At 71.1% G+C, this 55,360-nt stretch carries 41 protein-coding genes, 1 rRNA gene, 1 pseudogene and 1 riboswitch (1 of these 44 only partly in view); of the genes and pseudogenes, 27 read left to right on the top strand and 16 right to left on the bottom strand.

Annotated features, from left to right (window positions below; translation table 11 throughout):
- Positions 1-143: 143 nt before the first annotated feature.
- From rrf to ACP4J0_RS12120, 11 genes are all read left to right on the top strand, one after another.
- A 5S ribosomal RNA gene (rrf, locus tag ACP4J0_RS12170) occupies positions 144-260 on the top strand.
- Positions 261-370: 110 nt separating this feature from the next.
- On the top strand, positions 371-979 hold the full coding sequence (locus tag ACP4J0_RS12165) for a CDP-alcohol phosphatidyltransferase family protein (protein WP_239770181.1): 609 nt from the start codon (positions 371-373) through the stop codon (positions 977-979).
- 113 nt (positions 980-1,092) lie between these two features.
- The gene (locus ACP4J0_RS12160) at positions 1,093-3,588 is read left to right on the top strand and encodes a sugar phosphate nucleotidyltransferase (RefSeq protein ID WP_426598649.1); all 2,496 of its coding nucleotides are present in this window, start codon (positions 1,093-1,095) and stop codon (positions 3,586-3,588) included.
- Positions 3,589-3,765: 177 nt separating this feature from the next.
- Entirely contained in the window at positions 3,766-4,602 is an 837-nt protein-coding gene (locus ACP4J0_RS12155; protein WP_426598648.1) for a DUF881 domain-containing protein, read from the top strand.
- Positions 4,599-4,931 carry a small basic family protein gene (locus ACP4J0_RS12150; protein ID WP_003977440.1) on the top strand — a complete coding sequence of 111 codons (333 nt, stop codon included), beginning with the start codon at positions 4,599-4,601 and terminating at the stop codon, positions 4,929-4,931. The genes ACP4J0_RS12155 and ACP4J0_RS12150 overlap by 4 nt, the downstream gene beginning before the upstream one ends.
- Positions 4,932-4,936: 5 nt before the next feature.
- A complete protein-coding gene (locus ACP4J0_RS12145) occupies positions 4,937-5,794 on the top strand; it encodes a DUF881 domain-containing protein (protein WP_426598647.1) in 858 nt (285 codons plus the stop codon).
- Positions 5,795-5,855: 61 nt separating this feature from the next.
- Positions 5,856-6,815, top strand: coding sequence for an FHA domain-containing protein (locus ACP4J0_RS12140; protein WP_426598646.1), 960 nt, complete (start codon positions 5,856-5,858; stop codon positions 6,813-6,815).
- Positions 6,816-6,857: 42 nt separating this feature from the next.
- Positions 6,858-7,595: a MerR family transcriptional regulator gene (locus ACP4J0_RS12135; protein ID WP_426598645.1), complete on the top strand. Its 738-nt coding sequence runs from the start codon at positions 6,858-6,860 to the stop codon at positions 7,593-7,595.
- A gap of 84 nt (positions 7,596-7,679) precedes the next feature.
- Positions 7,680-8,153 carry a bifunctional nuclease family protein gene (locus tag ACP4J0_RS12130; RefSeq protein WP_426522113.1) on the top strand — a complete coding sequence of 158 codons (474 nt, stop codon included), beginning with the start codon at positions 7,680-7,682 and terminating at the stop codon, positions 8,151-8,153.
- A 194-nt stretch (positions 8,154-8,347) separates the two neighbouring features.
- Positions 8,348-9,031: a MerR family transcriptional regulator gene (locus tag ACP4J0_RS12125; protein ID WP_426598644.1), complete on the top strand. Its 684-nt coding sequence runs from the start codon at positions 8,348-8,350 to the stop codon at positions 9,029-9,031.
- A gap of 69 nt (positions 9,032-9,100) precedes the next feature.
- Entirely contained in the window at positions 9,101-10,561 is a 1,461-nt protein-coding gene (locus ACP4J0_RS12120; protein ID WP_426598643.1) for a DNA polymerase IV, read from the top strand.
- 232 nt (positions 10,562-10,793) lie between these two features.
- On the opposite strand, the gene ACP4J0_RS12115 is transcribed toward ACP4J0_RS12120, so the two are convergent.
- The gene (locus ACP4J0_RS12115; protein WP_426598642.1) at positions 10,794-11,171 is read right to left on the bottom strand and encodes a PRC-barrel domain-containing protein; all 378 of its coding nucleotides are present in this window, start codon (positions 11,169-11,171) and stop codon (positions 10,794-10,796) included.
- A 137-nt stretch (positions 11,172-11,308) separates the two neighbouring features.
- A riboswitch (glycine riboswitch) is annotated at positions 11,309-11,404 on the top strand.
- 176 nt (positions 11,405-11,580) lie between these two features.
- On the opposite strand from ACP4J0_RS12115, the gene gcvP reads away from it, so the two are divergent.
- Positions 11,581-14,466 (top strand): aminomethyl-transferring glycine dehydrogenase, encoded by a 2,886-nt coding sequence (gcvP, locus tag ACP4J0_RS12110; RefSeq protein WP_426598641.1) that lies wholly within the window; start codon positions 11,581-11,583, stop codon positions 14,464-14,466.
- Between the two features lie 68 nt (positions 14,467-14,534).
- On the opposite strand, the gene ACP4J0_RS12105 is transcribed toward gcvP, so the two are convergent.
- The 5 genes from ACP4J0_RS12105 to ACP4J0_RS12085 form a co-directional block, all read right to left on the bottom strand.
- Positions 14,535-14,954, bottom strand: coding sequence for a TOBE domain-containing protein (locus ACP4J0_RS12105; protein ID WP_426598640.1), 420 nt, complete (start codon positions 14,952-14,954; stop codon positions 14,535-14,537).
- 26 nt (positions 14,955-14,980) lie between these two features.
- Positions 14,981-16,078, bottom strand: coding sequence for an ABC transporter ATP-binding protein (locus ACP4J0_RS12100; RefSeq protein WP_426598639.1), 1,098 nt, complete (start codon positions 16,076-16,078; stop codon positions 14,981-14,983).
- Positions 16,075-16,884 (bottom strand): ABC transporter permease, encoded by an 810-nt coding sequence (locus ACP4J0_RS12095; RefSeq protein ID WP_426598638.1) that lies wholly within the window; start codon positions 16,882-16,884, stop codon positions 16,075-16,077. The genes ACP4J0_RS12100 and ACP4J0_RS12095 overlap by 4 nt, the downstream gene beginning before the upstream one ends.
- Positions 16,881-17,714 (bottom strand): molybdate ABC transporter substrate-binding protein, encoded by an 834-nt coding sequence (gene modA, locus ACP4J0_RS12090; protein ID WP_426598637.1) that lies wholly within the window; start codon positions 17,712-17,714, stop codon positions 16,881-16,883. The genes ACP4J0_RS12095 and modA overlap by 4 nt, the downstream gene beginning before the upstream one ends.
- 229 nt (positions 17,715-17,943) lie before the next feature.
- Positions 17,944-18,339 (bottom strand): TOBE domain-containing protein, encoded by a 396-nt coding sequence (locus tag ACP4J0_RS12085; RefSeq protein WP_426598636.1) that lies wholly within the window; start codon positions 18,337-18,339, stop codon positions 17,944-17,946.
- Between the two features lie 136 nt (positions 18,340-18,475).
- Between ACP4J0_RS12085 and ACP4J0_RS12080 the strand changes: the two genes are divergently transcribed.
- The 6 genes from ACP4J0_RS12080 (at position 18,476) to ACP4J0_RS12055 (ending at position 24,514) form a co-directional block, all read left to right on the top strand.
- Positions 18,476-19,072, top strand: coding sequence for a DUF1707 SHOCT-like domain-containing protein (locus ACP4J0_RS12080; RefSeq protein WP_426598635.1), 597 nt, complete (start codon positions 18,476-18,478; stop codon positions 19,070-19,072).
- A gap of 623 nt (positions 19,073-19,695) precedes the next feature.
- Entirely contained in the window at positions 19,696-19,872 is a 177-nt protein-coding gene (locus ACP4J0_RS12075) for a hypothetical protein (protein WP_426598634.1), read from the top strand.
- Positions 19,869-19,958 carry a K(+)-transporting ATPase subunit F gene (gene kdpF / locus ACP4J0_RS12070; RefSeq protein ID WP_426598633.1) on the top strand — a complete coding sequence of 30 codons (90 nt, stop codon included), beginning with the start codon at positions 19,869-19,871 and terminating at the stop codon, positions 19,956-19,958. The genes ACP4J0_RS12075 and kdpF overlap by 4 nt, the downstream gene beginning before the upstream one ends.
- A 7-nt stretch (positions 19,959-19,965) precedes the next feature.
- Complete coding sequence (kdpA, locus tag ACP4J0_RS12065; RefSeq protein ID WP_426598632.1) at positions 19,966-21,627, top strand: potassium-transporting ATPase subunit KdpA; 1,662 nt, start codon at positions 19,966-19,968, stop codon at positions 21,625-21,627.
- Between the two features lie 122 nt (positions 21,628-21,749).
- Positions 21,750-23,840, top strand: a complete 2,091-nt coding sequence (gene kdpB / locus ACP4J0_RS12060; RefSeq protein ID WP_426598660.1) for a potassium-transporting ATPase subunit KdpB — start codon at positions 21,750-21,752, stop codon at positions 23,838-23,840.
- A 5-nt stretch (positions 23,841-23,845) separates the two neighbouring features.
- Positions 23,846-24,514 carry a potassium-transporting ATPase subunit C gene (locus ACP4J0_RS12055; RefSeq protein WP_426598631.1) on the top strand — a complete coding sequence of 223 codons (669 nt, stop codon included), beginning with the start codon at positions 23,846-23,848 and terminating at the stop codon, positions 24,512-24,514.
- Between the two features lie 188 nt (positions 24,515-24,702).
- Here ACP4J0_RS12055 and ACP4J0_RS12050 read toward each other — a convergent pair.
- The 3 genes and pseudogenes from ACP4J0_RS12050 to ACP4J0_RS12040 all read right to left on the bottom strand — a co-directional run.
- Positions 24,703-24,912, bottom strand: a pseudogene (locus ACP4J0_RS12050) (LacI family transcriptional regulator); the annotation flags it as partial.
- A 219-nt stretch (positions 24,913-25,131) separates the two neighbouring features.
- Positions 25,132-25,335: a DUF5999 family protein gene (locus ACP4J0_RS12045; protein WP_426598630.1), complete on the bottom strand. Its 204-nt coding sequence runs from the start codon at positions 25,333-25,335 to the stop codon at positions 25,132-25,134.
- A gap of 274 nt (positions 25,336-25,609) precedes the next feature.
- Positions 25,610-26,194 (bottom strand): hypothetical protein, encoded by a 585-nt coding sequence (locus ACP4J0_RS12040; RefSeq protein WP_426598629.1) that lies wholly within the window; start codon positions 26,192-26,194, stop codon positions 25,610-25,612.
- A 551-nt stretch (positions 26,195-26,745) separates the two neighbouring features.
- On the opposite strand from ACP4J0_RS12040, the gene ACP4J0_RS12035 reads away from it, so the two are divergent.
- Together ACP4J0_RS12035 and ACP4J0_RS12030 are read left to right on the top strand one after the other, a co-directional pair.
- Positions 26,746-28,263 (top strand): glutamate--cysteine ligase, encoded by a 1,518-nt coding sequence (locus ACP4J0_RS12035; protein ID WP_426598628.1) that lies wholly within the window; start codon positions 26,746-26,748, stop codon positions 28,261-28,263.
- Between the two features lie 90 nt (positions 28,264-28,353).
- Entirely contained in the window at positions 28,354-29,268 is a 915-nt protein-coding gene (locus tag ACP4J0_RS12030; protein ID WP_426598627.1) for a CPBP family intramembrane glutamic endopeptidase, read from the top strand.
- A 49-nt stretch (positions 29,269-29,317) separates the two neighbouring features.
- Here the strand turns inward: ACP4J0_RS12030 and ACP4J0_RS12025 are convergent, their stop codons facing one another.
- Positions 29,318-30,127 (bottom strand): PhzF family phenazine biosynthesis protein, encoded by an 810-nt coding sequence (locus ACP4J0_RS12025; RefSeq protein WP_426598626.1) that lies wholly within the window; start codon positions 30,125-30,127, stop codon positions 29,318-29,320.
- A gap of 409 nt (positions 30,128-30,536) precedes the next feature.
- Between ACP4J0_RS12025 and ACP4J0_RS12020 the strand changes: the two genes are divergently transcribed.
- The 4 genes from ACP4J0_RS12020 (at position 30,537) to ACP4J0_RS12005 (ending at position 34,310) form a co-directional block, all read left to right on the top strand.
- Positions 30,537-31,187, top strand: a complete 651-nt coding sequence (locus ACP4J0_RS12020) for a PadR family transcriptional regulator (RefSeq protein WP_426598625.1) — start codon at positions 30,537-30,539, stop codon at positions 31,185-31,187.
- 340 nt (positions 31,188-31,527) lie between these two features.
- Positions 31,528-32,067, top strand: coding sequence for a Clp protease N-terminal domain-containing protein (locus ACP4J0_RS12015; protein ID WP_426598624.1), 540 nt, complete (start codon positions 31,528-31,530; stop codon positions 32,065-32,067).
- A 96-nt stretch (positions 32,068-32,163) separates the two neighbouring features.
- On the top strand, positions 32,164-33,168 hold the full coding sequence (locus ACP4J0_RS12010; RefSeq protein ID WP_426598623.1) for an EamA family transporter: 1,005 nt from the start codon (positions 32,164-32,166) through the stop codon (positions 33,166-33,168).
- Positions 33,169-33,368: 200 nt separating this feature from the next.
- Complete coding sequence (locus tag ACP4J0_RS12005) at positions 33,369-34,310, top strand: DMT family transporter (RefSeq protein ID WP_426598659.1); 942 nt, start codon at positions 33,369-33,371, stop codon at positions 34,308-34,310.
- 252 nt (positions 34,311-34,562) lie between these two features.
- On the opposite strand, the gene ACP4J0_RS12000 is transcribed toward ACP4J0_RS12005, so the two are convergent.
- Positions 34,563-35,255, bottom strand: coding sequence for a pyridoxamine 5'-phosphate oxidase family protein (locus tag ACP4J0_RS12000; RefSeq protein ID WP_426598622.1), 693 nt, complete (start codon positions 35,253-35,255; stop codon positions 34,563-34,565).
- 35 nt (positions 35,256-35,290) lie between these two features.
- Between ACP4J0_RS12000 and ACP4J0_RS11995 the strand changes: the two genes are divergently transcribed.
- Positions 35,291-36,640, top strand: coding sequence for an aminotransferase class I/II-fold pyridoxal phosphate-dependent enzyme (locus tag ACP4J0_RS11995; RefSeq protein ID WP_426598621.1), 1,350 nt, complete (start codon positions 35,291-35,293; stop codon positions 36,638-36,640).
- Between the two features lie 596 nt (positions 36,641-37,236).
- Here the strand turns inward: ACP4J0_RS11995 and ACP4J0_RS11990 are convergent.
- Entirely contained in the window at positions 37,237-38,415 is a 1,179-nt protein-coding gene (locus ACP4J0_RS11990) for a DMT family transporter (protein ID WP_426598620.1), read from the bottom strand.
- Between the two features lie 74 nt (positions 38,416-38,489).
- Here ACP4J0_RS11990 and ACP4J0_RS11985 point away from each other — a divergent pair, with 74 nt between their 5' ends.
- Positions 38,490-39,410: a LysR family transcriptional regulator gene (locus ACP4J0_RS11985; protein ID WP_426598619.1), complete on the top strand. Its 921-nt coding sequence runs from the start codon at positions 38,490-38,492 to the stop codon at positions 39,408-39,410.
- Positions 39,411-39,644: 234 nt separating this feature from the next.
- Here the strand turns inward: ACP4J0_RS11985 and ACP4J0_RS11980 are convergent, their stop codons facing one another.
- The 4 genes from ACP4J0_RS11980 to ACP4J0_RS11965 form a co-directional block, all read right to left on the bottom strand.
- Positions 39,645-40,133 (bottom strand): Rieske (2Fe-2S) protein, encoded by a 489-nt coding sequence (locus tag ACP4J0_RS11980; protein ID WP_426598618.1) that lies wholly within the window; start codon positions 40,131-40,133, stop codon positions 39,645-39,647.
- Positions 40,134-40,423: 290 nt separating this feature from the next.
- Positions 40,424-41,236 (bottom strand): GNAT family N-acetyltransferase, encoded by an 813-nt coding sequence (locus ACP4J0_RS11975; protein WP_426598617.1) that lies wholly within the window; start codon positions 41,234-41,236, stop codon positions 40,424-40,426.
- Between the two features lie 145 nt (positions 41,237-41,381).
- Positions 41,382-42,737, bottom strand: coding sequence for a D-alanyl-D-alanine carboxypeptidase/D-alanyl-D-alanine endopeptidase (gene dacB, locus ACP4J0_RS11970; RefSeq protein ID WP_426598616.1), 1,356 nt, complete (start codon positions 42,735-42,737; stop codon positions 41,382-41,384).
- A gap of 577 nt (positions 42,738-43,314) precedes the next feature.
- Positions 43,315-48,042 carry an FG-GAP-like repeat-containing protein gene (locus tag ACP4J0_RS11965; RefSeq protein ID WP_426598615.1) on the bottom strand — a complete coding sequence of 1,576 codons (4,728 nt, stop codon included), beginning with the start codon at positions 48,040-48,042 and terminating at the stop codon, positions 43,315-43,317.
- Between the two features lie 577 nt (positions 48,043-48,619).
- Here ACP4J0_RS11965 and ACP4J0_RS11960 point away from each other — a divergent pair.
- A protein-coding gene (locus tag ACP4J0_RS11960) for a polymorphic toxin-type HINT domain-containing protein (RefSeq protein ID WP_426598614.1) crosses the window boundary here: on the top strand, positions 48,620-55,360 show its 5' portion. The gene runs 228 nt beyond the window's last position; 6,741 of the gene's 6,969 nt are visible here — the first part of the coding sequence; the start codon lies at positions 48,620-48,622; its stop codon lies off the right edge, out of view.

Below are 55,360 nucleotides of genomic sequence, written 5' to 3'. Positions count from 1 at the left end.
GAAGCACCGCAAGGTGTGGAGGTGACCGGTACTAATAGGCCGAGGGCTTGTCCTCAGTTGCTCGCGTCCACTGTGTTGGTTCTGAAACCACGAACAATCCCGCCCCATGGTCACGGGGTGGCTGGTTGTCTGTTTCATAGTGTTTCGGTGGTCATAGCGTAGGGGAAACGCCCGGTTACATTTCGAACCCGGAAGCTAAGCCTTACAGCGCCGATGGTACTGCAGGGGGGACCCTGTGGGAGAGTAGGACGCCGCCGAACTTCTCTTAGAGCTCTGGCTCTTGGGCATACAGCCCGAGAGCCAGAGCTTTTTTGCGTTGAGGTAAGGTCAGGGAGCATCATTGGCTCGTTTCACCCCAGGAGGCCCCCGCGTGGAGGTCCAGGAGACCCGCGTGCAGACCGACCGGGTCCTCACCATCCCGAACATCCTCAGCATGGCGCGCCTCGCCGGCGTGCCCCTCTTTCTATGGCTGATCCTCAGGCCCGAGTTCGGCGGTCCGCAGAGCGACGGTTGGGCCCTGTTGGTGCTGGCCCTGAGCGGCGTCAGCGACTATCTGGACGGGAAGCTCGCGCGGCGCTGGAACCAGATCAGCAGCCTCGGCCGGCTCCTGGACCCCGCCGCTGACCGGCTTTACATTCTCTCCACCCTGGTGGGCCTCACCTGGCGCGAGATTCTCCCGCTCTGGTTGACCCTTGTACTGCTTGCTCGGGAAGCCGTCCTGCTGGTGATGGTGGGCATCCTTCGGCGACACGGCTATCCGCCACCGCAGGTGAACTTCCTGGGGAAGGCCGCCACCTTCAACCTCATGTACGCCTTCCCCCTGCTTCTGCTGAGCGACGGAAGCGGATGGATCGCGTCACTCGCTGCCGTTTTCGGATGGGCGTTCGCCGGATGGGGTACAACCCTGTACTGGTGGGCAGGTGTTCTCTACGTGGTGCAGGTCCGCCGCTTGGTCCGTGCGGACACCATGGCCGACTGAACCCGCCGATTGTGAGGCCCCCGGCGGCCGGATGGCCCCCACTGGAAAAGTGCGGGACTCTGGACGGGTGAAGTCGGTCAATCCGTCGTCTCTTAGAGGAGGACGCTTCCGACATGAAGGCCGTCGTGATGGCTGGAGGCGAAGGCACACGCCTTCGTCCCATGACCTCGAGCATGCCCAAGCCGCTCCTGCCGGTGGCCAACCGGCCGATCATGGAGCACGTGCTGAGGCTGCTCAAAAGGCATGGGCTCAACGAGACCGTCGTCACCGTCCAGTTCCTGGCCTCGCTGGTCAAGAACTACTTCGGTGACGGCGAAGAGCTCGGAATGGAGCTCACCTATGCCAACGAGGAGAAGCCACTCGGAACCGCCGGGAGCGTCAAGAACGCCGAGGAGGCGTTGAAGGACGATGCCTTCCTCGTCATTTCCGGCGATGCCCTGACCGACTTCGACCTCACCGACCTGATCAATTTCCACAAGGAAAAGGGCGCGCTCGTCACCGTGTGCCTGACGCGCGTACCCAACCCGCTGGAATTCGGCATCACCATCGTCGACGAAGAGGGCAAGGTCGAACGCTTCCTGGAGAAGCCGACCTGGGGCCAGGTCTTCTCGGACACCGTGAACACCGGTATCTACGTCATGGAACCCGAGGTATTCGACTACGTCGACCCCGACGTGCCCGTGGACTGGTCCGGTGACGTCTTCCCACAGCTGATGAAGGAAGGCAAGCCCGTCTACGGCTACATCGCCGAGGGCTACTGGGAGGACGTGGGCACCCACGAGAGCTATGTGAAGGCCCAGGCCGATGTGCTGGAGCGCAAGGTCGACGTCGACATCGACGGCTTCGAGATCTCGCCCGGCGTATGGGTGGCCGAGGGCGCCGAGGTGCACCCCGACGCCGTGCTCCGGGGGCCCCTCTACATCGGCGACTACGCCAAGGTCGAGGCCGGCGCCGAAATCCGGGAACACACGGTCATCGGATCCAACGTCGTCGTGAAGAGCGGCGCCTTCCTGCACAAGGCCGTCGTGGCAGACAACGTCTACGTCGGGCCGCACAGCAACCTCCGAGGCTGCGTCGTCGGCAAGAACACCGACATCATGCGCGCCGCGCGGATCGAGGACGGCGCGGTCATCGGTGACGAGTGCCTGGTCGGTGAAGAATCGATCATCCAGGGCAATGTCCGGGTCTACCCGTTCAAGACCATCGAGGCCGGTGCCTTCGTCAACACCTCGGTCATCTGGGAGTCCCGGGGCCAGGCCCATCTCTTCGGCGCCCGCGGGGTGTCCGGCATCCTGAACGTGGAGATCACGCCGGAACTGGCCGTACGGCTGGCCGGTGCCTACGCGACCACGTTGAAGAAGGGCTCCACCGTCACCACGGCCCGCGACCACTCCCGCGGTGCCCGCGCGCTGAAGCGGGCGGTGATCTCCGCCCTGCAGGCCAGCGCCATCGACGTACGGGACCTGGAGAACGTACCGCTGCCCGTGGCACGGCAGCAGACCGCACGGGGCAGCGCCGGCGGGATCATGATCCGGACCACGCCCGGGGTGCCGGACTCCGTGGACATCATGTTCTTCGACGGACAGGGTGCGGACCTGTCGCAGGGCAGCCAGCGGAAGCTGGACCGGGTGTTCGCACGACAGGAGTACCGGCGGGCGTTCCCCGGAGAGATCGGGGACCTGCACTTCCCGTCCAGCGTGTACGACTCGTACACCGGGTCGCTGCTGCGGAACGTCGACATCACGGGGATCGCCGAATCCGGGCTCAAGGTGGTCGTGGACGCCTCCAACGGCAGTTCGGGACTGGTCCTGCCGAGCCTGCTCGGAAAACTGGGTGTCGACTCGCTGACCATCAATCCCGGCCTCGACGAATCCAGGCCGACCGAATCGGCCGACATGCGGCGCTCGGGTCTGGTGCGTCTCGGGGAGATCGTGGCGTCGTCGCGGGCGGCGTTCGGCGTGCGGTTCGACCCGGTCGGTGAGCGGCTGTCGCTGGTCGACGAGAAGGGCCGCATCATCGAGGACGACCGGGCGCTGCTGGTGATGCTCGACCTGATCGCGGCCGAGCGGCGCAGCGGGCGGGTGGCGCTGCCGGTGACGACCACCAGGATCGCCGAACAGGTGGCGGCGTACCACGGCACCCAGGTCGAGTGGACGACCACCTCTCCCGACGACCTGACACGCGTCGGGGGCGAGGAAGGGGCGATCTTCGGCGGTGACGGCAAGGGCGGCTTCATCGTCCCCGAGTTCAGCAGCGTCTACGACGGTACGGCGGCCTTCGTGCGGCTGATCGGGCTGGTCGCGCGGACGCAGCTCACGCTGAGCCAGATCGACGCGCGGATCCCGCGGGCGCATGTCCTCAAGCGCGATCTGGCCACTCCGTGGGCGGTCAAGGGACTGGTGATGCGGCGGGTCGTCGAAGCGGCCGGAGACCGCTTCGTGGACACCACGGACGGTGTGCGCGTGGTGGAGACCGACGGGCGGTGGGTGATGGTGCTGCCCGACCCCGCCGAGGCGGTCACGCATCTGTGGGCCGAGGGCCCCGACGACGCCTCGGCGCAGGCCCTGCTCGACGAGTGGTCCGCGGTGGTGGACAGCGCGGGCCGGTAGGTCACACCGCACACACCGCACGCGTGCGTGCCGGACAAGTGTCCCCCAAGGGGGCCTGTCCGGCACGCCGGTGGGGCCATTCGGAGGTAGTGGCCGTGGCGTGCGACGATGTGCGGCATGCCGCAGCAACCCCCTGTTCGGAGCACATTCACGCGGCCCTCGCGCCCGGACGCGTCCATGTCCTTGCTCACCAACGTCATGGACCACAGCCTCGACGACGGATACGCCGAGGCTGCCGCGCGGAAGAAGACCGAGGGCGTGGGCGGCATGCCCAAGACCCTCCGTGCCAAGCTCGGACTGGCCGCCGGCCTGGTGCTCGCGGCGCTGGTGGTGACGGTCGGTGCGGCCCAGGCGCGCGTCGCGGCTCCCGCCGTCGCCAAGGAGCGCGAAGAGCTCATCGACCGCATCGAGGGGGAGACCTCTGCCGCCGACAGGCTCGAGGAGAGCGTCGACGAGCTGCGGGCGGACGTGAGCGCGCGACAGCGCGAGGCGCTCGAGAAGAACGGCGACAGTGGCCGTTCCGACCTGATGGGCATCCTGTCGGGCGCGGTCGAGGTGCACGGCCCGGGTGTGAAGCTCGTGGTCGACGACGCCAAGGACGCGAGCGCGGGCGGTGACGGGCAGCCGCGCGGCACCTCCGGGTTCTCCGACACGGGCCGGGTGCGTGACCGGGACATGCAGCGCGTCGTCAACGGGCTGTGGGAGTCGGGCGCCGAGGCGGTCTCCATCAACGGACAGCGCCTGACAGCACTGTCGGCGATCAGGGCCGCCGGTGACGCGATACTGGTCGACAACAGGCCGCTGGTGCCGCCGTACACGGTGCTTGCGGTCGGGGACGGCGAGCGGCTCAGTACCCGTTTCCAGGACAGTGCCGACGGGCTGTACCTGCATGCCCTGCAGGAGAACTACGGCATCCGGACGGCCGTCTCCGCGGTGGACGACCTCAAGCTGCCGGCCGCAACAAGTGTGATCGTACGTACAGCACAGCCGATAACCGAGAAGGGCACATCGTGATCGCCGTACTGGGCCTCGTCGTGGGAGTCGTGGCCGGCCTCTTGGTCCGGCCCGAGGTGCCGGCGGCCGTCGAGCCTTACCTGCCGATCGCCGTCGTGGCGGCGCTCGACGCCGTGTTCGGCGGCCTGCGGGCCATGCTCGACGGCATCTTCGACGACAAGGTCTTCGTGGTGTCGTTCCTGTCGAACGTGGTCGTGGCCGCACTGATCGTGTTCCTGGGCGACAAGTTGGGCGTCGGGGCCCAGCTGTCCACCGGTGTGGTGGTCGTCCTCGGCATCCGCATCTTCTCCAACGCCGCGGCGATCCGACGCCACGTCTTCCGGGCGTGAGGCCGATGAGCGACCGCGACGCGCAGTCCGCGAACAAGCTGCGCAAGGAGCTGCCCGACGAGGTGCCGCCGCCGGCGCCCCCGGCCGCCGACGTACCGGCCGGGAAGCCGCCGGAGCGGGAGGCCGGGCCGCAGCCCGGGCTGACCGGTAGGCAGCGGCTCGTCAAGGGGCTGTGGCCGCCGCGCCTCACCCGGGCCCAACTCATCGTCGCCCTGCTCCTGTTCGGCCTCGGTTTCGGCCTGGCCGTCCAGGTGGCGTCGAACAGCGAGGGCGACAGCGCGCTGCGTGGCGCCCGGCAGGAAGATCTGGTCCGCATCCTCGATGAACTGGACGACCGGACTCAGCGTCTTGAAGACGAGAAGCAGGGCCTCGAGAAGCAGCGCGACGAGCTGGAGAACAGCTCCGACCAGGCAGAGGAGGCCCGGAGGCAGACGCTCGAGAAGGAGCGGCAACTGGGCATCCTCGCGGGCACCGTGGCCGCGCAGGGGCCCGGCATCACAGTGACGATCGAGGACACGAAGGGAGCGGTCGAAGCGGACATGCTGCTCGACGCGATCCAGGAACTGCGCGCGGCGGGCGCGGAGGCGATCCAGGTGAACGGCGTGCGGGTCGTCGCCGGCACGTACCTCACGGACTCCGACAAGTCCGTGAGCGTCGACGGGAACAAGATCAACGCGCCCTATCGTTTTCAGGTCATCGGCAAGCCGCAGGACCTCGAACCGGCTCTCAACATTCCTGGAGGCGTGGTGCAGACTCTGGAGAAGGAACAGGCCACCGTTAATGTTGAGCGGTCCGGCAAGATCGTCGTGGACGCCTTGCGAGTGGCGAAGCGGCCTGACTACGCTCGGTCGTCCTCCGAGTGAACCGGCGGTGCATGGGCGGCGTCCGGCGAGGGCATGAGGTTGCGGGGGGTCGGCGCACCGATTGGGTGGTGCGTGGTGGAAACTGTCTGGTGGAGACGGACGTTGTGAAGGTGTCCGGGTCGGCCAGTACGTTCAGTCAGGGTTCGTCCTGCCCCACGGGCGGGTCTGTTTCGGTCAAGGGGAATCGCCCGTGAAGTTGTTTGCGAAGTTGTTCGGCAAGAGCGCGCGAGAGGGCAGCGACAACGCGACCGCCCGTCATCGCGCACAGCCTGACGCAGAGGGTCGGCGTCCGATGTACCGGGACCAGGTGGCTGGTCCGGGCGGTGACACGCCGGGTGGTCATGGCGCGCCGTCCGTTGACCCTGCGCAGTCCAGCGGCATAGGTTTCGGGCAGCCGTCGACCTCGGGTACGGGCGGAGGGTTCGGCCCCGGTCCGTACGGGGCGAACGTTCCGGCGGGGCAGCCGCGGCAGGAGGATCCGTCCATGTCGGCCTTGGTGTGTACGAGGTGCGGTAACCGCAACGCGGAGAACAGCCGCTTCTGCTCCAACTGCGGGGCGCCGCTGCGTGCCGGGGCGGTTCCGGAGCGTGCGTCCGAGACGACCTCCACGATCTCCATCTCCGGCCTGGAAGCGTACGACGCGGAGGTCACCGGCCAGACGGCGATGCCGGCGCTCTCTCCCGAGGCGCAGGCGGCCGTCGACGCACTGCCGCTCGGGTCCGCGCTCCTCGTCGTGCGCCGTGGTCCGAACTCCGGCAGCCGATTCCTGCTCGACGGCGAGCTGACCACCGCCGGGCGTCATCCGCAGAGCGACATCTTCCTGGACGACGTGACGGTCTCGCGCCGCCACGTGGAGTTCCGTCGCAGTCCGGACGGCTCGTTCACGGTGGCCGACGTCGGCAGCCTGAACGGCACGTACGTCAACCGTGAGCGAATCGACCAGGTCGCCCTGTCGAACGGTGACGAGGTGCAGATCGGCAAGTACCGGCTGGTCTTCTACGCGAGCCAGCGGGGTTACTGACCGCCCCCGGGCATCCGCCCGGGGAACCTCCAGGGAAGGTCCATGCTTCGAACACCGAGCGGCGGTGCCGGGAACGGCGCCGCCGCCACGGACAGTGGGCTGATGAGCATCGGCACGGTGCTGAACGCACTGCGTGACGAGTTTCCCGACGTCACCATCTCCAAGATCCGTTTCCTGGAGTCGGAGGGCCTCGTGGAGCCGCGGCGGACCCCGGCGGGGTACCGCAAGTTCAGTGCCCACGACGTCGAGCGCCTCGGTCAGGTGCTGCGCATGCAGCGGGACCACTACCTGCCGCTGAAGGTGATCCGCGAGCACCTGGACGCCATGGAACGCGGTGAGGCCGTGCCGCTGCCGACGCTGGCCCGGCAGCGGGACGGGGAGTCCGTGCCGGAGACCGCCGAGGGACCCGTGGCGGCCCGGATCGGGCGGGACGAGCTGCTCGCCGCGGCCGGGATCGGCGAGCAGGAGCTGAAGGAGTGGGAGTCGTACGGGCTCCTCGCCCCGCTGCCCGACGGGGGGTACGACGCCGAGGTGGTCACCGTGGCGTCGCTGGTGGTCCAGCTGGGGAAGTTCGGGATCGAGCCGCGGCACCTGCGGGTGATGAAGGCCGCCGCGGACCGGGAGGCCGGGCTCGTGGACCAGGTGGTGGCGCCGCTGAAGCGCCACCGCAACCCCCAGACCAGGGCACACGCGGAAGCCCGCACCAAGGAGCTGGCCGGGCTCGCGGTGAAGCTGCACGCGGCACTGGTGCAGTCCGCCCTCGGCGTGCGGCTGCCCTGAAGCCGGCCTGCTCGGGAACCCGGAACGCCCACCCGATCCCGGCCCGACTACCCAAATGTCCCGGGCACGGCCTAGGGTTGCTGTGTGAACGAGCTCGATGTCGTAGGTGTCCGGGTCGAGATGCCCTCCAACCAACCGATCGTGCTGCTGCGCGAGGTGGGAGGCGACCGCTACCTCCCCATCTGGATCGGGCCGGGGGAGGCGACGGCGATCGCCTTCGCCCAGCAGGGCATGGCCCCCGCACGCCCGCTGACCCACGACCTTTTCAAGGACGTGCTGGAAGCCGTCGGCCAGGAGCTCACCGAAGTGCGCATCACCGACCTGCGGGACGGGGTCTTCTACGCCGAGCTGGTCTTCGCGAGCGGGGTCGAGGTGAGTGCCAGGCCGTCCGACGCCATAGCGCTGGCCCTTCGCACCGGAACACCGATCTTCGGCAGTGACACGGTGCTCGACGACGCCGGTATCGCCATCCCGGACGAGCAGGAGGACGAGGTCGAGAAGTTCCGCGAGTTCCTCGACCAGATCTCGCCCGAGGACTTCGGGACCAGCAACCAGTGAGGCGCGAGGGCCGAGGCGTTCCAGGGCGCCTGTACGGCCCTCCACCGGGCACATTCGGCTAGCCTTTCCCCGCGGTGGGGCACGTGAAACCACTCGTAGGGTGATTATCACTCGGCGTGCCGAGTGTGGCGATCGTTGACGCACCCGTGGTGACTGCCTACCGTCGAGGAGGCAGGTCAAGGACGGAGGTCGGCGTGAGAATCAGCGGCGACGGTACGGCTGGGGGTGGCCCCGGGCACAGCCTTGGGGCAAGCGGTCCGTACCCTCCCCCGAAATCTCGGCTCCGCGCGGGCGGGGGGTATCCCCAACACGGTGGCGCGGCCGAGGGCGTTCCGCAGCGACCGGCTGCCGTGCCGAGCAGCGGAGGGACGACGTCCATGGCGTCCGAGCAGATCGGCTATCGCGGTCCGACGGCCTGCGCGGCCGCCGGTATCACCTACCGGCAGCTCGACTACTGGGCTCGCACGGGCCTCGTCGAGCCCTCCGTGCGGCCCGCCCACGGGTCCGGGACGCAGCGTCTGTACAGCTTCCGCGACGTGGTCGTGCTGAAGATCGTCAAGCGCTTCCTCGACACTGGGGTGTCACTGCAGAACATTCGCACCGCCGTCCAGCATCTCAGGGAACGCGGCTTTCGTGACCTGGAACGGATGACGCTGATGAGCGACGGCGCCACGGTTTACGAGTGCACCTCGCCCGACGAGGTGCACGCCCTGCTCCAGGGCGGGCAGGGCATCTTCGGCATCGCCGTCGGCGTGGTGTGGCGGGACGTCGAGAGCGCGCTGTCCCAGCTGCACGGGGAGCGGATCGACACGGGGGAGACCCTGGTCGGGCACAATCCGGCGGACGAACTGGCGCGGCGGCGCAACCGGGCGGTCTGACACCGCCCGCACGCGGGCGGGGCACGGTCGGGCGTGGCGTTGTCAGTGGCGTAGGGCAGCATCGGAGATGTGAGAACCGCGCCCACGATCCTGCATCTCGACATGGATGCCTTCTTCGCCTCGGTGGAGCAGGCATCCAAGCCGAGCCTGCGCGGGAAGGCCGTGGTCGTGGGCGGCCTCGGGCCACGAGGCGTGGTCGCCACCTGTTCGTACGAGGCGCGGGTCTTCGGCGTGCACTCGGCGATGCCCATGGGCCAGGCCCGGCGGCTGGCACCCAACGCCGCGTACCTCGTCCCGCGCTTCGAGCTCTACCGGTCGATCAGCGAGCAGGTGATGCGGCTGCTGCGGGCGCTGTCGCCCCTGGTGGAGCCGCTGAGCCTGGACGAGGCCTTCGTGGATCTGGAGGCCGGCGGGACGGCCTGGGACGCGGAGTCGGCGCGGCTGGCCGGCGCGAAGCTGCGCACGGACATCCGCACCGTCACCGGCCTCACCGGGTCCGTGGGGCTCGCCGCCTCCAAGATGCTCGCCAAGATCGCCTCCGAGGAGGCCAAACCCGACGGGCTGGTACTGATCCCGCCGGGGACCGAGCGGGCGATGCTGGAGCCGATGACGGTACGGACGCTGCCCGGTGTGGGCCCGGCCACGGGAGACCACCTGCGGCGGGCCGGGATCACCACGGTCGGTGAGATCGCCGAGGCGGGCGAGGACGAGCTCGTACGGCTGCTGGGCAAGGCGCACGGGCATGCCCTCTACGCCATGGCCCTGGCCCGTGACGAGCGGCCCGTGGTGGCCGAGCGGGAGACCAAGTCGGTGTCCGTCGAGGACACCTACGACGTGGACATCCACGACCGGTTGCGGGTCGGTGTGGAAGTCGGGCGGCTGGCCGACCGGTGCGTACGGCGGCTGCGCGCCTCCGGGCTGTCCGGGCGGACCATCGTGCTCAAGGTGCGCAGGTACGACTTCTCCACGCTGACGCGCTCCGAGACCCTCCGGGGGCCCACGGACGACCCGGGAGTGGTGCGGGAGGCCGCGGCCCGGCTGCTGGACTCCGTGGACACCACGGGCGGCGTGCGGCTGCTCGGGGTCGGCGTCAGCGGACTCGCCGACTACACGCAGGAGGACCTCTTCGCGCAGGCGGCGGGGGACCGGGCCGACGAGCTCGCCGAGGAACCCGATCCGGAGCCCGCCGCGGAGCACCGGCCGGCCCCCGCCGAGCGCCGGTGGCCGGCGGGGCACGACGTGCGGCACACGGAGTACGGGCACGGGTGGGTGCAGGGCAGCGGACTGGGGCGGGTCACCGTGCGGTTCGAGACGCCCTACTCGGAGACCGGCCGGGTACGGACCTTCCCGGTGGACGACCCGGACCTGACACCGGCGGATCCGCTGCCACTGGTCGCGCCCGTGCCGCGAAGACCCGGGGCGTCCGGGCCGGCGGGCGCGGAGGACGGCCCGGGCCTCGCCGCGGGCACCGACGCGCGGACCGGCCCGGCGGGGCCCGCGCGTCCTGCCGTCGGGCAGGACCTGACGTGACGGCGCCCGCCGACCGGCGCCGGGGAGGGGACCGAGGGGGCCGGCCGGAAGACGGAAGGGGAGGCGGGGGAGGGTGTCGGCGAGCGTCGGCAGGGCCGGTGGGGTGCTCCTCGTGTCCTGCGGGCGGCGGAGAGGGCGGTCGGAGCCCGCGTCTGCGCCACGATCCTCCGGACGGGCCCGGACGGGCCCGGACCGGCCCGGGCGGGCAGGGCGCGGTGGGACCGGACCGCCGTCAGCTCTCCTCCTTGCCCTGACCCGCCAGCCTGCCGAAGTCGTGGTCGGGGAGCGGGGGAGGAGCGGCGACGTCGAGGCCGTAGTGGTGGTAGAGCTGGAGTTCCTGTTCCGGCGAGAGATGGCGGCCGACGCCGAAGTCGGGAGCCTCCCTGATCAGAGCCCGGTCGAAGGGCACGCGCAGGGTGCCCTCGACCAGCTCGCTGGGCTCCAGGGGCACGAAGGCGTCCCTGCTGAACAGGCCGGTGCGTATGGCAGCCCACTCGGGGACCCCCGTGGCGTCGTCGAGATAGACCTCGTCGACAGTGCCGATCCGGGTGCCGTTGCGGTCGAACGCCTTGCGGCCGATCAGATTGCGCGGGTCGATGTCGGTACGCACGGGGCCCTCCATTGGGTCGCACTGGGCTCGCACACCAGCCGCCGAATCATCCGTAAGTACTACAAAAGAGCACATATGGCCGGTCGGCCACTCGAAGTCCGTGCGGCGACCTCGCTGGTACGCTGGCAAACGGCTGCTGACCCCGTGCGGGAGAGTCCTCCGGACACCACCGGAGGCGCCGAAGGAGCAAATCCTCCCCGGAATCTCTCAGGCTCACGTACCGCACGGACGAGGTCACTCTGGAAAGCAGGGCGGGCGTCAACGGCTTCCGCTCTCACCGACGGTGAAAGCCGGGAGAGCCCTCGGGCCCCCCGGTGAAGCTCTCAGGTCGAGATGACAGAGGGGGAGGCCGTCCGGGTACCCGCGCCGTGGTGCCCCTCGAAGGTCGTCAGACCAGGAGGCCTCCGCAATGACCGCCCATCGCACTCCGCTCTCCGAGCTCGAACAGGCAGCACCGTTCGAGCAGCGCCACATCGGCCCCGACCAAGAGGCCCGGGCCAAGATGCTCGCGCAGGTCGGCTACGGTTCGCTCGACGAGCTGACGGCCGCCGCGGTGCCGGATGTGATCAAGAACGCCGACGCGCTGGACCTGCCCGGTGCGCGCTCCGAGGCCGAGGTGCTGGCCGAGCTGCGCTCCCTGGCCGACCGCAACCAGGTCCTCGACTCCATGATCGGCCTCGGCTACTACGGCACCTTCACCCCGCCGGTCATCCTGCGCAACGTCATGGAGAACCCGGCCTGGTACACCGCGTACACGCCGTACCAGCCGGAGATCTCCCAGGGACGTCTCGAGGCCCTGCTGAACTTCCAGACCATGGTGGCCGAGCTCACCGGCCTGCCGACCTCCGGTGCCTCGCTGCTCGACGAGGGCACCGCCGCCGCCGAGGCCATGGCGCTCTCCCGGCGCATGGGCAAGAACAAGAAGGGCCTCTTCCTGGTCGACGCGGACGCCCTGCCGCAGACCATCGCCGTGATACGGACCCGCGCCGAGCCGACCGGCGTCGAGGTCGTCGTCGCCGACCTCGGCGAGGGCATCCCGGCCGAGGTCGCGGAGCGGGAGATCAACGGTGTCCTGATCCAGTACCCGGGCGCCTCCGGTGCCGTGCGCGACATCAAGCCGGTGATCGACCGGGCGCACGAGCTCGGCGCCCTCGTCACCGTCGCCGCCGACCTGCTCGCCCTCACGCTGCTCACCTCGCCCGGCGAGCTGGGCGCGGACATCGCCATCGGCACCACGCAGCGCTTCGGTGTGCCGATGGGCTTCGGCGGACCGCACGCCGGCTACATGGCGGTGCACGAGAAGTTCGCGCGCAGCCTGCCCGGCCGCCTGGTCGGCGTCTCCGTGGACGCCGACGGCAACAAGGCCTACCGCCTCGCCCTGCAGACCCGCGAGCAGCACATCCGCCGCGAGAAGGCCACCAGCAACATCTGCACCGCGCAGGTGCTGCTCGCCGTCATGGCCGGCATGTACGCCGTGTACCACGGGCCGGAGGGGCTGCGGGCCGTCGCGCGCCGCACCCACCGGTACGCCACGGTCATCGCCGCGGGTCTCGCGGCCGGCGGTGTCGAGATCGTGCACGGCGCCTACTTCGACACGGTCACCGCGCGGGTGCCGGGCCGGGCCGCCGAGGTCGTCCACGCCGCCCGGGAGAACGGCATCAACCTGCGCCTCGTCGACGCCGACCACGTGTCGTTCGCCTGCGACGAGACCACCACGCGCGCCCAGGTCGGCGGCGTGTGGAACGCCTTCGGCGTCGAGGGCGACATCGAGGCGCTGGACGCGGCGACCGGGGAGACGCTGCCCGAGGCCCGGCTGCGCACCGACGACTTCCTGACCCACCCGGTCTTCCACCAGTACCGCTCCGAGACCGCGATGCTGCGCTACCTGCGCCGCCTCGCGGACCGCGACTACGCGCTGGACCGCGGCATGATCCCGCTGGGCTCCTGCACCATGAAGCTCAACGCGACCACCGAGATGGAGCCGGTGACGTGGCCGGAGTTCGGTGCCCTGCACCCCTTCGCGCCTGCCGCGCAGGCGCAGGGCTACCTCACGCTCATCCGTGAGCTGGAGGAGCGGCTCGCCGAGGTCACCGGGTACGACAAGGTCTCGCTCCAGCCGAACGCCGGGTCGCAGGGCGAGTTCGCCGGCCTGCTCGCCGTACGCGCCTACCACCGCGCCAACGGTGACGAGCAGCGCACCGTCTGCCTCATCCCGTCCTCCGCGCACGGCACCAACGCCGCCAGCGCGGTCATGGCCGGCATGAAGGTCGTCGTCGTCAAGACCGCCGAGGACGGCGAGATCGACGTCGAGGACCTGCGCGCCAAGATCGAGAAGCACCGCGATGAGCTGTCCGTGCTGATGATCACGTACCCCTCCACGCACGGCGTCTTCGAGGAGCACGTCGCCGACATCTGCGCCCGGGTGCACGACGCCGGCGGCCAGGTCTACGTGGACGGCGCCAACCTCAACGCCCTGGTCGGCCTCGCCAAGCCCGGCCACTTCGGCGGCGACGTCTCCCACCTGAACCTGCACAAGACGTTCTGCATCCCGCACGGCGGCGGCGGTCCGGGCGTCGGACCCGTGGCCGTGCGGTCGCACCTGGCGCCGTACCTGCCCAACCACCCGCTGCAGCCCGCGGCCGGTCCGCAGACGGGCGTCGGCCCGATCTCGGCGGCGCCGTGGGGCTCGGCCGGCATCCTGCCGATCTCGTGGTCGTACGTCCGGCTGATGGGCGGCGAGGGGCTCAAGCGCGCCACGCAGGTGGCCGTGCTGTCCGCCAACTACATCGCCAAGCGCCTGGAGCCGCACTTCCCGGTGCTGTACACCGGCCCGGACGGGCTGGTCGCGCACGAGTGCATCATCGACCTGCGCCCGCTGACCAAGGCGACCGGCGTGAGCGTCGACGACGTCGCCAAGCGGCTGATCGACTACGGCTTCCACGCGCCGACGATGTCGTTCCCGGTGGCCGGCACGCTGATGATCGAGCCGACCGAGTCCGAGGACCTCACGGAGCTGGACCGGTTCTGCGAGGCGATGATCGCCATCCGCGCGGAGATCGAGAAGGTCGGCTCCGGCGCCTGGTCCGCGGACGACAACCCGCTGCGGGGCGCGCCGCACACCGCCGGTGCGCTGGGCGGCGACTGGGACCACGCGTACACGCGCGAGGAGGCCGTCTTCCCGGCCGGGGTGTCCGCCGCCGACAAGTACTGGCCGCCGGTGCGCCGGATCGACCAGGCCTACGGTGACCGGAACCTCGTCTGCTCCTGCCCGCCGCTGGACGCGTACGAGGACTGAGCCGCCCGTAGGAGAGAGGCTCCGTGCGGGCCGGGACGGGCCCCCCGCACGGAGCCTCTCGCCGTGTCTCACACGGTCGCGAGCGACACCTCCGTCGACTTGACCAGCGCGACGACGGGGGCGCCTACGGACAGGCCCAGGTCGTCGGCGGCCTCCTTGGTGATCGCCGCGGTCAGTTCGGCGCCCTCCACGGCGACCCGCACGGAGGCCATCGCGTCGCCGGTGGTGAGAGCGGTGACCGTGCCGGGCAGCCGGTTGCGGATGGACAGGCCCTCGACACGGCCGGTCGCCACGGACACCTCCGTCGCCTTCACCAGGGCGCGGACGGCCGTGCCCGCGGCGAGGGAGAGGTCCTCGGCGGCGTCCCGGGTGATCGCCGCGGTGAGGTCCTGGCCGCCCACGAGGCGGACCCGGACCGTCGCCATGGCCTCGCCCGGGGTGACGGCGGTGACGGTGCCGGGGAGCTGGTTGCGGATGCTCAGGCTCATGAGGGCACCGTAGCCCGGCGGAGGAGTCATGCCGGGTATGCGTGGGTCTGCGTCGCCTTGACCGTCGCCCATACCGGCGCGCCCGGGTGCAGGCCGAGTTCGGCCGCGGCGACCGTGGTGAGGTCGGCGGCGAGCGGGAGTTCGCCGGTGAGGTCCACGCGGATCTGGTCGCCGTGGGTCTCCAGGCCCGCGACCTCGCAGCGCCACAGGTTGCGGGCGCTGGAGCCGGTGGGGCGTCGTCCGTACAGGGTCACGGCGCCCGGTGGGAACGCCACGAAGACCGGGCCGGAGAGGTCCTCGGTGGTGGTGAGGGCGGGACCGGCGTCGAGCCGCACGGTGTGGCCGTCGGCGCGGCCGCGGTAGAGGTTCAGGCCGACCAGCTGGGCGATGTAGTCCGTGCGGGGCCGGCGGGCGATGTCGGCGGGGCCGCCCTGCTGGACGACCCTGCCCTGCTCGACGACGACGAGCCGGTCGGCGAGCACCATGGCGTCCAGCGGGTCGTGGGTGACGAGCACGGCGACGGCCTCGAACTCGGTCAGGTGGCGGCGGAGCTGGGCGCGGACCTCCAGGCGGGTCCGGGCGTCCAGTGCGGCGAGGGGCTCGTCCAGGAGCAGCAGCCGGGGGTTGGTGGCCAGGGCGCGGGCGAGTGCGACGCGCTGGGCCTGGCCGCCGGAGAGGCTGCGAGGCTTGGCCCCCGCGTGGTCGGCGAGGCCCATGCGGTCCAGCCAGGCGGCGGCCTGTGCCCGGGCCTGCGCCTTGCCGGCGCCCCGGCAGCGCGGCCCGAAGGCCACGTTGTCGAGCGCGGTCAGGTGAGGGAAGAGCAGGTAGTCCTGGAAGACCACGCCGACCGGGCGGGACTCGGGCGGCGTACGGTCCACGGCGGCACCGTCGAGGCGCAGGTGGCCGTCGGTGAGCGGGGCGAGGCCGGCCAGCGCGCGCAGGGCGGTGGTCTTGCCGGCGCCGTTGGGACCGAGCAGGGCGACGACGTCGCCGGGTGCGGCGGTCAGCGCGACGTCCAGGTGGAAGGTGCCGCGGTCCACGACGAGGCGGGCGTCGAGGCCGGCGCCCGGGGTGCGTCCGCCGGCGGGTTCCGTCGTGGTGGTCGGTTCGTCGGTGCCGGTCATGATGCCCTCATCCAGCGGTCCCGGAGCCCGGCCAGTACGGCGATGGAGACGGCCAGCAGCACCAGGCTGAGGGCGATCGCCGCCGCCGGGTCGTTCTGCAGGGCGAGATACACCGCCAGCGGCATGGTCTGGGTGCGGCCCGGGAAGTTGCCCGCGAACGTGATCGTCGCCCCGAACTCGCCCAGCGCCCGCGCCCACGCCAGGACGGCGCCCGCCGCGATGCCCGGCGCGATCAGCGGCAGCGTGACCCGGCGGAACGCGGTGAAGCGCGACGCGCCCAGCGTCGTGGCGGCCTCCTCGAAGCGCGGGTCGGCGGCGCGCAGGGTGCCCTCCACGCTGATCACCAGGAACGGCATCGCCACGAACGTCTCCGCGAGGATCACACCCGTCGTGGTGAACGGCAGCGTGATCCCGAACCACGCGTCCAGCCACTGCCCGACGACGCCGTTGCGCCCGAACGCCAGCAGGAGCGCCACGCCGCCCACCACCGGGGGCAGCACCAGGGGCAGCGTCACCAGGGCGCGGACGAGGCCCCGGCCGGGGAACTCCGTGCGGGCCAGCAGCCAGGCCAGCGGCACACCGACGACCAGGCTCAGCGCGGTCGCCGACGTGGCGCACAGCAGCGACAGCCGCAGGGCCTGCCACACCTCCGGGCTGGTCAGCTGGTCGGGCAGGCTGCGCCACGGCGCCCGTACCAGCAGGGCGATCAGCGGCAGCAGCAGGAACGCCAGGCCGACGAGGGCGGGTACCAGCAGGGGGACCGGCACCGCGCGGGCGCCGGTCCCGGGCACGTGGGGCTTCTTCACGGCGTGCGGAACCCGGCGCCGGTCAGCACCCGCTGCCCCTCGGCGGACTTCACCATGTCGATGAAGGCCTTCGCCGCGCCGGCGTTGGGAGCCTCCTCGAGGAGGGCGATCGGGTAGTCGTTGACGGCCTCGGCCGACTCGGGGAAGTCCACGCCCGTCACCTTGTCGCCGGCCGCCCTCACATCGGTCCGGTAGACGACGGCGGCGTCGGCCTCCTTCAGTTCGACCTTGGTCAGGGCGGCCTTGACGTCCTGCTCGTACGAGGCGGGGGTGAGCTCCAGGCCGGCGGCCGCCAGCGCCTGCCGAGTCGCGGCGCCGCACGGCACGGACTCGTCGCACAGCACGACCTTGAGGCCGGATTCCGCGAGGTCGTCGAGGGAGGAGATCCTGTCCGGGTTGCCCGGCAGGGTGGCGATCTCCAGTTGGTTGCGCACGAAGGTGGAGGGTGCGCCGGCCGTGGCCCCGGCGTCGGTGACGGTGGCCATCGTCCTCGGACTGGCGGAGGCGAACACGTCCGCGGGGGCGCCGCTGGTGATACTGGCGGCGAGGGTGTCGCTGCCGGCGAAGTTGAAGGTGATCTCGGTGCCCGGGTGCTGCTTCTCGAATGTCTCGCCGAGCGCCGTGAAACTCTCCTTGAGCGAGGCGGCGGCGAAGACGTTGACCTGGCCGGAGACCTTGGCGGACGACGAGGAGCCGGCGGAGTCCGGACCCGTGTCCGAGCCGGAGGACGACGAGCACGCGCTCAGGGCCAGCAGCGCGGCGGCGGCCGGGAGGGGCGCCCGCAGGGTCCGTCGGATGCGGCGGGTCCTGCGCACGGATCGGGTCGTCACGGGCCACTCCCTCTGCGTGGTCGGGGTTGTCGGGCGGGCTTCCGACGGTTCGGCGGCCGGGCTGGACGGCGGCTGGGCTGGACGGCGGCCGAGCCCGTCGGCCTCACCACGACGCCGATCATACTTCCGCATCTGCGAGGGGTAAGTCTCCTGTCGCATCGCATAAGCGAGGCGTGTTCGAGGAAAGGCTGGCATGTGCGTTCGTACGGGCGTGAGGCCGGCCGACGGGTCACGCCCTGTCGATATGTACGTTCGTCGACTTCACTCGGGCGGTGGCCTCCACGCCGACCTCCAGACCGAGTTCCTCCACCGCCTCCCGGGTCAGCAGGGAGACGAGCCGGTGCGGTCCCGCCTGGATCTCGACCTGGGCGGCGACGTCGCCGAGCTTGATCGCGGTCACGATCCCCGGGAAGGCGTTGCGGGCCGAGGTGTACGGGGTCTCCTCGTCGGCGCCGTCGGAGCGGGCGAGGTCCACCGAGAACGCGGCCAGGTCGCGCCCGTCGACGAGTCGCCGTCCGCCCTCGTCGCGGTGGGTGGTGAGCCGGCCCGCGTCGGCCCAGCGGCGGGCGGTGTCCGGGCTGACGCCGAGCAGCCGTGCCGCCTGGCCGATCGTGTAGGACTGCATGCCGGTCACGATAGGCCGCGGCAAGGGAACGGTGGACGTGGGGTTGGCCGTTGGGTATGACGCGATATAGCGTTAGTTCGTGGCAGTGGCGGGGTGCTCACCTGGCACCCCGCCCCGGGGAGATCGGGGTGGAGCGATGACGGTGTTGCCCTCGCGAGTCGGCGAGTCGCCCGGCCTCCGGGCCTCGCACGCGGACCGGGACCGGGTCGTGGACGTGCTGAGCGGCGCGGCCGGGGCCGGTCGGCTGACCGCCGAGGAACTGGACGAGCGGGTGGGGGCGGCGCTCACCGCGCGGACGCTGGGAGAGCTGGCCGTCCTGACCGCCGACCTGCCGGTGGTGCCGGGCGAAGGCCCGGTCGCCGAGGTGAAGGATGTCGTCCGCATCCAGCAGGAGGGGGCGTCGACCCGGCGTGGCGACGGCTGGGTGGTGCCCCGGCGGTTGGAGATCCGGTCGGCCTGGGGAGAGGTGACACTCGACCTCACCCGGGCCGTGATCGCCCACGACACCCTCCACATCGACCTCGACATGCGCGCCGGGATGCTGAAGCTCGTGACCCGGCCCGGCGTCGTGGTGGACACCGACTCACTGGTGGCGAGGTACGCCGAGGTGAAGGTACCGCGCGCCGTCGGCACCGGGACGCCCGTGGTGCTGCGGGTGCGGGTCACCGGAGAGATCAGCTGGGGGCAGGTCGTGGTGCGTTCGCCGAGGCGCCGGTTCGGGCGAAAGGCGTAGAGACACGGCTTCCCGCGGGCACGGTGGGTCATTCCGGACCGCAGGGCGTGAAGACCGTCAGCGCGGTCCCGCGTTCGACGCGGTCGCACAGGCGGTGCGGCGCCGTCGCTCAGCTCAGCGCAGCGCGGCAGTGGGCCTGACGCGGCCGACGTCCGCGCGTCCTCGCCGAGGGGCTGCCGCGGGTCCGGCGTGCCGATCGGTGCTCCGGGACGCCGTCCCGGTCCGTAACCCAGCCGGTCCGTCGGTGCGGACGAGTCGGTACGCAACAGGTGGCGTAGGTGGCGTAGGTGGCGTACGGCTGGCCTGCCGGTGCCCGCGAGACCTGGGCCGGGCCGTGCCGGTGACCCGGTCGGCCAGGACGTGCGGGGTGAGCGGCCCGGCAGCGAGGCTCACCGCGCTGTTCGGCGCGGTCGGCGACCGTCCTACGGCGTGTCGTCGAGTCGGGGCCCTGGGGCGGTGTAGGGCCGCGGGGCGGGGCGGCGGTCCTTGGCGGGGTCCGACGCGCGCTTCGTCGTGCTCTCAGCGGTGCCAAAGAGAACCTGCGTCGTCGCGGCGGGGTCGGCACTCCTGTCGCCCCGCCCAGGACGCCGTAAGAGATCCGTCAATGCGGCACAGAGCACCGTATGGGACCCGTCAACGGTGGTCGTATCCGGTCGGACGAGGGGTTTTGCTCGGAGCGTCCTAGTCGCAACCGAACCTCACTCCAGGAGCTCACGATGGCCGATGCGGCCTTCGTCGTCACCACGATCGCGGTCTTCGCGCTGGTGGCTCTCGTCGCCAAGGGGGTGACGAAGCTGTGACCGCCGAGAACCTCGTCGGCCTGCTCGTGGCCGTCGCCCTGCTGGGCTATCTCGTCCTCGCCCTGATCTTCCCGGAGAGGTTCTGAGAGCCACATGGGTCCCATAGCCGCCGGCGTGCTCCAAGCGCTGGCCCTCATCGGCGCACTGGCGATCGTGCACGCACCCCTGGGCACCTACATGGCCCGGGCCTACTCCTCTCCCAAGCACCTGCGGGTCGAGAAGTGGATCTACAAGGGCATCGGTGCCGATCCGGAGACGGAGATGCGCTGGACCGCGTATCTGCGCGGCGTGCTCGCCTTCTCCTTCGCCGGCGTCCTCTTCCTCTACCTGCTTCAGCGCGTCCAGGGCGTCCTGCCTGGCTCGCTCGGCTTCGACTCCGTGGAGCCGGCGCAGGCCTTCAACACCGCCGCGTCCTTCGTGGCCAACACCAACTGGCAGTCGTACTACGGCGAGCAGACGATGGGCCACGTCGTGCAGACCGCCGGCCTGGCCGTGCAGAACTTCGTCTCCGCGGCCGTCGGTATGGCGGTCGCCGTCGCCCTCGTCCGGGGCTTCGCGCGCGCCGGCACCGGGGAGCTGGGCAACTTCTGGTCGGACCTGGTGCGCGGGGTCACCCGGGTGCTGGTGCCGCTCGCCGTCGTCGGCGCGCTCGTGCTGGTCGCCTGCGGGGTGATCCAGAACTTCTCCGGTATCCACGAGGTCGGTCAGTTCATGGGCGGCTCGCAGCAGTGGAACGGCGGCGCCGTCGCCTCGCAGGAGGCCATCAAGGAACTGGGCACCAACGGCGGTGGCTACTTCAACGCCAACAGTGCGCACCCCTTCGAGAACCCGACGCCGTTCACGAACCTGTTCGAGATCTTCCTGATCCTGCTCATCCCGGTCTCCCTGACCCGGACCTTCGGCGTCATGGTCGGCTCGGTGCGCCAGGGCTACGCGATCCTCGCGACCATGGCCACCATCTGGATCGGCTTCGTCGCCCTGATGATGTGGACCGAGTTCGCCCACCACGAGGGCGCGCTGCGGATCGCCGGCGGCGCCATGGAGGGCAAGGAACTGCGCTTCGGGGTCGGCGGCTCGTCGATCTTCGCGGTGACCACCACGCTCACCTCCACCGGCGCCGTCGACTCCTTCCACTCGTCGTACACCGGGTTCGGCGGCGGCATCACGATGCTGGGCATGATGCTGGGGGAGATCGCACCCGGCGGTGTCGGATCCGGGCTCTACGGCATGCTGATCATGGCGGTCATCGCGGTCTTCATCGCGGGGCTCATGGTCGGGCGAACGCCCGAGTACCTCGGTAAGAAGATCGGCCCCCGCGAGATCAAGCCGGCGGCCGTCTACATCCTGATCACTCCGGCACTGGTGCTGGTGTTCACCTCGCTGTCGATGGCCCTGCCGACCCCGCCGAACTCGATGCTCAACCCCGGCGCCCACGGCTTCTCCGAGGTGCTGTACGCCTTCACCTCCGCCGCGAACAACAACGGCTCGGCCTTCGCCGGCCTGAACGCGAACACCGACTGGTTCAACACCACGACCGGGCTCGCGATGCTGCTCGGCCGCTTCCTGCCCATGGTGTTCGTCCTGGCCCTGGCCGGCTCGCTGGCCGGGCAGCAGCCGGTGCCGGCCACCGCGGGCACCCTGCGCACCGAGAAGCCGTTGTTCACCGGCCTGCTGGTCGGCGCGATCCTGATCATCGTCGGTCTCACCTACTTCCCGGCGCTGGCCCTGGGGCCGCTGGCCGAAGGGCTGGCGTGATGACCCGTCCCCTGCAGAAGACCCGCAGCCAGAAGACCCGCAGCCAGAAGACCCGAGGCCAGAAGGCCCGCATTCCCAAGGCCCGCAGCCCCAAGGCTCGTATACAGAAGCACGAGGACTCCATGTCCACAGCCACCGAGAACCGGGCGCCGCACAGCGACGTACCCACCGGCCGGCCGGCCGCCGAGGGCCGGGCCGGCGCGGGGCTCTTCACGCCCGCGCAACTGGTCGCCTCGCTGCCCGAGGCGTTCCGCAAGCTCGATCCGCGGGTGATGGTCAAGTCGCCCGTGGTGTTCGTGGTGTGGATCGGCTCGGTGCTGACCACCGTCTTCTCCTTCACGGACCCGGGGGACCGGTTCGGGTGGACCATCAGTGCCTGGCTCTGGCTGACCGTGCTCTTCGCCAACCTGGCGGAGGCCGTCGCCGAAGGCCGGGGCAAGGCGCAGGCGGACACGCTCCGCAAGGCCAAGACGGACACGGTCGCCCGCCGGGTCGACGGGAGTACCGTCCCCGGCACCGAGTTGCGCGTCGGCGACCTGGTGGTGTGCGAGGCCGGTGACGTCATCCCCGGTGACGGCGACGTCGTCGAAGGCGTCGCCTCGGTCGACGAGTCGGCCATCACCGGCGAGTCGGCGCCGGTCATCCGGGAGTCGGGCGGTGACCGCAGTGCCGTGACCGGCGGGACGAAGGTCCTCTCCGACCGCGTCGTCGTGCGGATCACCACCGAGCCGGGCGAGACCTTCATCGACCGGATGATCAACCTGGTCGAGGGCGCGGCACGGCAGAAGACGCCGAACGAGATCGCGCTGAACGTCCTGCTGGCCTCGCTGACCATCGTCTTCCTGCTGGCCTGCGCCACGCTGACGCCCTTCGCCCACTACGCGGGCACACGGCTGACGCTGGTCGTGCTGGTGGCGCTGCTGGTCTGCCTGATCCCGACCACCATCGGCGCCCTGCTCTCCGCGATCGGCATCGCGGGCATGGACCGCCTGGTCCAGCGCAACGTCCTGGCCATGTCGGGCCGCGCCGTCGAGGCGGCCGGGGACGTCTCCACGCTGCTGCTGGACAAGACCGGCACGATCACGCTGGGCAACCGGCGGGCGGCGGAGTTCGTGCCGGTGCGCGGCACGACGGAGGCCCAGGTCGCGGACGCCGCGCAGCTCTCCTCGCTGGCCGACGAGACGCCCGAGGGCCGCTCGGTCGTCGTCCTCGCCAAGGAGGGGTACGGGCTGCGTGAGCGGCATCAGGGCGAGCTGACCGGCGCCGAATGGATCACGTTCACCGCACAGACCCGCATGTCCGGCGTCGACGTCGACGGCCGGAGGATCCGCAAGGGCGCGGCCGGGTCGGTGATGGCCTGGGTGCGCGAGTGCGGCGGCGAGGTCGCCGAGGAGACGGAGCGGCTGGCCGACGGCATCTCCGTGGCGGGCGGTACACCGCTGCTGGTCGCCGTGGAGGACGGCGACGGTGCCCGCGTCCTCGGGGTGATCCATCTGAAGGACGTCGTCAAGCAGGGCATGCGGGAGCGGTTCGAGGAGCTGCGGCGCATGGGCATCAAGACCGTCATGATCACGGGCGACAACCCGCTGACGGCCAAGGCGATCGCCGACGAGGCGGGTGTCGACGACTTCCTCGCGGAGGCCACGCCCGAGGACAAGATGGCCCTGATCAAGCGGGAGCAGGCGGGCGGCAAGCTCGTCGCGATGACCGGCGACGGCACCAACGACGCGCCCGCGCTCGCGCAGGCCGATGTCGGGGTGGCGATGAACACCGGCACGTCGGCCGCCAAGGAGGCCGGCAACATGGTCGACCTCGACTCCGACCCGACCAAGCTCATCGAGATCGTCGAGATCGGCAAGCAGCTCCTCATCACCCGGGGCGCGCTCACCACGTTCTCCATCGCCAACGACGTCGCCAAGTACTTCGCGATCATCCCGGCGCTGTTCGCGGCGGTCTACCCCGGCCTGGACAAGCTCAACATCATGCGCCTGTCCTCGCCGGACTCCGCGATCCTGTCGGCGGTCGTCTTCAACGCACTGATCATCGTCGCGCTGGTGCCGCTCGCCCTGCGCGGCGTGCGGTACAGGCCGATGAGCGCTGACCGGATGCTCCGGCGCAACCTCGCGGTCTACGGAATCGGAGGGCTGATCTCCCCCTTCATCGGCATAAAGGCCATCGACATGCTCCTGTCCCTCATCCCCGGAATCGGTTGACCGCCATGAACAACTCGGTATCGAACACCGGCCGGTTGCTCGGGGCCGGCCTGCGCGCCCTCCTCGTGCTGACCCTGGTGACCGGCGTCCTCTACCCCCTGGTGGTCACGGGCGTCGCCCAGGCCCTGTTCCACGGCAAGGCGAACGGCTCGCAGGTCTCGGCGGACGGCCGCGTCGTGGGCTCCTCGCTGATCGGGCAGTCGTACCACCTGCCGCTGAAACCCGGTCAGGAGACTCCGGAACCGGACCTCAAGTGGTTCCAGGGCCGCCCCGCCAACGGACTCGGGGAGAACACCGTCAACACCCAGTACCGGCTCATCCTGTCCGGCGCCACCAACCTGGCCGCCGACAACCCGGAACTCGTCGAGCAGGTGAGGGCGGCGCAGGCCGCCGTCATCAAGGACAACTCGGTGCCCGGACACACCGTCGAGCGGTCGGACATCCCCGCCGACGCGGTGACCTCCTCCGGCTCGGGGCTGGACCCGCACATCTCCCCGCGCTACGCCGGCCTGCAGGTTGCCCGGGTCGCCCAGGAGAACGGCCTGCCCGTCGCGGAGGTACGAGGGCTCGTCGACCGGCACACCGAGGGCCGCACCCTCGGCTTCATCGGCGAGCCGCGGGTGAACGTCCTCGAACTGAACATCGGCCTCGAGAGGCTCATGAAGAAGAGCTGAGCGGGATCGCCGGCATCGTACGGCGCGGTACGGGCGGGCGGGAGCCGACGGCACGAGGAGGTCCCGGGGGCCGCCGGCTCCCGCACCGCGCGGCACGGCCGTCGTACCGCATGCCTTGGCATGTCCGCGTGCCTGTCGAGTGTCCGCACGCCCGCACGCCCGCGTGCCCTTCGGTCGCGACGGCCGTGTCAGGGGCACCGCGCAGCAGGCGGCGCCGTGCTCGAGCGGAGCACGAGTTCCGTGCCGAGCTCCACCCGCGGTGAGTCCGGCTGCTCGTCGCGAGCCGGACGGAGCCGTACGGGCGGCGGGGCTTGCATGCCGGCGAGCGGCTGCCGCACGGTCGTCAGGGGCGTGGCCGACCGGCGGACCTCCGGAAGGTCGTCGAAGCCGACGACGCTCCAACGTTCCAGTCCCGCGGCTGTCGACTTCCGGGGACCGGGTGGCCGGGCGGGGGTGGGCGTTCCTGCGCCTGGAACACCGCGCCGTGACCGCGAGGGCACGGTGAACCACGTGGAGTGACCGGCGCCGGACACGCGTCGGGGCCGGTTCGCAGAGGTGTCCGCGGGCCGGCCCCGTGGTTCACCGGGCGCAGTGGTGACACGCCGCCCGGCCCGTGCTCAGGCGGCGGCCGTCAGGCCTGCTCCGACGGGGCGGTGCGGGGCGATGGCCCGACCGTCCGGCAGGAGCTCACCGGTGTCCTCGAAGAGGACGACACCGTTGCACAGCAGGCTCCAGCCCTGCTCCGGGTGGTGCGCCACGAGGCGGGCGGATTCCCGGTCGGCGGAGTCGACTGAGGGGCACGGTGGCTGGTGCTGACACATGAGTGGGGTCTCTCGGTCTGTTGTCGCGGGTGCGTTCGCTGTCTTGGCTGTCTCGCGGCGTGAAGCGTCGTTCATGGCCGCCCCCCGTTGTATTGGTCGGTCCTGACCCAGTGTTGCCCCACGGGCGTCGATCCGCAGGTATTTCGCAGCACCGCTTCTCACAGGTTGATGACGCACCACCCGCGCGGACGGTTCATCTCAACTGCACTGTCATTTCGGGTGGTTCGGCATGGCCGGATGAGGCTAGTCCGCGCGGGTGGGTGAGCGGGGCGGGTCAGGCGGGGGAGCGCAGCAGCCGGGTCGGCGTCACCCGGTGGGTGAGCACGGGCAGCAGTTCGGAGACCCGGTGCGGCCGGTGGGCCGCGATGCCGGGAGGGGCCGGTGCCAGTGGTACCAGCAGGTCGGTGGCCGCGGGGTGTCCGGCGGCGGCGTCCGCGGTGCAGTCGCCGTGCAGCCACAGCGTGAGCATGTACAGCCCGGGAACCGACAGCAGACGCGGCTGGTAGGCCTGGGGGACCGACTCGGCCTGGCGCAGCGCGCGCTCGGTCGAGGCGACGTAGGGGCCCTCGAAGAAGCGTGAAAACGCCCAGCCGTCGGGGGTCAGCATGGTCTCCGCCGCCGCCACCGCACGGTCGCCGCAGCGGATGAGGAACCGCCATCCGGTCAGTCGCGTCGCCGTCACGCCCTCCGCCGTGATCCCGTCCAGGACGTGCACGGGCAGCGGTAGTTCGGGCGTGGCGGGGCCCTGGGCGCCGAGCAGGGAGGGAGTCCGGGCCTCGCGGACCGCGGTGGGAGAGGAGAGGGCGGTGAGGACGGAGCGCAGGGCGGGCGCGGGAGCCGGGGGGACATGCAGGGGCATGATGGGTCGCCTCTCATTCGAAGGCACGGTGGCGCGAGGGCGGAGCGGGGCGGACGACGCTGTCAGCTCACGGGGCTGGGGAGGCAGGGGCCGGGTCCGAGAACCGAGAAGGGGGCGAGGCCTGCCGCGCGTCAGCTCGGCGGCAGGATCCGTCGACCGTGGGCGCCGGTCGTCTGCCTTGTCCGCGGAGTTTATACGACATGTGTTCAGACTGTGTTTCGACTAGCCGATTCCGGCAACCAGTACAAGGTTGCATTCGGTCGTCGATATGCGGGAATCCTCCGGATTTACGACCGGGTGTACGACGATGACCTCGGGGAATGTTCACCAAGCGGTCGGCCAATTGTCGTCGGCGTTTTTCACGAGTTACCGGGCAGGGAGCTGATCGACGTGCCATGCCCGGTGAATGTGCCAGTGGTCACATCGGCACAGAGTAGCGGGTGCCGGGCCGGTCCGGGGACGTTATCGATCGCTTCGGCTGGGCATCATCCCACCTGACCGGCCACCGGCGGCCGGATCTTCGACGCGCCGCTTCTAGAAGGGACTCTTCCATGGGGGAGAAGGTCGTGGCAGGTCAGTTCGACCTGTCCGATCGCCAGCGCTACCGCGAGAAGCTCCAGCGGTGCCTGACGGGCCTGGAGCGGCTTCTGGCGGAGAAGCGGTTCGATCGCCCGAAGAACCTGATGGGGCTGGAGATCGAATTGAATCTCGTCGGTGCCGACGGGATGCCGAAAATGTTGAATGCGCAAGTCCTCGAACGCATCGCGAGCCGCGACTTCCAAACAGAACTCGCCATGTTCAACCTGGAAGTCAACATTGCCCCACATCGACTGGGTGGCCGGGTATTCGACCGCCTCGCCGAGGAGATCCGTACGGCACTGGCATATGCGGACCGAAAGGCCGGCGAGGTCGACGCGAGCATCGCGATGATCGGGATTCTGCCGACACTGGACCGGGACGACCTGGTCTCCTCCAATCTCTCCGCCGTCGATCGCTATGCCCTGCTCAACGAGCAGATCGTGGCCGCCCGCGGCGAGGACTTCACCCTCGACATCGAGGGGGTCGAGCGCCTGACCTGCACCTCCAAGTCCATCGCCCCCGAGGCCGCCTGTACCTCGGTGCAGTTGCACCTCCAGGTCACCCCGGACCGTTTCGCCGATGTGTGGAACGCGGCCCAGGCGGTCACCGCCGCGCAGATCGCCGTCGGCGCCAACGCGCCCTTCCTGTTCGGCCGCGAGCTGTGGCGCGAGTCGCGCCCCCCGCTGTTCCAGCAGTCCACCGACACCCGCCCGCCCGAGCTCCAGGCCCAGGGCGTCCGACCGCGCACCTGGTTCGGCGAGCGGTGGGTGACCTCGGCGTACGACCTGTTCGAGGAGAACCGGCGCTATTTTCCGGCGCTCCTGCCGATCTGCGACGACGAGGACCCGCTGGAGGTCCTGGACGCGGGCGGCGTGCCCTCGCTCTCCGAACTCGTCCTGCACAACGGCACCGTCTACCGCTGGAACCGCCCCGTCTACGACGTCGCCGACGGTGTCCCGCACCTGCGCGTGGAGAACCGCGTCCTGCCCGCCGGCCCCACCGTCACCGACGTCATGGCCAACGCGGCCTTCTACTACGGCGTCGTCCGCGCGCTCGCCGAGGAACCCCGGCCGGTATGGACCCGGCTGCCGTTCGAGGCCGCCGCCGCCAACTTCGAGGCCGCGTGCCGCCACGGCATCGACGCCCGCTTCGAATGGCCCCGGCGCGGCCGGCTGGGCGGCACCACCGAGGTCGACGCCGCCGTCCTCGTACGCGACGAGCTGCTGCCGCTCGCCGAGGCCGGGCTGGACGCGTGGGGCGTCGAGCCCGCCGACCGGGACCTGTACCTCGGCGTGATCGAGGAGCGGTGCCGGCGCCGGGTCAACGGCGCGTCCTGGCAGGCGGCCACCTTCCACCGGGCGCTGGAGGCCGGCCTGTCCCGGGAGGCCGCGCTGGCCGCCACGACCCGCCGCTACGTCGAGCTCATGCGCGAGGGCCATCCCGTACACCTGTGGCCGGTGGGTCTGCCGGAGCCGGCGCGGCTGGGCTGATCCCCGCCACGACCGCCGGCCCCGCCCCCGCCGCGCACCGCCTCACACTGATCGGGCAAGCTGTGACGTCCCAGCTGGAGGCAGGTGTGCATGGCGGAGGCGGGCCCGGTGGACGATTCGTTCCCTCAGAAGCCAGTTCGTGGCGAGAAGCCGGTCGGTGACGACAAGCCGGTTCGTGGGGAGAGGCCGGTCGGTGGGGAGAGGCCGGTTCGGGAGAGGGCGGTTCGTGGGGAACCGGTTCCTCGGGAGCGGCTCTCGCGACGGACCCTGCGTGACGAGACGCTGCTCGTCCTGGCGCTGTCGCTCGGCGCCAGCGGGGTGTCCGCCCTCATCAGCTTCATCGGCTCGGTCACCCGTCCCGGCGGGCTCAAGGACCAGGCGGCCACCCTCAACGCCTCCGCGGCCCCGGGCCGTCCCTGGCTGGACCTGGCGTGGCAGCTCTTCGGGATCACCACGGCGCTCGTCCCGGTCGCCCTCGTCGCGCACTTCCTGCTGCGGGAGGGGCGGAGCCTGCGCACACTCGGCTTCGACCGCGGCCGTCCGTGGCCGGACCTGGGCCGCGGGGCCGCCGTCGCCGCAGTCATCGGCAGCACCGGCATCGCCTTCTACCTGGCCGCACGGGGCCTCGGCTTCAACCTCACCGTGGTGCCCGAGGCCCTTCCCGACGTGTGGTGGAAGTACCCCGTGCTGATTCTGTCGGCGGTGCAGAACTCCGTCCTGGAGGAGGTCATCGTCGTCGGCTACCTGCTGCGTCGGCTCGACCAGCTCGGCTGGAGTCCCGGCGCGTCACTGGCGGCCAGCTCGGTGCTGCGGGGGTCGTACCACCTCTACCAGGGCATCGGCGGCTTCATCGGCAACATGGTGATGGGCGTGGTGTTCGTGTACCTCTACCGCCGGTGGGGACGCGTGGGTCCGCTGGTGGTGGCGCACTCGCTGCTCGACATCGGGGCCTTCGTGGGCTACGCGCTGCTGGCCGGGAAGGTGGACTGGCTGCCGACGGCGTGAAGGGGAGCGGGCGGCGCGGGCGCCTCTCGCCCACGCCCCCTCCACGGGGTCAGACCAGCAGCTCTCCGTCGATCACCGTCACCGCGTGCCCGCTCAGCAGTGTGCGTTCACCGCGCAGTTCCGTGCGGACGCGGCCGGAGCGGGGCGAGGCCTGCAGCCCGGTGAGGTCGGGGCGGCCGAGGCGCTCGGACCAGTACGGCGCGAGGGCGGTGTGGGCGCTGCCGGTGACCGGGTCCTCGTCGATGCCGACGTTCGGGAAGAAGCAGCGGGAGACGTAGTCGTAGCCACGGGCGGGGTCCTCCGCACGGGCGGTGGCGATGACGCCGCGCGCGGAGTGGGCCGCCAGCGCCTTGTGGTCCGGCGTCAGGCCGTGGACCGTCTTCTCGTCGGAGACCTCGATCAGCAGGTCCCCCACGTCCGGACCGGTGTCGAGGACGGCGCGGGGTTCGGCGCCCAGGGCCTCGGCGACGCCCGCGGGCGGCTCGACCCGGGTGAGCGGCGCGGTCGGGAAGTCCAGGGTGATCGAGCCGTCCTCGCGGGGCGTCGCGACCAGGACGCCGCTGCGGGTGGCGAACCGCACCGGGCCTTCGTGGGCGCCGGTGGTGTGCATGACGTGGGCGGTGGCGAGCGTGGCGTGGCCGCACATCGCGACCTCCGTGGCCGGCGTGAACCAGCGCAGCGCCCAGTCGGCCTCGCCGCCGTCGGGCAGGCGGTGGGCGAACGCGGTCTCGGCGTGGTTGACCTCCAGGGCGACCCGCTGGAGCCGGTCGTCGTCCGGGAAGGCGTCGAGGAGCAGGACCCCGGCGGGATTGCCGGCGAAGGGCCGGTCGGTGAAGGCGTCGACGATTCGGATGCGCATGCTCCGACGCTAGACGCTCCGCGGAGCCGCGGACCAAGGCCAATGCGCGAGTGCTGGACCGGTTTTGTGGCGGGAAGCAGGTGCGGGGCGTGCGGCGGTCCGGTTCACCGGGACGGACCGTCGGTCGGGAGTGAGACGTCCGCCGGGACGGACCGTCGGTCGGGAGTGAGACGTCCGCCGGGACGGACCGTCGGTCGGGAGTGAGGCGTCCGCCGGGCGCGAGCGTGCGGCGGGATCCCGCGAAAGCGCCTGCTCCGTCGGCTCATCGACGAGCCTCGCACCGCCGGCGGCGACAGAGACGTACGACTTCCGGAGCACGGCGCCCCTTCGCAGAGGGCTTGTCAGTCGATGCGTTCCGATATATCGTTGAAGCATCGTGATCGATCAACGACTGGATGGAGTGATGGCGATGCACAGCCACGGATACGAGCGTGGGCACGGCGGACACGGCCGCGGGGAGGGTGGCCCCTTCGGCCACGGCGGCTTCGACGGCCGGCGTGCGGCCTTCGGCCCCTTCGGGCCGGGCGGCCCCGGCGGCGGTCACGGCGGCGGCCCCTTCGGGCCGGGCTTCGGTCATGGAGGGCCCTGGGGCGGCCGGGGACGTGGCGGTCCGAGGGGAAGGGCGCGGCGCGGCGACGTACGGGCGTCGATCCTGGCCCTCCTGAAGGACCGGCCGATGCACGGCTACGAGATGATCCAGGAGATCGCCGAGCGCAGTGGCGGGGCGTGGAAGCCCAGCCCCGGTTCGGTGTACCCCACGCTCCAACTGCTGGAGGACGAGGGGCTGATCGCCAGCGAGAGCGAGGGCGGCAAGAAGCTCTTCGCGCTCACCGAGGCGGGCCGCACCGCGTCCGAGGAGGGTCCGGAGGCGCCCTGGGAAGAGGCCTCGCGGGGCGTCGACTGGGAGGCCCTGAACGACATCCGGCAGGCCGGCTTCGGGCTGATGGAGGCGTTCGGCCAGGTCTGGAAGACCGGCAGCAAGGAACAGCGGGAGAAGGCGCTCGCCGTCATCGGTGACGCCCGCAAGAAGCTGTACCTGATCCTCGCCGACGAGGACTGACCCGGACGGACGGAGTGGCCAGGTGCCCCGCGGAGCGATCCGCGGGGCACCTCCGCGTGCGGGCCTGCTCGGCCGGCCCGCCTCGGACACGTACGGGCAGCCGTGGACGGCGATCGGTGCCGCGGGCGGGCACCCGCTTCACATGCCCCGGTCGGACGCGCGGCGGAACGCCTCGGTCGCCGGGGAGAGCGCGGCAAGGCGGCGCGCGCCCGGGAGGACGAAAGGGCTTGATCTCATCCGTAAGGAGGAGATTCCGGCCGGGTGGGCCCCCTCTGCGCGGGATGCCGAAATGCTCCCCTTCGGGGATGACCCGGTCCCGAGGGACTGATGAGCTAAGGGTGTGCAATCCCGTATCCCCCGGCAGTCGGCCGGCGAGCAAGGCGGCCGGCGCCCGGACGGCACCGACGCCGATGCCCCGTTCCGCGCGGAACTGGCGTCGGTGGTCTCCGGGGCCCGTCGCAGAGCCGTGCGGGACGGAGACCGGCAGATCGACACGGCCCACCTGCTGCACTCCCTCCTGGAGTACGACCCCGAGGCGCGTACCGTCCTCGGCGAGGGGGCGCGGGTCGCCCGGCTCCTCGGCTACCTCGTGCAGCGCAGCATCGGCTACGGCCTGCGCTGGCAGGCCGCCGTCGAGGACTCCGGCGCCGTACCCGTGGTGACCGGTGCCGCAGGGTTCTCGCCGCTGGCCGCCGCGGCCATGGAAGCCGCCCGCGCACGCGCCGAACGGCGCGGGGCGGCCGGGGCCTGCGGCGTCGACCTGCTCGCCGCCCTCGTCGCAGACCCGCAGGCGCGTGCCGTCGAGGTACTCGCCCGTGCCGCCGTCGAGCCACAGGCCGTACTCGCCCGGGTGGACGACCACTTCGAGGCGACGGCCTGAGCCCGCCCCGGCTCGCCCTCGGTCGTGCCGTGGTCGTGTCCAGTCGGCGAGACAGGGGTCATTGGAGGTGACGGTCATGTCGTCCCCTGTCATCATGTGCCGGTGCATACGTCTGACAGCGCTCGCGGCAGCCGCGGAAAGGGCGCCGGGCTCGGCCTGGCGCTCGCGTCCGCGGTCGCCTTCGGAGGTTCCGGGGTCGCGGCGAAGCCGCTGATCGAGGCGGGACTCGACCCGCTCCACGTGGTCTGGCTGCGCGTGGCCGGCGCGGCCCTGGTGATGCTGCCGCTCGCCGTGCGCCACCGCGCCCTGCTGCGCCGCCGCCCCGGGCTGCTCGCCGGGTTCGGGCTGCTCGCCGTGGCCGGTGTGCAGGCCTGCTACTTCGCCGCCATCTCCCGTATCCCCGTGGGCGTCGCCCTGCTCGTCGAGTACCTGGCACCCGCCCTCGTCCTGGGCTGGGTGCGGTTCGTGCAACGACGGCCCGTGACGCGGGCCGCGGCGCTCGGTGTCGTCCTCGCGGTCGGCGGGCTCGCCTGCGTGGTGGAGGTCTGGTCGGGGCTGCGTTTCGACGCCGTCGGACTGCTGCTCGCGCTCGGCGCGGCCTGCTGCCAGGTCGGCTACTTCGTCCTGTCCGACCAGGGCAGTGACGCCGGTGACGAGGCGCCCGACCCGCTCGGCGTCATCGCCTACGGCCTGCTCGTCGGGGCCGCCGTGCTCACCGTCGTCGCCCGCCCCTGGTCGATGGACTGGTCCCTGCTCACCCACACCGTCCCGATGGACGGCACACCCGTCGCCGCCGCCCTGCTGCTGGCCTGGATCGTGTTCATCGCCACGGTCCTCGCCTACGTCACCGGCATCGTCGCCGTGCGCCGCCTCTCACCGCAGGTCGCGGGCGTCGTGGCGTGCCTCGAAGCGGTCATCGCGACCGTCCTGGCCTGGGTGCTGCTCGGCGAACACCTGTCGCCCCCGCAGATCATCGGCGGCGTCGTGGTCCTGGTGGGCGCCTTCATCGCCCAGTCGTCGACGCCCGCGAAAGGCTCCCCGGACCCCGTGGCGGGCGGCGGAGGGGAAAGGGAGTTGTCCAGCCGGGAAACGGCGGCCTAAGGTGCTGATCATGCATTCCGACGCACTCGTCCTCCCGCCTCCGGCCGCCTGAGGCGGGCCCCTGTGACCAGCCCGGCGCGCTGTCGCCGGGCCGGACGGTGCTGCCCGCAGACGCAGTCCTCGCGCCTCCGGTCCTTCCGGGGCCGCTTCGAACTCCCGCGCCCCGTGCGCGTCTGCGGAGAGAACTCGTGTCGAATGCCGTGTCGAATGCCGTCTCCGGCCTGCCCGTCGGGCGTGGCCTCCTCTATCTGATCGTCGCCGGTGCCGCCTGGGGCACCGCCGGTGCCGCCGCCTCGCTGGTCTACCGGGCCAGCGACATGGGGCCCGTCGCCCTGTCGTTCTGGCGGTGCGCGGCCGGGCTCGTGCTGCTGCTCGCCGTCCATCCGCTGCGCCCGCGGGCGCGCACGGCCGTACGCGAGCCGTTCGCCCGCAAGGCGCTGCGGGCCGTCGTCACCGGCCTCGGACTCGCGGTGTTCCAGACCGCCTACTTCGCCGCGGTGCAGTCCACCGGGCTGGCCGTGGCCACCGTCGTCACGCTCGGCGCGGGCCCGGTGCTGATCGCGCTCGGCGCGCGCCTCGCCCTCGGGGAGCACCTGGGCCGGGGCGGGGCCGCCGCCGTGGTCGGTGCGCTCGCGGGACTCGTGGTGCTCGTCCTCGGCGGCGGAAGTACGACCGTCCGTCCGTCGGGCGTGCTCCTCGCACTGCTGTCCGCCGCCGGGTACTCCGTGATGACGCTGCTCACCCGCTGGTGGGGACGGGACGGCGGGGCGGACGGCGCCAGTACGTCCGTCGGGGCGTTCGCCGTCACCAGTCTCTGCCTGCTGCCGTTCGCCCTCGCCGAGGGCCTGGTGCCGCACACCGCCGAACCGGTCCGGCTCCTGTGGCTCCTGGCGTACGTCGCCGCCGTCCCGACCGCCCTCGCCTACGGGCTCTACTTCGCCGGCGCGGCCGTCGTCCGGTCCGCCACCGTCTCCGTGGTCATGCTGCTGGAGCCGGTCAGCGCGGCGGTCCTCGCCGTCCTGCTCCTCGGGGAGCACCTCACGGTGGCGACGCTCGCCGGCACCCTGCTGATGCTCGGCTCGGTCGCGGGGCTCGCGGTGGCGGAGACCCGGGAGGCGCGGACGCGGTCGGCGCCGGCGTGACGGCGGGGGCCTCTCGGCGGGAGAGGCCCCTTTTCCGGCAGGGGCGGGACCGTCAGCCGCCCCTGCCGGCGAATCCGTCGCAAGGTCGCCGACCGGAGCGACCGCCACAGCGGCACGCCCCTTGCGCACTGCTCTGCCGGGACACGCGCCGGGCACGCGCCAGGGCGCGAGCCGGGACGCGAGCCGGGACATGCGCTCAGATCGCGGGCCCCGGGGCACTCTCCTGGCCGCCGTCGGACGGATTCGCCGACGTCACAGGGCCGACAGGTAGTCGGGCACGCCGGTGCCGGAGGCCAGGTCCGGGTCGGCGACCGGGGCGTCGTAGCCCTTGCGCAGCGGGACGAGGCCGGCCCAGTGGGGGAGGGCGAGGTCCTCGGGCTCGTCGTTCACACCGCCGGTGCGGAGCTTGGCGGAGACCTCGTTCAGATCGAGGCGGATCACGGCGGTGGCGGCCAGCTCCTTCTTGTTGGCCGGCCGGGAGTCGCGGGAGCGGCCGGGGACGACGTGGTCGACCAGGGCGTCCAGGGCCGTGCGCCTCTCCTCCGGGTCCGTCACCTCGTACGCGGTGCCGTGCACCACCACCGACCGGTAGTTGATCGAGTGGTGGAACGCCGAGCGGGCCAGCACCAGCGCGTCCACGTGCGTCACCGTCAGGCACACCGGCAGCCCCGGGTCGGCCGCGCCCGTCATCCGCAGGGGGCGCGAGCCCGTCGAGCCGTGTACGTAGAGCCGCTCGCCGACCCGGCCGTAGAGCGTCGGCAGCACCACCGGGGCGCCGTCGCGGACGAAACCGAGATGGCAGACGTACCCCTCGTCGAGTATCGAGTGCACCAGTTCCTTGTCGTAGGAGGCCCGGTCGGGGGAACGGGTGGGGACGGTGCGGTCGGTGGGCGGGTAGGCGGTGCCGGGCTGCGACGGCGTGTGCGTCTCCGTGGTCCCCTGCATGGCGCTCTCCATTGCACTAGTGCATAATTGTCTTTGTGCTAGGAGAGTATCGGATCACAGGGCGGGGCGCAGCGGAGATTTCCGCGAGCGTCGAGCGTGCGGTGGGTTCCGGGGAGCTGGAGCCGGGGCAGCCACTGCCGCCGATGCGGGAGTTGGCCGAACGGCTGGGCGTGAACCCGAACACGGTCGCCGCCGCCTATCGCACCTTGCGTGAGCGCGGGGTCATCGAGACGGCCGGGCGCCGGGGCAGCCGGGTGCGCGCGAAGCCGGCCACCACCGGGCGCGAATTCATCAGGGTCGAGGTGCCGGAGGGCGTGCGCGACGTGTCCGCGGGCAACCCGGACCCCGGGCTGCTGCCCGCGCTGGGACCGGTGTTCGCCGCGGCGGCCGAGCAGGGCGACCGGGAACCGGTTCTGTACGGGGACGACCCGGTGGAGCCGGACCTGGTGCGCCGCGCGCGGGCCGAACTCGACGCCGACGGGGTGCCGGACGGGCCCGTGGCCGTCACGTCAGGGTCGCTGGACGCCATGGAGCGGGTCCTGACGACCCACCTCAGGCCGGGCGACGCCGTCGCCGTCGAGGACCCGGGCTGGGGCAGCCTCCTCGACCTCGTCCCCGCGCTCGGCCTGCGCACGGTCGCCGTCGGCGTCGACGACGAGGGGCCACTGCCCGACGACGTACGCAGGGTCCTCGAGGGCGGCGCCCGCGCCCTGGTCGTCACGGACCGCGCGCAGAACCCGACCGGCGCCGCGGTGAGTGCCACGCGCGCGTGTGCCCTGCGGTCCGTGCTGCGCGACCACCCTCGGACGCTGCTGATCGAGGACGACCACGGTCACCGCATCGTCGACCTGCCCCTGCATCCGCTCGCCGGTACCACGCACAGTTGGGCCTTTGTCCGCTCGGCCGCCAAGGCGTGCGGCCCCGACCTGCGCCTCGCCGTCCTCACCGGGGACGCCGTCACGCTCGACCGGGTCCGCGGGCGGCAGCGGCTGGGCCCCGGCTGGGTCAGCCGTATCACCCAGCGGGCGGTGGCCCGGCTGTGGGCGGACGGCGCGGTGGACGCGCACGCGGTGGCGGCGGAGTACGGGCGGCGCCGCGACCGGCTCCTCGGCGCCCTCGCCGAACGCGGGGTCGCCGCGCACGGACGCAGCGGCATGAACGTGTGGATCCCGGTGCCGGACGAGACGGGCGCGGTTGCCCGGCTGCTGCACGCCGGCTGGGCCGTGGCGCCGGGCGCACGCTTCCGCGTGAGCGCCCCGCCCGGCATCCGGATCACGGTCTCGACGCTGACGGAGGGCGACATCGGGCCTCTCGCGGACGCGGTCGCGGCTGCGGTCGGGCCAGGGGTGGGAGCGGGGCCGGGGCAGCTCCGGAACTATGTATGACGTGCGCGTTCCACCCGGCTGCGCCGCCTCGTTCCGGGCTGCGCCGCCTCGTTCCGGCTGCGCCGGCTCGTTCCGGGCGGCGGCGCGGAGGACGGGCCCGGGTAGGGCCTTTGGGGTGTGCGGCCGGCCGCCGGGCGGGTGGTGGTTCGCCCGTACACGCCGCTCGCGGGCGGGCGGCCGCGACAGGTGATCGGGCGCCGACCGGGCTTCGGTGGTTGGGGTTGGGCCGGGTTCTGGTGGTGGCTGGAGGTGGTGGCTGAGGTGGTGGCTGGGGCTCGGCCGGTTCCGGTGGCGGCTGGAGCCGGTGGCTGGACTTCGGCCGGGTCCCGGTGGTCGCCGGGGGCGTGCGGGTGGTTCGTTCGGTGCTGTGCGGCCCGCGCGGCCGGCCGGGGCGGCGTGGTGGCCTTCCCCGGAGTCGGCTGCGGTCGTCGGCCAGCGGGACGTGCCGGTTCGCCGGTTGGGCCGGCGGCGGTCGCGGGAGGTGCCGGGGGTCTGCCGGCCGCCCACGACGGTCCGGTCGGCGCGGGCCGCGGGGCCGGTCCGGGGCCGTGCCGAACCCGGTGCGCGCGACGGGCCGGCCGCCCGGGGCCGCCCGCCTACGCCGTCGCCTTCTCACGCACTCGCGACCGGCGCGTCCGCTCCTCCGCCGTGCCGTCATCGCCGGCCGAGCGGGCCGAGTCGACTGTGTCGGCCGGGCCGCCTGTGCCGTCCGTGGTCTCCGTGTCGGCCGTGCCGCCTGTGCCGGTCGTGGCATCCGTGCCTGCCGCGGCGCCAGTGCCGTCGGTGGCGCTCGTGCCCACCGTGACGTTCATGGCGTCGTTCCGGGCTGTGCCGCCCGTGCCGCCCGTGCCGCCCGTGCCGCTCGTGGTGGACTTCGGCCGTGCCTGTGTCAGCGCCGCGCCCGCGAGGACGATCAGCGCGCCGACCGGTGTCGACCAGGACAGCGACTCGCCGAGCAGCGCGACGCCCGCGGCCGTGGCGATGACCGGGGTGAAGTAGGTGACCATCTGGGCCGTCGTCGGGCCGACCTCGGCGACCAGGTCGTACTGGATCAGGAAGGCGAGCCCGGTGCCGAGGACGCCCAGCGCCACGACAGCCAGGAGCGGGAGCACCGGAAAGCTGCTCGGCACCGAAGTGAAGAGCGGTGTCACGACGGCCAGTTGCAGCGTGGCCAGGAGCAGCTGGGCGCCGGTCAGGGAGAGGTGGGAGTGGCTGGAGCCGGCCAGTGTGCGGCGGACGTAGATCCAGCCGATCGGATAGCTGAGCGAGGCCAGCAGGGCCAGCGCCGTGCCCGTGACGTCCAGGCCGTGGAAGCCCTGCCAGACGCCCAGGACCGTCAGGACGCCGAGGAAGCCGATGCCGAGGCCTGCCACCCGCCGCCGCGTCGGCCGGTCCTCGGAGAGGGCGACCAGCGACAGGGCCATGCCCCACAGTGGCGAGGTCGCGTTGCAGATGCCCGCGAGCGACGACGGGATCGTCAGCTCCGAGAAGGCGAACAGGGAGAACGGCAACGCGTTGAGCAGGAACCCGGCGACCGTCAGATGCACCCAGGTCCGCGCCCCGCGCGGCAGTCGCTCACGCTTCACCGCCATCGCCACGGCGACGACCGCCGTGCCGAACACCAACCGCCCCAGTGTGACCTGGAACGGGGCGAAACTCTCGGTGCCCACCTTCATGAAGAGGAAGCTGAAACCCCAGACGAGGGAGAGGAGTCCGAAGCGCAGCCGCCAGTCGAGGGCGCGGAGGGACGGGGAGGTGGTGTCGCTACTGCTCATGGAGGCAACGATGGTGCAGCCATCCTTGTAGCACAATCGAGATTTCGCACCGGATATCTCGTAGCATCACTTACATGTTGAACCTGGAGCGCCTGCGTACCCTCGACGCCCTCGCCCGGCACGGATCGGTGAGCGGTGCCGCCGCCGGCCTGCACATCACCACCTCGGCCGTCTCCCAGCAGATGGCCAAGCTGGAGCGCGAGGCCGGCCAGCAGCTGCTGGCCAAGAACGGACGGGGTGTACGGCTCACGGACGCGGGCCGGCTGCTCGCCGAGCACGCGGCCCGCATCCTCTCCCAGGTCGAACTCGCCCAGGCCGACCTGGAGGCGCAACGCGGGCAGGTGGCGGGCGAACTGAGGCTGTCGGCGTTCCCGACGGCCGCCCGCGGACTCTTCCCCGCGGCACTGGCCACCCTGCGCGCCGGGTACCCCGCGCTGCGCATCCGCTCCTGCGAGCTGGAGCCGGAGCGCGGCGTCAACGGTGTGGTGCGCGGCGACCTCGACCTGGCCGTCGTACTCGACTGGTACAACAAGCCGATGCCGCTGCCCGACGGCCTGGTCAAGGCGCCGCTCCTGGACGATCCCGCCGGCGTGGCCCTGCCGGTCGGCCACCGGCTCGCGGGCCGGGGCGAGGTGGACCTCGCGGAGTTCGCCGAGGACGAGTGGATCACGTGGGGAGAGGGCGAGTTCTGTCACGAATGGCTGATGTTCACGCTGCGCTCGAAGGGCATCGAGCCGGTCATCGGCCATCGCGCCGCCGAGACCCACACCCAGCTCGGGCTGGTCGCCGCGGGACTCGGTGTGTGCATCGCCCCGCTGCTCGGACGCCATCCGATGCCCGAGGGGGTCGTCACCGCGCCACTGAAGCAGCGGGTGCGCCGGCACGTGTACGTCGTCTGGCGCGCGGACGCCGACCGCCGCCCGTCGATCCGGGCGGCGGTGGAGGCGTTGCGGACCACGGCGAGGGAGGTGGCGGAGGCGGGGCAGACGGGGTGAGCCGATCACCCCGACGCCAGTGTGCGAAGGCCTGGGAGACGGCCTTCCCGGGGGTCAGACGCAGACGGGCGTGCCGGCCGTCGTGCGTCATCTCCTCCGGACCGGAGTTCCTGCGGACGAATAGCCTCCTCGGGACGGCGAGTTCGGCACACAGCCCGCCGGTGCGCGGCGCCTCGCCCACGAACCGCTCGCCGGGCGTCGTCATGATCTTCCGGCCCCGGTGCTGCGGCACCGTCATCCGGCCAGCTGGATCGAGTCCCCGCTGACCGTGATCTGCACGGCGGGCAGCGGCTTGGTCGCCGGACCGCTCTGCACGCTGCCGTCGGTGATCGAGAAGTTGCTGTTGTGGCAGGGACAGTTGATGACACCGTCGGACACGCTCTTCACCGCGCACCCCTGATGGGTGCATGTGGCGGAGAACGCCTTGAACTCGCCCGCCGAGGGCTGCGTGACCACCACCTTCCGGTCGGCGAAGACCTTGCCGCCGCCTTCGGGGATGTCGGCGGTCGCCGCGAGGGCGGCTTCGGCGTTCGCGCCACCTCCGGAACCGCCGCCGTCCGCCTCCTCGGAGGCGGGAGCCGAGGGAGCGGCGCCGGTGCCGTCCGAAGCGTCGTCGTCCGAGCCGCCGCACGCGGTCAGCGCGACGGCGAGCCCCGCCGCTCCGGCCGCCGCCACGACGGTACGACGGGCCGGTCCTGCGGGGTGAAACGATGCGCTGGTCATGCTGGGGTTCCCTTCCGGGGTGGATGCGTGATGATCTGCCGAGAGGTACGGCCCCGGGACACATGCTGTTCAGACCGTGCCGAGATGCTGTCGCGCCGGCGGTCGGGCGGGCGTAAAACAAGGCTGTCGTTCGGCTGTCGGCGGGGGTGCGTCCCTGGTGGCGGCCGTACCCGTCAATCTCGGCGGGGCACTGCGGATGAGGTCGCGGTCGTGGCGGTGGGTCGGCTCCCGGGGCGCCCGTGGGATGCGGGGCGGGGGGTGAGGACCGGGTCACGCGCGTCGGTCTCGCCTCAGGCTGAAGCGCGGTCCCGCAGCCCGTAGAAGCGGATCGGCGAGTTCGGCCGGAAACCGATGCGCGGGTACACGGGTGCCCCGGCCTCCGTCGCGTGCAGGGTGGCACGGGTCAGACCCGTGGCCCGCCCGCCCTCGTGCAGCGCCTTCCTGGTGACGGCTTCGCCGTAGCCCCGCCGCTGCCACTCGGGGTCCGTGGCGACGAGCGCGACGAAGAGACGGCCCTCGGCCGCCACCGCTGCGGCGCAGGCGACCGGGACACCGTCGCGCAGGCCGAGATAGGCGTGCACGTCGTTCTTCCAGAGCGCGGAGCCGGCGAGCCCGTCGCGGCCCTCGTCCAGGTCGAAGCCGTAGGCACGCGAGTTGAGATCCGCGTAGGCGGTCAGCTGGTCGTCGGAGCGGACGCGCACGAACGTCAGGTCGGGATGGACCGGATCGGGGACGGGAAGCAGGTCCCCGGCCATGCCGGTGCCGGGGAAGGCGAGCCGGAGCCCCGCCCGCCCGGCCGCGTCGTCCAGGACCGCCCGCGCCCCGTCGTCCAGGAGGTCCTCGAAGAGCCAGAGGAAACCGGGACGCCGCTTGGCGCGCATGATGTCCGCGGCCTCGGCCAGGCGCCGTTCCACGAGTTGCGCGTCGGCCTTCACGTCGGTCAGCGTGACGCAGTTCCAGAAGGCGAAACGGCAGTCCGCCCAGCGGACCGCGATGCCCGGGAGGTCACGCACGTCGGCATCCGGGGCACGGTCGAGGACCATGGCCCGCCAGACCGTGGCGAGTTGCTCCACCGATTCGATCGAGTCCGCGAGATCTTTCACCGAAACTCCTCAAACGTCGCGTGCGCTGAATGCCGTCGGAGGAGTCAACGAGCGGGAGGGGCCGGAAGGTTCACCCGTCCGCGCGCCGCCGGTGGGCGGCGCGCGGACGGACCGTGGTGTGCGATGTGTCAGACGCGGTGGCCGGTCAGGCCCAGCAGCCGTTCACGGTGGCGGCGAGGCCGTCCATGGCGTCCTTGATGTCGCTCGGGGCGGCCGACGAGTTGTTCTCGATGAAGGAGAAGATCCGCCACTCGCCGTCCTCGGTCCGCGTGACACCGCTCAGGGCGATGGCCCCGGTGAGCGTGCCGGTCTTCGCCTGCACCTTGCCGACGGCGCACTGCGAGTTGGCGTCGTCGAAGCGACCCCACTCCGGGCCGAGGCTGGAACCGGCCTCGCCGGCGACCGGCAGACCGTCCAGGATCGAGCTCAGGGCGGGGGACTCCGTGATCGCGTCGAGGAGCTGCGCGAGGGTCGCGGCCGGGATGCGGTCGGCACGGGAGAGCCCGCTGCCGTCGTACATCTCGAAGTTGTCGAGCGAGATCCCGTACGAGCTCAGCACCTGGCGGACGAGCTCGGTGCCGCTCTCGAAGGTGGCCGGCTTGCCCAGCTCCACGGCGGACATCCGCAGCAGGGTCTCGGCGATGTTGTTGTCGCTCGTCTTGAGCATCTGCTTGACGATGGCCGACAGCGGCGCAGACTTGTGCTGCGCCACGGGCACGTCGGACCGCTTGGCCGTCGCGCGGCTGACGTCGCCGTCGACGGTGATGCCCTGCGCGGCGAGCTGCTCGGCGAAGACGTTGCCGGCGTTGATCGACGTGTCGTGCACGGCGGCGCCGTCGACGACGAGGGAACGGACCGGCGTGACCTCGGTGGGGTAGTAGCCCTCGTTCCAGCCCTTGGCGAGGCTCGGAGCGGCGAACAGGCTGTCGTCCACGCGGACCTTGACGCCGGACAGACCCGCGGCCTTGAGACCGTCGGCGGCCGTCCTGGCCAGCTCGGCGACGTCGTCGCTGGTGAGGGTGCGGTCACCGCCGCCGACGAGGGTGAGGGTGCCGTCGCCGTACACGACCTTCGTGGTGAACTCGTGGTTCGCGCCCAGCAGCGTCAGCGCGGTGGTCGCCGTGGCGAGCTTGGCGTTGGAAGCCGGCATGAGCGTGGTGGAGCCGTTGTGGTCCCAGAGGGCGGTGTCCGAGTCGGCGTCGAGCACCACGCCGCTGACCTCGGAGCCCAGACGCTCGTCGGCGACGCGCTCGTTGAGGTTCTTGACCAACCGGGCGTCGTCGGCGTCGAGGCCGTCGACCGAGATGCCCTGCGCCGTCGTGGTGCTGTCGTCGGCGGCGAAGGCCGAGGTACCGGCCAGCGTGGCGGAGGCCACGGGCACGGCCATCGCGAGCACGAGGGCGCGTCGCGCGCCGATGCGGCTCACTCTTGCCCTGCGGTGCCGACGGCGTCCGCCCGGGGCGAAAGTGTTGGTGGGGGTTTCGTCCGGCGTACCAGTCATAAAGTGAAATCCAAAGATCGATTACTTCGTTCTGTGGGGTGGAACGATGGGCACGCTACCAGCCGTCAGTTGGACGGCAGGATCGGAAATTGATGGCGCGTGAACGACTCGTGACGGTTCATGACCGTCTCGTGACGGGTGCGGCCTGGGCGTCAGGGGGAGGGCGCCCGCGACGGGCTGTTGAGGTGGTTTCTGACGGCCAGTGAATTACGAAACCCATTTCCGTGCGTCTTTGTGAAGGAGTCCTTTCGGTGTCGTACGGGCATCTCCCCTGCCCTTTCATGCACCGGAAAGGGACCTTCGGGTAATCCGTGCCGGCGCCGGGCCGGAGACGCGGGTCGGGAACCGAATGCGGGTGAGCGGCGTCCGCGGCCATTGCGCGAATCTCGGCGTAGGAGTGCGCGCGGCCACCATGGGCGCCACCGTCTCCGTACGACGCGGACGTCGGGCCGCAGGGCACCCGGCGACCATGTCCGGCGCTCACCGCCCGTGCCTCGGCGCACAGCCGCCGGGCACCCGTAGCGGGTGCCCGGCGGCTGTCGGTCACCGGTCGTGCGGGTGCGTCACCGGCCCGGCGTCACCATGTGCCCGGCTCCGCGTACCAGGAGCGCTGCGGGTTCTCGAACGTGCCGTCCTCCCGGGAGGGGAAGGTGAACGCCCGGGTGGCGCCGAACCCGTAGTTGTACATGATCAGGACGTCGGCCCGGCCGTCGCCGTCGGCGTCACCGGAGAGCGGCATCCCCGAGCTGCCGGCGTCCCAGACATCCGGCTGGGTCTTCCAGCCCGCCAGGGGATCACCGAAGCCGCCGTCCGCCTGTGCCGTGAAGGTGTGCAGCGCGGTCACAGCGTCGTCGTGCCGGTACATCACCGCGGCGTCGGCGCGCTCGTCACCGTTGTAGTCGCCGCTCGTCAGCTCGACACGATCGAGATCCCAGCTTCCCGTCTGCACGTTCCACGACTTGAACGGCTGGCCCAGGGTGCCGTCGGGCTCGGCGACGAACGTCAACAGGGCGGCGGCGCCCGCGCCGTAGTTGTAGAACGCGATCAGGTCGGCCCGGCCGTCGCCGTTGGCGTCGCCCATCGTGTAGTGGGCGTTCTTGGCCCACCAGTTCCCGTCACCGGAGTTGAAGCCGCGCACGGGCATGTCGAATCCGCCGTCGGCACGGCCGAGGAACTTGTGCAGGCCCATCTGGGCGTTGCCGTAGTCGTAGACGGTGGTCAGGTCGGCCCGGCCGTCGCCGTTCACGTCGCCCGCCTGGACCGAGATCACCCGCTCCATGTCCCAGCTGTTCGGCGGCAGGACCGCGCTCTTGAGCAGCTCGAGCCCGCCGTCCTTCTGCGTGACGAACGTCCACATGGCGGCCGACCCGTCCGCGTAGCCGTAGAACGCGATGACGTCGGTGAGCCTGTCACCGTTGACGTCGCCGGCCGTCCACTTGGCGCGGGCGGCGTCGAAGGTGGCCCGGTTGCTCGTCCAGACCTCCTTCGGGGGACGCACACCGCCGTCGGTGTCGGCGGTCAGGACGTGGATGCCGGTCGACGAGTTCCCGTAGTCGTAGACCGTGATCATGTCGGTGCGGCCGTCACCGTTCACGTCACCGGCGAGATCCGTCCGCAGGTGCGCGGTGAGGTCGTCCGGCTTGTGCTGGGTGGTCGTGCCGCTCGTGCGGTTCCAGCGGACGTAGCCGTTCTCGAAGTCGGTTCGGATACCGCCGGTCACCTGGTATTCCCCGGACGTGGGGAAGCCCAGCCAGCTGTTCTCCGACTTCAGCTCGGTCCACTTGCGCATGATGGCGTTGTGGACGGGCCAGGCACCGGTCGCCTTGCTCCAGTAGATCGCCGTGCTGTGCGTTTCCTCGTCCCGGAACCGGAACCGCTGGTACGCGCCCGCCTTGGGCGTGGTGGCCTTCTCGCCCTCCATCGGATACCCGACGTGCTGCGGGCCGCCCAGTGCGAGGTACCGGGTGTAGACGGCGCCCTGCACCTCGTGGGCGCCGGTGCCGGAGGAGTAGTAGACGGCGCTGCCCTTGCCGGACTTGCTGAAGGTGCTGAAGTAACCGACGCCGTCGCTGGTGCGGCGCTCGTCGGCGGTCGGGTAGCCGAGGACTCCGCCCTCGCGGCCCAGCTCGGTCCACCTGGCCCAGATCGCGCCGCGCACCTCCCACGCGCCGGTGTCCGGGCTCCAGTAGACGGACCGGTTGTCGACGGTGGTGCCGGGTGCCCGGAAGTGCGCGTACCGGCCGGCCTTGTCGGGAGCGGTGACGACGTCGGTGCTCGGGTATCCGAAGCCGGCCGGGCCGCCCAGCGCCTTGTACTTGGCGAGAATCGGGCCGCACAGGGTGCGCTTGCCGGTGGCCTTCGACTCGAAGGTCTCACAGGTGGCCCACGGGGTACCGCCGGTCACCAGCGGGCGGGCGGGTCCGAAGGCGGAGCCGTCGGCGAGCGCCCGGCCGGGGAACTCGACCGCGCTGCCCACCCCGTCCCGGGACCAGAGGTCCGGGAACCCGTCGCCCTCGAAGTCGCCGTCCGTGGCGAGGTGCGGGTGGGCGGAGCCGGTGAAGCCGCTGCCGATGGACGTGGCGCGCGCGGCGGGGTCGGCGTACACGCTCAGGTCGGCCGCGGTGACGTCGTCCTGTACCGGGTTCTGACGGCTGGTGTACTGGTGGATCTTTCCGCTGTCGACGTCGCGGGCCCACAGCTCGGGCAGGCCGTCGGCGTTGAGGTCGCCGGGGGCGAGGAGCGTCATGTTCTGCCAGTCGGCGTTGCCGAGGGACACCGGCTCGACCTCGTCGATGAGCGGGCTGCCCTGACTGCCCAGGTAGAGCCAGAGCTCGGCGCCCGCCTTGACGAGCAGGTCGGGCGCGTCGTCGGCGTCGACCCGGCCGTCGGCGTTGTCGTCGTTGACGCTGCCGATCGACAGCACCTGGTCGGCGTTCCCCCAGTGGTTGGCGTCCTCGACGGCGACCTCCAGCGGCCAGCGGCCGGTGTCCGCGCCCCCGAGCTCGCCGTCGCCGCGGTTCGTGTAGACCCACAGCTCCTTGACGCCCGGGTCCTCCAGGCCCGGCCGCAGGGCGACGAGGTCCTCGTAGTAGTCCTCGTTCCAGCTGCCGCGGTGGGTGAGCACCGCGGTGCCGAAGGACTCCTCGTCGGCCTGGCGGCCCACGCCGAACTTGCCGTTGCCCTGGCCCGGGTGGATCCACAGGGCGCCGCTGCCGGGGTCGACGGTCCACATGTCGACGGTGGTGTCGCCGTTGAGGTCACCGGGCCTGTCCCGCTCCGGGGCGCGCGTCGGGTAGAAGAGGTACGTCTTGAGGTCGGAACGGTTGCCCGCGGCGTCGAGGCTGCGGACGTACAGGTACTGCGGGCCGGCGTTCAGCGGTGTGTAGGTCACCGGCTCCTTGGCGGGTCCTCCGGCCCTGGTGGCGTCGACGAACCGTTCACGGGTGTCGGAGTCGGTCCACCAGACGTACCGGGTGACGTCGGCCACGCCTTCCGCGGTGAACTGGAACTTCCCGGCCGTGCGGGCCGGGTTGCCGTCCTTCTCCGCGGGAAACTCGGCCGAGGCCACGCCGGGCAGCTTCGAGGGCCGGGTCTTGTCGAAGGTGAAGCCGCACCGGCCGGCCCAGGGGCTGTTGGCGGTGCCGTCACTGGCTCTCACGTCCCACCAGTACGTGCCGGACGCGAGGCCCTCGGTGGGGATGCGCAGACTGGCGACCGAGCCACGGCTCGCCTTGACCTTGGCGGTCTTGGGTGAGGAGGCGCCGTTCGGCGCGTAGTGGAACTCGGCGACGAGGTTGTTGTCCTCGGCGTCGTTCACCTTCGCACGCAGAGTGATGTAGTCGGTGGTGCCGAACGTGCCGCCGGTGCAGGGCACGGACGGGTCGGTGGACCGGTTGCTCGGCTTGGAGGGAATCGTGTTCAGGTACGTCGACACACGCACCGAGTGCGGGTCGAACTTCCGCCACGAGACGTCGGCTTCGGAGCTCTTCGCCGACATGACGAAGGCCCACGAGCCCCACTTCTCCTTGGCCGCCTTGCTGATCGCGCCGGTCACGTCGAATTCGACGAGTCCCGCCTTGTCCGCGGGGCAGTTGCGGCCACCGAAGGATTCACCGGAGGAATCCACCAGAGTGCCCCACCTGGGTTGCCTGTTCCAAGTGATGTTGGTGGGAAGGGTCTTACCGATCGTACGGACCTGAACGGCCCCCGACTTGCAGGACCAGGAACCGGCGTGGGTCTGCTTGATCCGGAGTGTCGAACGAATGATCTGCTTTCCCCAGGTGTTCGACGTGGAGACCCGGAAGTAGGTGTTCGCCCGGACCGTTCCGCCGCGCTGGGTGTCGTTGGCGACACCGACCCGCGCGAAATCGGAGATCGTTCCGCCGTTCCAGTAGACGGTGTCGTCGGAGTTGGCGTAACCGGTGTGCTTGTACGCGATGGACCAGGCGTTCTTCCAGGCGTCCTTCGCCCACACGGGGTCGATGACGACGGGGAACACGGTGTCCGGGTCGTCCAGGAGCCGCTGGTCCGGGCGCAGGGTCAGCGCACGGTCCGTCAGTTCGACGCCGATGCCCGCCTGCCGGGAACCCTCGGTCGCGCCGGTCAGCGTCTCGGCGAGGGGGCGCGGCGCCGAGCCGGCGTGCGTGGCCGCCGGCGCCTGGCTCGCCGCACGGACCACGGACGCGGAGCGTGCCGCACCGGCCTTCGCGGGTTCCTTCGCCGCCGCCTCCGGTGTTCCCGTGGACGGCGCCGCGGTCGCGTCCTCGGATCCGGCCGAGTCCCACATCCGTGGTTGCGGCGCGGAGAATACGGCCGTTCCGGTCGGGTCCACGGCCTCCAGGCGGCCGTCCGCCCCGGCCTTCAGGTCGAGGCCCTTGCTCGAGTGACCGAACGTGACGGCGTCCAGCGCCGGGTTCTTCGCGGCCTCGGCGTTCTTCACCACGAGCGCGTGGGAGAAGGAGTCCACGTCGGCGGTGGCCGTGAGGTCGACGCCGGGCAGGACGTCGCGGTAGGTGGCCGTCCGGCCGTCGAGGACCGGTTCGGGCAGTTCGCCCGGCCAGGTGAGGGAGATTTCCCTTCCGTCCCTGACCATGGTGGCGAAGGACCCGTCACCGCCGCCGGAGAACGAGACGGACATTCCCGTGGCCGCGGGTGCGACCCGGCCGTTCTCCGTTTCGGAAAGGCGGGTGTCCACGGGCACGAGCTTTCCGCCCTGGCGCACGCGGACCGGTATCAGCGCGCGTTCCACGGTGAACGTGCCGTCGGGGTTGGCGAACGTCTCGTCCGTCTCGGTGCGCGCGGACACGATCTCGACGCGCCGGTTCTCTTCCGCCGCCTTCTCGACGGCCGCGTCGGTCTCTTCACGCTGCTTTTCGGCGAGCGTGTCTCCCGTACGCTCCGACGCCTTCGTCCCAGATGTTTCCGAAGCTGTCGCGATCGCTGGTGAAAGGGTCAACATTCCGGCTGAAAGGGTCATCAGCAATGTTGCCGACATCGCCTTCCCGAATGTTCCCCCCAGGCCGTTGACGGGCCTTCTCGGTCTTTTTCTCATACGGTTTCTACCGCCCGTTTCCTTGCGGTGCGTCGGTCGATGTGCACGGGCGGCGCGCAGGCTTCCGGTACGAAGAATTCCGTTTCCCCCGGGCCCTCACACTCCGTCACTCAGCGTGACGAAGGCGGGGCGCGCACCCCCCGCCGTGCTTTCTAGCAGGCCCGATGGCGTGTACGCGACCCAAGCCCGGCAGGAGAAGTCAAGGGTGGGAAGCGGGATTGGCCAGTGGTAGCTTTCGCCTCGACTGTTTTCACGGGGGATCAAAACTGGGGAATTCTCTATGTCAAAACGGAGTGGGCACAGCCATGCCCGAAGACGAATACGTACGGCGATGCACTGGTCACTGCCGGCGCTCGCCGTATCGCTTCTGCTGACCGGCCTCCCGGCCATCACCCCGGACGCCCGCGCGGCCGGTGGCACCCTGCCCGAATTGCAGAAGCTCGTGAACGTGCCGGGCAAACCGGCCCGGAAGAGCTCCGGACCCGACCCGGTACCGAAGCGGACCTGGACCGGGTCCCCCTCGGTGATCTGGCCGAAGGCCGACTCGGCCGAGGTCCGGCTGGCGGCGGGCGGCGGCGCCGCCCCGCGCGTCCGTGCCGGCTCGCTGCCGGTCCGCCTCGCCGCCGCCTCCGGGGCGCGTACGGCCGCCGAACGACCCGTCACCGCTCGGGTCGAGGTCGCCGACCGCGCCGCGACCGACAAGGCCGGCGTCGACGGAGTGCTGCTGACGGTGCGGCGCACCGACCGGGCCCCGGAGGCCACGAAGGTGCGGGTGGAGCTCGACTACAAGGGCTTCCGCAACGCCTACGGCGGCGGCTGGGGATCCCGGCTGACGTTCACCGCGATGCCCGCCTGCGCGCTGACCACGCCGCAGAAGGCCGAGTGCCGGACCCGTACGCCGGTCGCCACCACCAACGACCCGGCGAAGGGCACCCTGACGGCCACCGTCCAGGCGCCCCCGGCCACGGCTTCCGGGACCTCGGCGCACAAGGCGTCGGCCGTGTCCGCGCGGGCCGCGACGGCGCCGGGTGCCGCGGGGGCCATGGTGCTGGCCGCCACAGCGGCGCCCAACGGTCCGTCCGGCGACTACCGCGCCACCTCCCTCAGCCCCTCCGGCTCCTGGCAGGCGGGCGGCTCCTCGGGCGACTTCACCTGGTCGTACCCGATGGAGATCCCGTCCTCGCTGGGCGGCCCCGGCCCGACCCTCGGGCTGAGCTACTCCTCCGCCAGCGTCGACGGCCGGTCCTCCGCGTCCTCGCAGCAGAGCAGCTGGGTGGGCGACGGCTGGGACACCGGCGCCAACTTCATCGAGCGCCAGTTCGTGCCGTGCTCCAACGACCGCAAGGAGGGCTCGGGGTACAACAACCCCAAGCACCCCACCGGTGACCTGTGCCAGGGCCCGCCGGTCGTCACCCTGTCGCTGGACGGCAGCTCCACGCAGCTCGTCCTCGACGACACGACGAAGAAGTGGGTCCCCCTCGGCGACGACGGCTCGCGCGTCGAACTCCTCAAGGGCGCCGTCAACGGCGACAAGGAGAAGGAGTACTGGCGCGTCACCAACGAAGAGGGCGTGCAGTACTACTTCGGCATGGACCGGCTGCCCGGCTGGGCCTCCGGCAAGGCGGAGACCAACTCCGCCTGGTCCGTGCCGGTGTACGGCAACCACCCCGGCGAGCCCTGTCACCAGACCGCTTACGCCGACTCCGTCTGCGACCAGGTCTACCGCTGGAACCTCGACTACGTCGTGGACCTGCGCGGCAACGCCATGACGTACTGGTACGCCAAGGAGCGCAACCACTACGGCTCCGACGTCACCCGCGAGGGCAAGTCCACCAACCGCGGCTACGACCGCGGTGGTTGGCTGAAGCGCATCTCCTACGGGCTGCGCAGCGACGACCTGTTCTCCGCCGCCCCGGCCCAGGTGGTCTTCGACGTCGCCGAACGCTGCGTCAAGACGGGCTCGTTCGACTGCGCCGAGGGCAAGCTCACCTCCGAGGCCGAGTGGGAGGTCACCCGCAACTGGCCCGACGTGCCCGCCGACCAGCTGTGTGCCGAGGGCAAGGAGTGCAAGGACCGCTACGCGCCCACGTTCTTCACCCGCAAGCGCCTGACCTCCATCACCACGGAGATCCTCAAGGACGGCAAGCACCAGCCGGTCGACACCTGGACCCTCACCCAGGACTTCAAGTCCACCGGTGACGGCGGCGTCGCGGGCGACTACCCGCTGTGGCTCGACGCCATCCGGCACACCGGCAAGAACGGCACGCCGGTCTCCCTGCCCCCGGTGACCTTCCAGGGCAAGCAGCTGCCCAACCGGGTCGACAACGACAGCGACGGCAACCCGCCGTTCCTGCGCTGGCGCGTGGAGACCATCCAGACCGAGACGGGCGCACGCATCGCGGTCGAGTACGCCGAGCCGGAGTGCTCCACCGAGACCGACCCCAAGAAGCTCCCGGCCGCGCCGCACACCAACACCATGCGGTGCTACCCGGTCGTCAACGAGGTCCCCGACCCCACCGACGAGACCGGTCTGAAGAAGAAGTACTTCACCGACTGGTTCCACAAGCACCGCGTCGACGAGGTCCGCGAGGAGGACAAGAACGGCACCTCGCCGACGAAGGTCACCACCTTCCAGTACATCGGTGATCCCGCCTGGTCCTACGACGACGACAGCGAGCTGCTCAGCGAGAAGGCGCGCACCTGGTCGCAGTGGCGCGGCTACGAGAAGGTGCGCACGCTCGTCGGCAGCGCACCGGACAAGCGCTCCCAGGTGGAGACGGTCTACTTCCGCGGCATGGACGGCGACAAGCTGCCCACCGGCAAGCGCGAGGTGAAGGTCAAGGACAGCGAGGGCGGCACGGTCGACGACCACAAGCTGTTCGCCGGCCAGATCCGCGAGACGCTCTACTACGACGGCGAGGGCGGTCCCCTGCGGTCCGCCACCCTCTACACCCCCTGGGTACGCGGCCCCACCGCCACCCGCGTGCGCACCGAGGGCGCCGAGCCGTTGCGGGCCTGGAGGACCGGCACCAGCAGGATCGCCTCCCGCACCGTCCTGTCGGACGACCGCGGCCAGCGCCGCACGGCCGTCGAGCACGCCTACGACAGCCGCGGCCGCCTGGACCACACCACGGACCGCGGCGACCTGTCCCGCGGCGACGACGACACCTGCACCCGCTACGAGTACGTCAACGACGCCGGCAAGCACGTGTACACGCCGCAGAAGCGCGTGGAGACGCTCACCAAGGCCTGCGATGCCAAGGACATCGCCCGCCCGGCGGACGTCGGCAGTGACAAGCTCATGACGTACGACGCGGTCTACAACGTCACCAAGGTCGAGTCCCTGGCCGACTACGAGGACGGCAAGCCGGTGTACCGGCTGGACGGCTCATCGGCCTTCGACCAGTACGGCCGCATCACCTCCACGACCGACGTCGACAACAACACCACACGCACGGCCTACGTTCCCGCGTCGGGCTCGCTGCCGGTCAAGACGGTCGTCACCAACCCCAAGGGCCACACCGACACCACCGAGCTGGACCCCGCACGCGGCCTGGCCCTCGCCAAGGAGGACACCAACAAGCGCCGTCAGGTACTGGAGTACGACGCGCTCGGCCGCCTGGTGAAGACCTGGTCGCCCGACCGCGACCCGGCCACCCAGACCCCGGACGCCGAGTTCGGCTACACCGTCACCCCGGACGCGCCCGTCGTCATCACGACCAAGAAGCTCCTCGAGCGCGGCGACTACCGGGTCACGTACGACATCTACGACGGGGCACTGCGCCTGCGTCAGACCCAGCAGCCGGCACTCGACGGCGGCCGGGTCATCACCGACACCTTCTACGACAGCCGCGGCCTGGTCTGGAAGGAGAACGGCGCGCACTTCAACTCCCAGGACGCGTCCCCCGAGTTGTGGTCCTCGGACGACAACAAGGTCCCGGCCTCCACCCGCACCGAGTACGACGGCCAGGGCCGCCCGGTCGCCACCATCGCCCGCAAGTTCGGCGAGGAGACCTGGCGCACCACCACCTCGTACGGCGGCGACTGGGTCGCGGTGGATCCGCCGAAGGGCGAGATCCCCACGATGTCCCTCGTCGACGCCCAGGGGCGCAAGACGGAGCTGCGCCAGTTCAAGGGGGAGGGCCCGTCGGGCGCGTACGACAGGACGACGTACACGTACGAGCGTCGCGGCATGCTGGAGTCCGTCAAGGACCAGGCCGGCAACACGTGGTCGTACAAGTACGACCTGCGTGGCCGTACGTACGAGTCGACGGACCCCGACAAGGGGATCACGAGAACCACGTACGACGACAGCGACCGCGTCCTGACCACCACGGACGGCCGTGACCCGGCGAAGACGATCGCGTACGAGTACGACACGCTGAGCCGTCCCGTCGCCACGTACGAGGGTTCCCTCAAGGGCCGCAAGCTCACCGAGCAGACCTACGACACCCTCCCGGGTGCGCTCGGCATGCCGGTCTCGACGATCCGCTTCGTCGACGGCAACGCCTACAAGCAGGAGGTCACGGGCTACGACGAGGAGTACCGTCCCCTCGGCTCGAAGATCACCATTCCGGAGTCCGAGGGCAAGCTCGCCGGCGAGTACGAGTACAGCAGCACGTACACCAAGACGACCGGCATGCCCCAGACGATGACGCAGCCCGCGGTCGCCGGCCTTGCCAGGGAACGGACGTCGCTCGGCTACAACGGCCTCGACATGGTCGACAGGATGGCCGTCGCGGGCAGGACGTTCGTGGCCGGGACGGAGTACACACCGCTCGGTGACGTCGTCCGGACCCGGGTCGGTCCGGCGGGCAAGCAGCTCATCACGAGCCGCGAGTTCGACGAGCAGACCCGCCGCCCGCTCCGTACGGTCTTCGACCAGGAAGTCGGCACGACGAGCACGGCCCGGATCAGCGACGTCCGCACGGCGTACGACGACTCCGGCAACATCCTGAAGATCACGGACGCCCAGGGCCCGAACCCGACGGCGGCCACGACGGACACGCAGTGCTTCGCGTACGACTACCTGCGCCGGATGACCCAGTCGTGGACGTCGGCGAAGGCCGACGACTGCGCGAACCCGGCGGCGGGCCCCTCGGCCGAGCCGCGGGTCGGCGGCCCGAACCCGTACTGGACGTCGTACACGTTCGACGCGGCCGGCAACCGGAAGACGGAGGTCCAGCACGACGTCACCGGTGACACCACCAAGGACGTCACCCGCGAGTACGAGTACGCCGAAGGCGGCTCCACCACCAGCAGGCTCCTGAAGGTCCGCACCAAGGGGCCCGAGGGCGAGCGCGAGGACTCCTTCGGTTACGACAAGGCCGGCAACACCACCCGCCGCACCGTGATGGGCACCACCCAGAACCTCGAGTGGGACGTCGAGGGCCACCTGGAGGAGGTGACCGAGGGCACCGGGGACGAGGCCAAGTCCACCTCGTACGTGTACGACGCGGGCGGCAACCGCCTCATCCGACGCGACCCGAACGGCACGACCCTGTACCTGCCGGGTACGGAGGTCCAGCTCGACAAGTCCGGCAACGTCGTCAAGGGCACGCGCCACTACCAGCACCCCGCCGGCCCGGCGATGGTACGCACCGCCGAGAACGGCAAGATCACCACCGCCTACCTCCTCTCCGACCACAACGGCACGGCGACCGTGGCCGTGGACGCCACGGCGGGCGCGGTGACGCGTCGCGCGTTCACCCCGTTCGGCGAGGTACGCGGCCAGAAGCCGTCGATGTGGCCGGGCGAGAAGGGCTTCGTCGGCGGCACGATGGACGAGTCCACCGGACTCACCCACCTCGGCGCACGGGAGTACGACCCGGCGATCGGACGGTTCATCTCGGTCGACCCGATGATGGACGTGGCCGAGTCGCAGACGATGAACCCGTACGCGTACGCCAACAACAGCCCGGTCACCTACAGCGACCCGTCCGGCCAGTTCTGGGGCTTCTTCAAAGCCATTCAGACGGCGGTCAAGGTGTACAAGAAGGCCTACGCCGTACTCACCGGCGGCACGCCTCCGGCCCCCTCCAAGCCGGTGCCCAGCGTCAGCAGGAAGGACGTGGAGCGGGCCAGGTGGCTGAAGAAGCAGTCCAAGATGGACATGGTCATGCACGTGGCCAAGGAGGCGGTGAAGGAGGCCAGCGGCTACAACGACATCGTCGACTGCCTCAACGGCGCCTTGGGTACCTGCGCCATGATCGCCCTCGAGGCCGCGGTCCCGTTCGCGGGCAAGGCCAAGCGCCTCCTGAAGGCCCTGGACAAGGCCTGGAGCGCCTACCGCAAGTGGGAGGACGAGGTCCGCTGGGCCACCGGCATCATCAGGCGGGCCGACGAGGACGCCAAGGCCATGGCCAAGTACACGGAGGACATGGCCGAATGGAAGAAGCAGGCTGACGCCGCCAAGGCCGCAAGAAAGGCGAAAGCCGAAGAAGCCGAAGCGACAGCCGCCAAGAAGGCCGACAGCAACGGCGACGGCGGTGGCGGCGACGGAACCCAGTCCGCCGGCGAGTCCTGCCGGGTGAACAGCTTCACGCCCGAGACTCCGGTCCTGACGGCCGACGGGACCAAGAAGCCCATCAAGGACGTCAAGCCCGGCGACAAGGTGGTGGCCACGGACCCGGAGACCGGCAAGACGGCGGTCAAGGAGGTCACGGCCCTCATCATCGGCAAGGGCGCGAAGAACCTCGTCGAGATCACCATCGACACCGACGGTGAGAAGGGCAAGAAGACCGCCAAGACCACGGCCACCGACGGCCACCCGTTCTGGGTGCCCGGACTGCGCGAGTGGATCGACGCCACCGACCTGCAGTCCGGCGACTGGCTGAAGACGAGCGCGGGCACCCACGTCCAGATCAGCGCCGTCACACGCTGGACCCAGCAGGCCACGGTCTACAACCTGACCGTCGCCGATATCCACACGTACTATGTGCTGGCAGGGGCCACGCCGGTACTCGTTCACAATTGCAACACCACCGTGGGTCGATGGATGTCGGAAGATGAGTATCAAGCGATGAGCGACACGGGAAAGGTGCAAGCGGGAAGTGGCGGAACTTCCACGTAC

The organism is Streptomyces sp. WG7 (assembly GCF_049975785.1).
Classification (GTDB): domain Bacteria; phylum Actinomycetota; class Actinomycetes; order Streptomycetales; family Streptomycetaceae; genus Streptomyces.
This window is presented reverse-complemented; position numbering and strand designations above follow the sequence as displayed.

Bases quoted from the DNA above. Each gene is read 5' to 3' on its own strand.
- ACP4J0_RS12160 (WP_426598649.1), top strand. From the start codon at position 1,093: ATGAAGGCCGTCGTGATGGCTGGAGGCGAAGGCACACGCCTTCGTCCC.
- ACP4J0_RS12155 (WP_426598648.1), top strand. From the start codon at position 3,766: ATGTCCTTGCTCACCAACGTCATGGACCACAGCCTCGACGACGGATAC.
- ACP4J0_RS12145 (WP_426598647.1), top strand. From the start codon at position 4,937: ATGAGCGACCGCGACGCGCAGTCCGCGAACAAGCTGCGCAAGGAGCTG.
- ACP4J0_RS12135 (WP_426598645.1), top strand. From the start codon at position 6,858: ATGCTTCGAACACCGAGCGGCGGTGCCGGGAACGGCGCCGCCGCCACG.
- gcvP (WP_426598641.1), top strand. From the start codon at position 11,581: ATGACCGCCCATCGCACTCCGCTCTCCGAGCTCGAACAGGCAGCACCG.
- ACP4J0_RS12105 (WP_426598640.1), bottom strand. From the start codon at position 14,954: ATGAGCCTGAGCATCCGCAACCAGCTCCCCGGCACCGTCACCGCCGTC.
- ACP4J0_RS12100 (WP_426598639.1), bottom strand. From the start codon at position 16,078: ATGACCGGCACCGACGAACCGACCACCACGACGGAACCCGCCGGCGGA.
- ACP4J0_RS12085 (WP_426598636.1), bottom strand. From the start codon at position 18,339: ATGCAGTCCTACACGATCGGCCAGGCGGCACGGCTGCTCGGCGTCAGC.
- ACP4J0_RS12080 (WP_426598635.1), top strand. From the start codon at position 18,476: ATGACGGTGTTGCCCTCGCGAGTCGGCGAGTCGCCCGGCCTCCGGGCC.
- ACP4J0_RS12075 (WP_426598634.1), top strand. From the start codon at position 19,696: ATGGGACCCGTCAACGGTGGTCGTATCCGGTCGGACGAGGGGTTTTGC.
- kdpA (WP_426598632.1), top strand. From the start codon at position 19,966: ATGGGTCCCATAGCCGCCGGCGTGCTCCAAGCGCTGGCCCTCATCGGC.
- kdpB (WP_426598660.1), top strand. From the start codon at position 21,750: ATGTCCACAGCCACCGAGAACCGGGCGCCGCACAGCGACGTACCCACC.
- ACP4J0_RS12055 (WP_426598631.1), top strand. From the start codon at position 23,846: ATGAACAACTCGGTATCGAACACCGGCCGGTTGCTCGGGGCCGGCCTG.
- ACP4J0_RS12045 (WP_426598630.1), bottom strand. From the start codon at position 25,335: ATGTGTCAGCACCAGCCACCGTGCCCCTCAGTCGACTCCGCCGACCGG.
- ACP4J0_RS12040 (WP_426598629.1), bottom strand. From the start codon at position 26,194: ATGCCCCTGCATGTCCCCCCGGCTCCCGCGCCCGCCCTGCGCTCCGTC.
- ACP4J0_RS12035 (WP_426598628.1), top strand. From the start codon at position 26,746: ATGGGGGAGAAGGTCGTGGCAGGTCAGTTCGACCTGTCCGATCGCCAG.
- ACP4J0_RS12030 (WP_426598627.1), top strand. From the start codon at position 28,354: ATGGCGGAGGCGGGCCCGGTGGACGATTCGTTCCCTCAGAAGCCAGTT.
- ACP4J0_RS12025 (WP_426598626.1), bottom strand. From the start codon at position 30,127: ATGCGCATCCGAATCGTCGACGCCTTCACCGACCGGCCCTTCGCCGGC.
- ACP4J0_RS12020 (WP_426598625.1), top strand. From the start codon at position 30,537: ATGCACAGCCACGGATACGAGCGTGGGCACGGCGGACACGGCCGCGGG.
- ACP4J0_RS12000 (WP_426598622.1), bottom strand. From the start codon at position 35,255: ATGCAGGGGACCACGGAGACGCACACGCCGTCGCAGCCCGGCACCGCC.
- ACP4J0_RS11990 (WP_426598620.1), bottom strand. From the start codon at position 38,415: ATGAGCAGTAGCGACACCACCTCCCCGTCCCTCCGCGCCCTCGACTGG.
- ACP4J0_RS11985 (WP_426598619.1), top strand. From the start codon at position 38,490: ATGTTGAACCTGGAGCGCCTGCGTACCCTCGACGCCCTCGCCCGGCAC.
- ACP4J0_RS11980 (WP_426598618.1), bottom strand. From the start codon at position 40,133: ATGACCAGCGCATCGTTTCACCCCGCAGGACCGGCCCGTCGTACCGTC.
- dacB (WP_426598616.1), bottom strand. From the start codon at position 42,737: ATGACTGGTACGCCGGACGAAACCCCCACCAACACTTTCGCCCCGGGC.